53 protein-coding genes (2 of these 53 running past the window's edge) are annotated in these 56957 nt (G+C 69.1%); 17 read left to right on the plus strand and 36 right to left on the minus strand.

Features of this window, described 5'->3' with window-relative positions; translation table 11 throughout:
• Together ACK4SC_RS05030 and ACK4SC_RS05035 are read left to right on the plus strand one after the other, a co-directional pair.
• Nucleotides 1–880: the 3' portion of an FAD-dependent oxidoreductase gene (locus tag ACK4SC_RS05030; RefSeq protein WP_409615521.1), read on the plus strand. It extends 578 nt beyond the left edge of the window; 880 of the gene's 1458 nt are visible here — the last part of the coding sequence; its start codon lies off the left edge, out of view; it ends in the stop codon at nucleotides 878–880.
• 180 nt (nucleotides 881–1060) lie between these two features.
• Nucleotides 1061–1483 (plus strand): Hsp20/alpha crystallin family protein, encoded by a 423-nt coding sequence (locus tag ACK4SC_RS05035; protein ID WP_409615524.1) that lies wholly within the window; start codon nucleotides 1061–1063, stop codon nucleotides 1481–1483.
• Here the strand turns inward: ACK4SC_RS05035 and ACK4SC_RS05040 are convergent.
• From ACK4SC_RS05040 to ACK4SC_RS05050, 3 genes are all read right to left on the minus strand, one after another.
• Nucleotides 1473–3377, minus strand: a complete 1905-nt coding sequence (locus tag ACK4SC_RS05040; protein WP_409615527.1) for a heavy metal translocating P-type ATPase — start codon at nucleotides 3375–3377, stop codon at nucleotides 1473–1475. The genes ACK4SC_RS05035 and ACK4SC_RS05040 overlap by 11 nt on opposite strands.
• A gap of 62 nt (nucleotides 3378–3439) precedes the next feature.
• Nucleotides 3440–3733: a hypothetical protein gene (locus ACK4SC_RS05045; RefSeq protein WP_409615529.1), complete on the minus strand. Its 294-nt coding sequence runs from the start codon at nucleotides 3731–3733 to the stop codon at nucleotides 3440–3442.
• Between the two features lie 326 nt (nucleotides 3734–4059).
• Nucleotides 4060–5274 carry an NADP-dependent isocitrate dehydrogenase gene (locus ACK4SC_RS05050; protein WP_409615531.1) on the minus strand — a complete coding sequence of 405 codons (1215 nt, stop codon included), beginning with the start codon at nucleotides 5272–5274 and terminating at the stop codon, nucleotides 4060–4062.
• A 193-nt stretch (nucleotides 5275–5467) separates the two neighbouring features.
• On the opposite strand from ACK4SC_RS05050, the gene ACK4SC_RS05055 reads away from it, so the two are divergent.
• The 3 genes from ACK4SC_RS05055 to ACK4SC_RS05065 are packed head-to-tail and all read left to right on the plus strand — an operon-like array spanning nucleotide 5468 to nucleotide 7723.
• Complete coding sequence (locus tag ACK4SC_RS05055; RefSeq protein WP_409615532.1) at nucleotides 5468–5920, plus strand: N-acetyltransferase family protein; 453 nt, start codon at nucleotides 5468–5470, stop codon at nucleotides 5918–5920.
• Entirely contained in the window at nucleotides 5917–6252 is a 336-nt protein-coding gene (locus ACK4SC_RS05060) for an MGMT family protein (RefSeq protein ID WP_409615900.1), read from the plus strand. Before ACK4SC_RS05055 ends, ACK4SC_RS05060 begins: the two co-directional genes overlap by 4 nt.
• A 4-nt stretch (nucleotides 6253–6256) precedes the next feature.
• On the plus strand, nucleotides 6257–7723 hold the full coding sequence (locus tag ACK4SC_RS05065) for an alpha-amylase (protein ID WP_409615534.1): 1467 nt from the start codon (nucleotides 6257–6259) through the stop codon (nucleotides 7721–7723).
• 336 nt (nucleotides 7724–8059) lie between these two features.
• Here ACK4SC_RS05065 and ACK4SC_RS05070 read toward each other — a convergent pair whose 3' ends face one another.
• The 4 genes from ACK4SC_RS05070 to purN form a co-directional block, all read right to left on the minus strand.
• The gene (locus ACK4SC_RS05070) at nucleotides 8060–9868 is read right to left on the minus strand and encodes an ABC transporter ATP-binding protein (protein WP_409615536.1); all 1809 of its coding nucleotides are present in this window, start codon (nucleotides 9866–9868) and stop codon (nucleotides 8060–8062) included.
• Nucleotides 9865–11697 (minus strand): ABC transporter ATP-binding protein, encoded by a 1833-nt coding sequence (locus tag ACK4SC_RS05075; RefSeq protein ID WP_409615903.1) that lies wholly within the window; start codon nucleotides 11695–11697, stop codon nucleotides 9865–9867. The genes ACK4SC_RS05070 and ACK4SC_RS05075 overlap by 4 nt, the downstream gene beginning before the upstream one ends.
• 309 nt (nucleotides 11698–12006) lie before the next feature.
• On the minus strand, nucleotides 12007–13608 hold the full coding sequence (purH, locus tag ACK4SC_RS05080; RefSeq protein ID WP_409615537.1) for a bifunctional phosphoribosylaminoimidazolecarboxamide formyltransferase/IMP cyclohydrolase: 1602 nt from the start codon (nucleotides 13606–13608) through the stop codon (nucleotides 12007–12009).
• A gap of 11 nt (nucleotides 13609–13619) precedes the next feature.
• The gene (gene purN / locus ACK4SC_RS05085) at nucleotides 13620–14216 is read right to left on the minus strand and encodes a phosphoribosylglycinamide formyltransferase (protein WP_409615539.1); all 597 of its coding nucleotides are present in this window, start codon (nucleotides 14214–14216) and stop codon (nucleotides 13620–13622) included.
• Nucleotides 14217–14348: 132 nt separating this feature from the next.
• On the opposite strand from purN, the gene ACK4SC_RS05090 reads away from it, so the two are divergent.
• Nucleotides 14349–14645, plus strand: a complete 297-nt coding sequence (locus ACK4SC_RS05090) for a hypothetical protein (RefSeq protein ID WP_409615541.1) — start codon at nucleotides 14349–14351, stop codon at nucleotides 14643–14645.
• 205 nt (nucleotides 14646–14850) lie between these two features.
• On the opposite strand, the gene ACK4SC_RS05095 is transcribed toward ACK4SC_RS05090, so the two are convergent.
• From ACK4SC_RS05095 to dhaK, 4 genes are read right to left on the minus strand one after another with little or no spacing between them, the layout of a single operon-like run.
• Complete coding sequence (locus ACK4SC_RS05095) at nucleotides 14851–16077, minus strand: DUF6350 family protein (protein WP_409615543.1); 1227 nt, start codon at nucleotides 16075–16077, stop codon at nucleotides 14851–14853.
• A gap of 30 nt (nucleotides 16078–16107) precedes the next feature.
• Complete coding sequence (gene ptsP, locus ACK4SC_RS05100; protein WP_409615544.1) at nucleotides 16108–18603, minus strand: phosphoenolpyruvate--protein phosphotransferase; 2496 nt, start codon at nucleotides 18601–18603, stop codon at nucleotides 16108–16110.
• Complete coding sequence (gene dhaL, locus ACK4SC_RS05105) at nucleotides 18600–19238, minus strand: dihydroxyacetone kinase subunit DhaL (protein WP_409615546.1); 639 nt, start codon at nucleotides 19236–19238, stop codon at nucleotides 18600–18602. Before dhaL ends, ptsP begins: the two co-directional genes overlap by 4 nt.
• Before the next feature lie 41 nt (nucleotides 19239–19279).
• Entirely contained in the window at nucleotides 19280–20278 is a 999-nt protein-coding gene (dhaK, locus tag ACK4SC_RS05110; protein WP_409615548.1) for a dihydroxyacetone kinase subunit DhaK, read from the minus strand.
• A gap of 247 nt (nucleotides 20279–20525) precedes the next feature.
• Between dhaK and ACK4SC_RS05115 the strand changes: the two genes are divergently transcribed.
• On the plus strand, nucleotides 20526–21293 hold the full coding sequence (locus ACK4SC_RS05115; protein WP_409615550.1) for an IclR family transcriptional regulator: 768 nt from the start codon (nucleotides 20526–20528) through the stop codon (nucleotides 21291–21293).
• 83 nt (nucleotides 21294–21376) lie between these two features.
• Here the strand turns inward: ACK4SC_RS05115 and sucD are convergent, their stop codons facing one another.
• The 9 genes from sucD to ACK4SC_RS05160 all read right to left on the minus strand — a co-directional run bounded on the left by sucD (nucleotide 21377) and on the right by ACK4SC_RS05160 (nucleotide 31936).
• On the minus strand, nucleotides 21377–22279 hold the full coding sequence (gene sucD / locus ACK4SC_RS05120; protein ID WP_409615553.1) for a succinate--CoA ligase subunit alpha: 903 nt from the start codon (nucleotides 22277–22279) through the stop codon (nucleotides 21377–21379).
• Between the two features lie 16 nt (nucleotides 22280–22295).
• Complete coding sequence (sucC, locus tag ACK4SC_RS05125; protein WP_409615556.1) at nucleotides 22296–23459, minus strand: ADP-forming succinate--CoA ligase subunit beta; 1164 nt, start codon at nucleotides 23457–23459, stop codon at nucleotides 22296–22298.
• A gap of 167 nt (nucleotides 23460–23626) precedes the next feature.
• Nucleotides 23627–24049 carry an ATP-binding protein gene (locus tag ACK4SC_RS05130; RefSeq protein WP_409615559.1) on the minus strand — a complete coding sequence of 141 codons (423 nt, stop codon included), beginning with the start codon at nucleotides 24047–24049 and terminating at the stop codon, nucleotides 23627–23629.
• Nucleotides 24042–24365, minus strand: coding sequence for an STAS domain-containing protein (locus ACK4SC_RS05135; protein ID WP_409615905.1), 324 nt, complete (start codon nucleotides 24363–24365; stop codon nucleotides 24042–24044). Before ACK4SC_RS05135 ends, ACK4SC_RS05130 begins: the two co-directional genes overlap by 8 nt.
• An 8-nt stretch (nucleotides 24366–24373) precedes the next feature.
• Entirely contained in the window at nucleotides 24374–26317 is a 1944-nt protein-coding gene (locus ACK4SC_RS05140) for a glycosyltransferase (protein ID WP_409615908.1), read from the minus strand.
• A gap of 112 nt (nucleotides 26318–26429) precedes the next feature.
• Complete coding sequence (locus ACK4SC_RS05145) at nucleotides 26430–28046, minus strand: SpoIIE family protein phosphatase (RefSeq protein ID WP_409615561.1); 1617 nt, start codon at nucleotides 28044–28046, stop codon at nucleotides 26430–26432.
• The gene (locus tag ACK4SC_RS05150; RefSeq protein ID WP_409615564.1) at nucleotides 28039–28374 is read right to left on the minus strand and encodes an STAS domain-containing protein; all 336 of its coding nucleotides are present in this window, start codon (nucleotides 28372–28374) and stop codon (nucleotides 28039–28041) included. Before ACK4SC_RS05150 ends, ACK4SC_RS05145 begins: the two co-directional genes overlap by 8 nt.
• A gap of 139 nt (nucleotides 28375–28513) precedes the next feature.
• Complete coding sequence (locus ACK4SC_RS05155) at nucleotides 28514–30877, minus strand: ATP-dependent helicase (RefSeq protein ID WP_409615566.1); 2364 nt, start codon at nucleotides 30875–30877, stop codon at nucleotides 28514–28516.
• A 12-nt stretch (nucleotides 30878–30889) separates the two neighbouring features.
• Nucleotides 30890–31936, minus strand: coding sequence for a glycerophosphodiester phosphodiesterase family protein (locus ACK4SC_RS05160; RefSeq protein ID WP_409615569.1), 1047 nt, complete (start codon nucleotides 31934–31936; stop codon nucleotides 30890–30892).
• On the opposite strand from ACK4SC_RS05160, the gene ACK4SC_RS05165 reads away from it, so the two are divergent.
• From ACK4SC_RS05165 to ACK4SC_RS05175, 3 genes are all read left to right on the plus strand, one after another.
• Nucleotides 31935–32288, plus strand: a complete 354-nt coding sequence (locus ACK4SC_RS05165) for a DUF4190 domain-containing protein (RefSeq protein ID WP_409615572.1) — start codon at nucleotides 31935–31937, stop codon at nucleotides 32286–32288. The two genes, ACK4SC_RS05160 and ACK4SC_RS05165, sit on opposite strands and share 2 nt — an antisense overlap.
• Nucleotides 32285–32782, plus strand: coding sequence for a hypothetical protein (locus ACK4SC_RS05170; protein WP_409615575.1), 498 nt, complete (start codon nucleotides 32285–32287; stop codon nucleotides 32780–32782). Before ACK4SC_RS05165 ends, ACK4SC_RS05170 begins: the two co-directional genes overlap by 4 nt.
• A gap of 92 nt (nucleotides 32783–32874) precedes the next feature.
• Nucleotides 32875–33696: a Bax inhibitor-1/YccA family protein gene (locus ACK4SC_RS05175; RefSeq protein ID WP_409615578.1), complete on the plus strand. Its 822-nt coding sequence runs from the start codon at nucleotides 32875–32877 to the stop codon at nucleotides 33694–33696.
• A gap of 21 nt (nucleotides 33697–33717) precedes the next feature.
• On the opposite strand, the gene ACK4SC_RS05180 is transcribed toward ACK4SC_RS05175, so the two are convergent.
• From ACK4SC_RS05180 to guaB, 7 genes are all read right to left on the minus strand, one after another.
• Nucleotides 33718–34206: a tetratricopeptide repeat protein gene (locus tag ACK4SC_RS05180; protein ID WP_409615581.1), complete on the minus strand. Its 489-nt coding sequence runs from the start codon at nucleotides 34204–34206 to the stop codon at nucleotides 33718–33720.
• Between the two features lie 92 nt (nucleotides 34207–34298).
• Nucleotides 34299–35876, minus strand: coding sequence for a glutamine-hydrolyzing GMP synthase (gene guaA, locus ACK4SC_RS05185; protein ID WP_409615583.1), 1578 nt, complete (start codon nucleotides 35874–35876; stop codon nucleotides 34299–34301).
• Entirely contained in the window at nucleotides 35873–36322 is a 450-nt protein-coding gene (locus ACK4SC_RS05190) for a DUF3817 domain-containing protein (RefSeq protein ID WP_409615585.1), read from the minus strand. Before ACK4SC_RS05190 ends, guaA begins: the two co-directional genes overlap by 4 nt.
• Nucleotides 36323–36327: 5 nt before the next feature.
• Nucleotides 36328–37125, minus strand: coding sequence for an SURF1 family protein (locus ACK4SC_RS05195; RefSeq protein WP_409615588.1), 798 nt, complete (start codon nucleotides 37123–37125; stop codon nucleotides 36328–36330).
• Between the two features lie 76 nt (nucleotides 37126–37201).
• Nucleotides 37202–38320 carry a GuaB3 family IMP dehydrogenase-related protein gene (locus ACK4SC_RS05200; RefSeq protein ID WP_409615911.1) on the minus strand — a complete coding sequence of 373 codons (1119 nt, stop codon included), beginning with the start codon at nucleotides 38318–38320 and terminating at the stop codon, nucleotides 37202–37204.
• Between the two features lie 164 nt (nucleotides 38321–38484).
• Nucleotides 38485–39441, minus strand: a complete 957-nt coding sequence (locus ACK4SC_RS05205) for a hypothetical protein (protein ID WP_409615591.1) — start codon at nucleotides 39439–39441, stop codon at nucleotides 38485–38487.
• Between the two features lie 389 nt (nucleotides 39442–39830).
• Nucleotides 39831–41333 carry an IMP dehydrogenase gene (gene guaB, locus ACK4SC_RS05210; protein WP_409615593.1) on the minus strand — a complete coding sequence of 501 codons (1503 nt, stop codon included), beginning with the start codon at nucleotides 41331–41333 and terminating at the stop codon, nucleotides 39831–39833.
• 234 nt (nucleotides 41334–41567) lie between these two features.
• On the opposite strand from guaB, the gene ACK4SC_RS05215 reads away from it, so the two are divergent.
• Genes ACK4SC_RS05215 through ACK4SC_RS05230 form a run of 4 tightly spaced genes read left to right on the plus strand, consistent with a single transcriptional unit; the run spans nucleotide 41568 to nucleotide 45554 of the window.
• Nucleotides 41568–42896, plus strand: coding sequence for a branched-chain amino acid ABC transporter permease (locus tag ACK4SC_RS05215; protein ID WP_409615596.1), 1329 nt, complete (start codon nucleotides 41568–41570; stop codon nucleotides 42894–42896).
• Nucleotides 42897–42903: 7 nt separating this feature from the next.
• Nucleotides 42904–43884: a branched-chain amino acid ABC transporter permease gene (locus ACK4SC_RS05220; RefSeq protein ID WP_409615914.1), complete on the plus strand. Its 981-nt coding sequence runs from the start codon at nucleotides 42904–42906 to the stop codon at nucleotides 43882–43884.
• Nucleotides 43874–44806 (plus strand): ABC transporter ATP-binding protein, encoded by a 933-nt coding sequence (locus ACK4SC_RS05225; RefSeq protein WP_409615598.1) that lies wholly within the window; start codon nucleotides 43874–43876, stop codon nucleotides 44804–44806. Before ACK4SC_RS05220 ends, ACK4SC_RS05225 begins: the two co-directional genes overlap by 11 nt.
• A complete protein-coding gene (locus tag ACK4SC_RS05230; protein ID WP_409615600.1) occupies nucleotides 44778–45554 on the plus strand; it encodes an ABC transporter ATP-binding protein in 777 nt (258 codons plus the stop codon). The genes ACK4SC_RS05225 and ACK4SC_RS05230 overlap by 29 nt, the downstream gene beginning before the upstream one ends.
• Nucleotides 45555–46270: 716 nt before the next feature.
• Here ACK4SC_RS05230 and ACK4SC_RS05235 read toward each other — a convergent pair.
• Both ACK4SC_RS05235 and ACK4SC_RS05240 read right to left on the minus strand, forming a co-directional pair.
• Entirely contained in the window at nucleotides 46271–47542 is a 1272-nt protein-coding gene (locus ACK4SC_RS05235; RefSeq protein ID WP_409615603.1) for an ABC transporter substrate-binding protein, read from the minus strand.
• Between the two features lie 230 nt (nucleotides 47543–47772).
• Nucleotides 47773–49074: an ABC transporter substrate-binding protein gene (locus ACK4SC_RS05240; RefSeq protein WP_409615606.1), complete on the minus strand. Its 1302-nt coding sequence runs from the start codon at nucleotides 49072–49074 to the stop codon at nucleotides 47773–47775.
• A gap of 99 nt (nucleotides 49075–49173) precedes the next feature.
• On the opposite strand from ACK4SC_RS05240, the gene ACK4SC_RS05245 reads away from it, so the two are divergent.
• Both ACK4SC_RS05245 and ACK4SC_RS05250 read left to right on the plus strand, forming a co-directional pair.
• Nucleotides 49174–50268, plus strand: a complete 1095-nt coding sequence (locus tag ACK4SC_RS05245) for a phosphotransferase (protein ID WP_409615608.1) — start codon at nucleotides 49174–49176, stop codon at nucleotides 50266–50268.
• Nucleotides 50265–51587: an aspartate aminotransferase family protein gene (locus ACK4SC_RS05250; protein WP_409615611.1), complete on the plus strand. Its 1323-nt coding sequence runs from the start codon at nucleotides 50265–50267 to the stop codon at nucleotides 51585–51587. Before ACK4SC_RS05245 ends, ACK4SC_RS05250 begins: the two co-directional genes overlap by 4 nt.
• Here the strand turns inward: ACK4SC_RS05250 and rarD are convergent.
• Nucleotides 51584–52534, minus strand: coding sequence for an EamA family transporter RarD (gene rarD, locus ACK4SC_RS05255; RefSeq protein ID WP_409615613.1), 951 nt, complete (start codon nucleotides 52532–52534; stop codon nucleotides 51584–51586). The genes ACK4SC_RS05250 and rarD overlap by 4 nt on opposite strands.
• A gap of 78 nt (nucleotides 52535–52612) precedes the next feature.
• The gene (gene groES / locus ACK4SC_RS05260) at nucleotides 52613–52909 is read right to left on the minus strand and encodes a co-chaperone GroES (RefSeq protein WP_409615616.1); all 297 of its coding nucleotides are present in this window, start codon (nucleotides 52907–52909) and stop codon (nucleotides 52613–52615) included.
• 140 nt (nucleotides 52910–53049) lie between these two features.
• Between groES and ACK4SC_RS05265 the strand changes: the two genes are divergently transcribed.
• On the plus strand, nucleotides 53050–54228 hold the full coding sequence (locus ACK4SC_RS05265; protein ID WP_409615619.1) for a THUMP-like domain-containing protein: 1179 nt from the start codon (nucleotides 53050–53052) through the stop codon (nucleotides 54226–54228).
• Here ACK4SC_RS05265 and ACK4SC_RS05270 read toward each other — a convergent pair.
• The 5 genes from ACK4SC_RS05270 to tsaB all read right to left on the minus strand — a co-directional run.
• Nucleotides 54163–54402, minus strand: a complete 240-nt coding sequence (locus tag ACK4SC_RS05270) for a hypothetical protein (RefSeq protein ID WP_409615622.1) — start codon at nucleotides 54400–54402, stop codon at nucleotides 54163–54165. The two genes, ACK4SC_RS05265 and ACK4SC_RS05270, sit on opposite strands and share 66 nt — an antisense overlap.
• Before the next feature lie 12 nt (nucleotides 54403–54414).
• Nucleotides 54415–54894, minus strand: coding sequence for a DUF4190 domain-containing protein (locus tag ACK4SC_RS05275; protein WP_409615625.1), 480 nt, complete (start codon nucleotides 54892–54894; stop codon nucleotides 54415–54417).
• Nucleotides 54895–54987: 93 nt separating this feature from the next.
• Nucleotides 54988–56043 carry a tRNA (adenosine(37)-N6)-threonylcarbamoyltransferase complex transferase subunit TsaD gene (tsaD, locus tag ACK4SC_RS05280; RefSeq protein ID WP_409615628.1) on the minus strand — a complete coding sequence of 352 codons (1056 nt, stop codon included), beginning with the start codon at nucleotides 56041–56043 and terminating at the stop codon, nucleotides 54988–54990.
• Complete coding sequence (gene rimI, locus ACK4SC_RS05285; protein WP_409615631.1) at nucleotides 56040–56522, minus strand: ribosomal protein S18-alanine N-acetyltransferase; 483 nt, start codon at nucleotides 56520–56522, stop codon at nucleotides 56040–56042. The genes tsaD and rimI overlap by 4 nt, the downstream gene beginning before the upstream one ends.
• On the minus strand, nucleotides 56519–56957 hold the 3' portion of the coding sequence (gene tsaB, locus ACK4SC_RS05290; protein ID WP_409615634.1) for a tRNA (adenosine(37)-N6)-threonylcarbamoyltransferase complex dimerization subunit type 1 TsaB. The gene runs 200 nt beyond the window's last position; the window shows 439 of its 639 coding nt (coding positions 201–639); the start codon falls outside the window, past its right edge — the gene reads right to left on this strand; it ends in the stop codon at nucleotides 56519–56521. The genes rimI and tsaB overlap by 4 nt, the downstream gene beginning before the upstream one ends.

Below are 56957 nucleotides of genomic sequence, written 5' to 3' on the forward strand. Positions count from 1 at the left end.
CGCCTACGGCTCGGTGCTCCTGCTGTTCCCCGTCGTCTTCCTCGCGGGCTACATGCTGAGCGAGCCGCTGACCCTGCCACCGCGACGCTGGCAACAGTGGCTGGTGGCCCTGGTGACCGCCGTGCTGTTCTCCATTCCGTTCCAGTTCGGGCCGCTTTACACTTCGCCCGAGCTCGCCCTCGTCGCCGCGAACATCGTGGGATTCGCGGTCTCGCGCCGGCGCGGCTTCTCACTGCGCCTCGTCGGCTCGCGCCCCCTGTCCGACAGCGCGACGGAGTACCGATTCACTCCGTCGCGCTCCGTGCCCTTCGATGCCGGCCAGTACCTCGAACTGCACCTGCCCCACCGGGCCGACCGCCGCGGCACCCGTCGCGTCTTCTCGATCGCGTCGGCTCCGGAAGACACCGAGATCGCACTCGGGATGCGCACGCCCGACGACGGCTCGTCGTTCAAGCGCGTCTTGCGTGAGCTCGACGAGGGAGCAACGGTGCAGGCCACGCAGGTCTCGGGCGACTTTCTGCTGCCCCGCGATCCGACGACCCCGATCGTCATGGTGGCCGGCGGAATCGGCGTGACCCCGTTCGCCAGTCAACTCGCCTCGGCCGCCGCGCGGGGCGAGGCGCGTGACGTGCACGTCGTCTACGTGCCCTCCCGACCGGGCGAGGTGCTGTACCGCGACGTCCTCGAGAACGCCGGGGCGACCGTCACCGTCCTCGACGACGCGCCCGTCACGGCGGATGCTCTGCTCGCCGCGGTGCCCGACCTCGCCTCCCGCCGCGCCTACGTCTCGGGCGCGCCCTCCCTCGTCGCCGACGCCGCGACCGCACTCCGACGAGCGGGTACGCGACGGGTGCGAACGGACTACTTCGCCGGCTACTGAGCCGCCCTTCTGGGCGAGACAAGTGGGGCCAGTGGCGCCGCGCATCCCCGATTTCGCCGTGCGCGAAGCGCTAGCACTCTCACCTATAGAGTGCTAAATTATCCGTAGTTGAGTCGTGGTGACTCAACTTTACGACCACCCGCCGACTGGGCGGGCGACGTGACCGAAAGGAGCCACATCATGACCATGTTCTTCGACCCGTTCCGTGAGCTCGACCGCGTCGCCGGCACGCTGCTCGACCGCCGCGAAAGCCCCCGGCTCATGCCGATGGACGTCTACCGCGACGGCGACCACTACGTGCTGACCGCCGACCTGCCGGGCGTCGACCCGGGCAGCGTTGACGTGGACGTCGACGGCCAGCTGCTCACCATCCGCGCCGAGCGCACCCCGCGATCGCAGGAGGGCGTGCAGTGGCTGACCCGCGAGCGTCCGGCCGGCACCTACCTGCGCCAGCTCACCCTCGGCAAGGACATCGACACCGAGGGCATCAGCGCTCACTACGAAAACGGTGTGCTGAGCGTGATGATCCCCGTGCTCGAGAAGGCGAAGCCGCGCAAGATCGCGGTCGAAACCGTCGGCACGCGGGCAGAAGTCACCGCGTAAGCTGCGGCGCGCGCCGCGACTGACGGGCCGGTACCCCACGGGTGCCGGCCCGTACTGCGCGCAGGGCCGCCAGGATCGCGACCAGGTCGACGACCTCTTGCAGGAGCGCACCGACAACGGCGGGCAGCAGGCCGACCGATGCGACGAGCATCAGGCCGACCGAGATGATGATGCCGAGCCAGATGCTCTGCAGGGCGATGCGCACCGTCTGGTGCCCGATGGTGACCGCCTCGACGACGCGGGAGACGTCGTCGACGAGCACGACAGCATCCGCGCTTTCGCCGGCCGCGGTGGCGCCGCGCGCGCCCATCGCGATGCCGACGTCGGCCACCGCGAGTACGGGAGCGTCATTGACGCCGTCGCCGACCATCACGACGGGGCGCGGCTCGGCCTCGCGCACGATGCGCACCTTGTCGGCCGGCAGGCACTCGGCGTGCACCTCGTCGATGCCGAGCGACGCGGCGATCGGGCGCGCCGTCGCCTCCACGTCTCCGGTCACCATGAGCACGCGGGTGACGCCAAGCGGGCCGAGCGCGGCGACGGTCTCGGCCGACTCGTCACGCACCCGGTCACGCAGGATGATCGTGCCGGCGAAGCGCCCATCGACCGCCGCGTAGACGGCCGCCTCGCCGCTCGGCAGCTCGGGGCGGACGATCGGGGCCGCGTTCTCAGCGATCGCCTCCGCCACGAACGCGGGCTTGCCGACGACGAGCGCTCGTCCGTCGAGCGTCGCGGCAACACCGTGGGTCGCAACCTCACGGGCGTCGGTCGAATCACTGAGCGCGAGACCGCGACCCTCGGCGGCCTGCTGCAGGGCGGCGGCCAGCACGTGCGATGAGTAGCGTTCGGCGCTGCCGACGAGCCGCAGCAGCTCATCGGGGCTGAGGTTCGCCGTGCCGTCGCCGGTGGCCGGGCGCACGTCGACCACCTCCGGGTGACCCTTCGTGAGGGTGCCCGTCTTGTCGAAGGCGACCGTGCGCACTCTCGACAGCTTCTCGAGCGTGCCCGCGTTCTTCACCACGACACCGTTCCGGGCGGCGCTCGACATGCCGCCCATGAAGGCGACGGGAGCGGCGATGAGCAGCGGGCACGGGGTCGCGACGACGAGCACCTCGGCGAATCGGACGGGGTCGCCGCTGACCGCCCAGGCGATGCCGGCAATGGCAAGACTCAGCAGGGTGAACGGCACGGCGTAGCGATCGGCGAGGCGCACGAGCGGAGCCTTCGACTCCGACGCCTCCCGCACCAGTTCGACGATGCGCTGATACTCGCTGTCGGCGGCGAGCGCCGATGCGATGATCTCCACCGCGGCCGGGCCGTTGACCGAGCCGCTCGCGACCTCGTCTCCGCTCTCTTTGTCGACGGGCAGGCTCTCGCCGGTGAGCGACGACTCGTCGAAGGATCCCTCGCGGGAGGCGAGGCGTGCATCCACCGGAACGATCTCCGCCGGGCGCACGAGTAGCCGATCGCCGACCGCGACCGCGTCGACGGGAATGTCGTCGATCGCGCCGTCGGGGCCGATACGGTGCGCGCGCTGCGGAACCCGGTCGAGCAGGGCGCTCAGCTCGCGGCGGGCTCGGTTCTCGGCGTAGTCTTCGAGCGCCTCACCGCCGGCCAGCATGAACACGATGATCAGGCTCGCCCAGTACTCGCCGACGAGCAGCGTCGCCGTGATCGCCATGACGGCGAGCAGGTCAAGCCCGAACTGCCGACTGAGCAGGCTGCGCACCATCGACACGCCCTCTTTCAGGGCGACGGCGGCGGCGAAGACCGACACCAGGATGCGCGCGGCCGGTTCCAGCTCGATCGCCATCAGCGCGAGGCCCACCGCCCCCACGACCAGCGCCGCAGCCACCAGCGGATAGCGGCGAAAGGAAGCGGCGACGCGCGTCATAGGTCAGGTCTACCCGGTGGGCGCGGCGATTGCCAGCAAGGGCAGGCTTGCCTCAGGGTGCGTCACACGAGGCGGGCGAGCGCGTCGCGGCCGCCAGCGAGGTAGGCGCGCCAGCCAGAATCGGCCCCCGCGAGATGGCTCCACTGGGCGCCCCAGGTCTCCGGCGCGGGCACGGCCCGGTCGGCGCGCACCGCGCGGAGGGCCTCCCCGAGGGCCGCTACGGCGCCCTCGTGGTACTTCGCGGCGGGGAGCCGTTCACGCGACAGCGTGCAGAGGCTGTCACCCGCGGCGGTGGTGGCGAGGGCAGCTAATGCCGCAGCGCGCGCCTCCGCGATCGTCAGTTCGCGCAGGTGCAACGCTCGTCAGCCGAGAACGGCGCGAGGGCCTCGTCGACGTGCTGGCCGCAGCCAGTCCAGGTGACCTTGCCGCAGGTGGAGCAACGGATGGGTGAGCACATTGTGCGGTCCTTTCGATCGGGAGGGCGAGCAGACGCCTCCCCGACAGAATACCCCGGGGGGTATTGGCGCGCAAGGAGCCCTTAACGGCGGATGCCCGTGGTTCGCACCACGGGCATCCGGTCGTTCGCGACGAATCGCGACGCGATGAGCGCTTACGCGCCGAGTCCGACCGCCGAGACGGCGGTCGGCGCGACTCGCGCGACGCCCAGAAATGGGCGTCGCCGCTAAACGAGTCGCGCTTGCAGGTTCTCGTCGAGGGCTGCGAGGAAGTCCTCGGTCGTCAGCCACTCCTGGTCGGGGCTGACGAGCAGCGCCAGGTCCTTCGTCATCTTGCCGCTCTCGACGGTCTTGATGACGACGTCTTCGAGGGTCTCAGCGAACTCGATGAGCGCGGCATTGTCGTCGAGCTTGCCGCGGTGCATGAGACCGCGGGTCCACGCGAAGATCGACGCGATCGGGTTCGTCGAGGTGGGCTTGCCCTGCTGGTGCTGGCGGTAGTGACGCGTCACCGTGCCGTGCGCCGCCTCCGCCTCGACGATCTTGCCGTCGGGGGTCGTGAGCACGCTCGTCATGAGGCCGAGCGAGCCGAAGCCCTGCGCGACCGTGTCGGACTGCACGTCGCCGTCGTAGTTCTTGCAGGCCCAGACGTAGCCGCCCTCCCACTTCATGGCGCTGGCCACCATGTCGTCGATAAGGCGGTGCTCGTAGGTGATGCCCGCAGCCTCGAACTTGTCCTTGAACTCGGTCTCGTAGATCTCCTGGAAGAGGTCCTTGAAGCGGCCGTCGTAGGCCTTCAGGATCGTGTTCTTCGTCGACAGGTAGACGGGGTAGCCGCGCGAGAGGCCGTAGTTCAGCGAGGCGCGCGCGAAGTCGATGATCGACGCGTCGAGGTTGTACTGCACCTGCGCGATGCCGTCACCCGGGGCCTGGAAGACCTCAAACTTCTGGGGCTCGCCGCCGTCGGTCGGGGTGAACTCGACGGTGAGCGTGCCCTCACCCTTGAACAGGAAGTCGGTGGCGCGGTACTGGTCGCCGAAGGCGTGACGGCCGATGATGATCGGCTTGTTCCAGCCGGGCACGAGGCGCGGGATGTTCGAGATGATGATCGGCTCGCGGAAGATGACGCCACCGAGAATGTTGCGGATCGTGCCGTTCGGGCTACGCCACATCTTCTTCAGGCCGAACTCTTCGACGCGCGCCTCGTCGGGCGTGATCGTCGCGCACTTCACGCCGACGCCGTGCTTCTGGATGGCGTGGGCGGCGTCGATCGTGACCTGGTCGTCGGTCTCGTCGCGGTGCTGAATGCCGAGGTCGTAGTACTCGAGCGTGATGTCGAGGTAGGGGTGAATCAGGCGATCCTTGATGAACTGCCAAATGATGCGGGTCATCTCATCGCCGTCGAGTTCGACGACGGTGCCTTCGACCTTGATCTTCTCCATGCGGGGGCCTTTCGGTTGGGTCTGTCGCACGTCGGTGGGGCGCCCACGGCGGAGGATGCGCGGCAGGCGCGGCCGCAAAGCGGCCAGGGGCACGGATGCGCGCCGCAGGCCAGCCTACCGTCTCGACCGAATTGTCTCGACATCGAGATAACTGTTCACCCGGCAGACGGGTGCGTCCTCTACCCTGGGGGCCATGGGTGACTTGCGCGTAGAAGAGTTGTCGGCGAAAACCATCGTGGCTGCGAACGGCCTCACTCTGCGCCCGGGGCAAGAGCAGTACGTCACGCCGGTCTCGTACTCAGCGAACGACGCCTACCTGAACCCCACGACGACCTGGGCGCGCGTGGTCCTCGATGGCGACGAGGTCGTCGGCTTCGTGCGCGGCAACTTCGATCCTGACAACCCGCGCGAGGAGTTCCGCTCGTGCGTCTGGCGCATCAACGTCGACGCGGGCGCGCAGGGCCGCGGTGTCGGCCGGTTCGCCGTGCGGCAGCTCGCCGAAGAGGCGCGCTCGCGCGGCTTCGAGACCCTGCACGTGATCTGGGAGACCGGCGACGACGGTCCCGGAGAGTTCTTCCGCCGCATCGGCTTCGTCGAGGTCGGAGAGACCGAGTACGGCGAAGTGATCGGAAAGCTGGCCATCTGAGCGACGAACTCGACTTCGCGGGCGCCGTACTCACCATCGTCGAGTTGATCCCGCCGGGGCGCGTCATGACCTACGGCGACGTCGCTGCCACCCTCGGCTCGCGCGGTGCGCGCGCCGTCGGCCGGGTAATGGCTGAGTCGGGCGGCACGGTCGCGTGGTGGCGCGTGATCCGCTCCGATGGCAGACCCCCGGCCGGCCACGAAGCGGATGCCGTGGCCCAGTACCGCGCGGAAGGCACGCCCCTGCGCGCCGAGGTCGCGCACTCCGGTGCCGACCCGATGAGCGTGCGTGTTGATCTCGCTCGCGCCCGGTGGGAGCCTGACCTAGACTGACGGAATGCAAGCGCTTGCAACCCGCGCCGGCCGCACCGTCGCCTCCGGCATCGCCGCCACCGTCGCCGCCGGCCTCCTCGCCGGATGCGCGCCCACGACGACCGCGCCCGAGCCGCAGGGCACCCGCGATGCGGGCATCCTGCTGTTTCAGTGGACGTGGAACGCCATCGCCGACGAGTGCGAATACTTGGGCGACGCAGGCATCGACTGGGTACTGACCAGCCCGCCGCAAGAACACGTCGTCCGCGACGAATGGTGGGTGCACTACCAGCCCGTCAGCTACCAGATCGAGTCGCGCCTCGGAACCCGAGACGAGTTCGCCGCCATGGTCGCCACCTGCGCCGAGCACGACGTCGACATCGTCGCCGACGCCGTCGTCAACCACATGACCGGGCTCGGAACGCCCGGCGTCGGCTGGGCCGGCAGTGAGTTCGAGCACTTCCGCTACCCCGGCATCTGGGAGCCCGACGACTTCCACCAGTGCACCGAGTCGCCCACCGGCGAGATCATTGACTACCGCGACGCCGACGAGGTGCGCAACTGCCGGCTCGTGAACCTCGCCGACCTCGCCACCGGCACCGAACGCGTGCGCGAAGGGCTCCGCGGCTACCTCGACGACCTGCTGAGTCTCGGCGTGAGCGGGTTCCGCATCGACGCGGCCAAGCACATGCCGCCCGAAGACATCGCGGCGATCATCCGCGACCTGCCGGAGGGGGCGCGCGTGTATCAGGAGGTGATCCGGGCATCCAGCGAACCGATTCAGCCCGAGGAGTACCTCGACAACGGGCCGTCGTGGGAGTTCCTCTACGCCCGCACGCTGAAGAGCATGGTCGACTCGGGGTCGCTGAACCCGCGCGTCGTGTTCGGGCCCGACGGCGGCTCGGTGCCAAGCGAGCTCGCCATCTCGTTCGTCGACAACCACGACACCGAGCGCAACGGCGAAACCCTGTCGTACAAAGACGGCGACGCCTACCTGCTGGGGCTCGCATTCATGCTCGCCCACCCGTACGGAACGCCCCAGCTCTCGAGCGGCTACGCCTTCGAGGGGCGGGATGCTGCTCCGCCGCTGCAGGGTGACGGTCGCGTCGCCGACGCCTCGTGCGCCGACGCGGCCGACGCGCCGAAGCCGCGGTACGAGCCCGGCGAGTGGGTGTGCCCGCAACGCTGGACCGGCGTGACGGGAATGCTCGCGTTCCGCTCCGCCGTAGGGGGTGCGCCGCTCACCGACGACGTGCGGTTCGACGGCGAGTTGCGCGCCCTCTCGGGCTTTGGCCGCGGCGAGTACGGGTACATCGCGTTCAACGGCGGGCCGCTCGACCTCGAGGGGCGGTTCGAGACCTCGCTGCGGGCGGGCACGTACACCGACGTGTTGTCGGGTGAGGCGGTCGAGGTCGACGAGTCAGGGGTGTTCACGGCGGTGGTGCCGGGCCGCGGCTTCGTTGCGCTGCACGTCGGCGCCGTGGAGCGCTAGCGCGCGGTCCGCGGCGTGAGGCGGGCGGCGCGGGGTGCTTGCGCGCCGCCGCACGGGGTGCTCTCGCGCCCACACGCGAAGGCACGCCCGCTCGAACTGTAGGAACTCCTACATCAGGAACTCGTACCGGATGCGACACCTCGCACCACAGCGACAGTGCGAGGTGTCCGAACCCGTGAGACGTGAGGCACCACCGCTCCCCGCGGGTGACCGCCGCCGTTACCGGCCCCACCCTCGGCAAGGCACGCCGAGGGTTGCCGCGCACGTGCACTGTTGCGCGTGCGCCACACCCTTCGGCGTACCTCGGCGGCCTACCCGCTCGAACTGTAGGAACTCCTACACGAGGGACTCGCGCCACGCGGCGTGCAGCTGGGCGAACTTGCCCGCCCCGGCGATGAGCTCGGCAGGGCTGCCGTCTTCGATAATGCGGCCGTGCTCCATGACGAGCACGCGGTCGGCGATGGCCACGGTCGACAATCGGTGGGCGATGATCACCGCTGTCCGGTCGGCGAGGAGCGTCTGCAGCGCCTCCTGCACAAGCCGCTCGCTCGGAATGTCGAGCGACGCCGTCGCCTCGTCCAGGATGAGCACCGTCGGGTCGGCGAGGAACGCCCGCGCGAACGAGATCAGCTGCCGCTGCCCGGCCGAGACGCGCCCGCCCCGCTTGTTCACGTCGGTGTCGTAGCCGTTCGGCAGCGAGGTGATGAACTCGTGCGCTCCGACGGCGCGGGCCGCCGCCTCGACCTGCTCGCGTGTGGCGTCGGGCTTGCCGAGGGCGATGTTGTCGGCGACCGTGCCCGAGAAGAGGTAGGCCTCCTGTGTCACCATGACGATCGCGCGCCGCAGGTCTTTCGGGTGAAGCTTGCGCAGGTCGACGCCGTCGAGGGTCACGCGTCCCTCGCTCGGGTCGTAGAAGCGCGCAATGAGTTTCGCGAGCGTTGACTTGCCGGCGCCCGTCGTGCCGACCAGTGCGATCGTCTGGCCGGCCGGGATGTCGAGGTCGAAGTCGGGCAGCACGACCGCCTCGTCGGTGTACTGGAAGCGCACGCCCTCGAATCGCACCTGCCCCTTCGCCCGCCACAGGTCGATGGGGGTCGTGGGATCGGGCACGCTCGGCGTCTCTTCGAGCACTCCCGAGATCTTCTCCAGCGCGGCGGCGGCTGACTGGTACGAGTTGTAGAACATCGCCATCTCTTCGGCGGGGCCGAAGAAGTTGCGCACGTACAGCAGCACCGCGATGAGCACGCCGATGCCGAGCGAGCCGTCAACGACGCGGAATGCCCCCCACAGCAGGGCGGCGGCGACCGCGACATTACCGATCAGCACGAGGCCCGGGTCGAAGATGCCGAACAGCCGAATGACGCGGGCGTTGGCGTCGCGGTAGCTCTCGACGTGGTCGCCGAACTCGCGCGCGTTGCGCGGCTCTTTTCGGAACGCCTTCACCGCACGGATGCCCGTCATCGTCTCGACGAAGTGCACAATCAGGCGGGCGGATGCGACGCGCGTCAGGCGGAACATCTTCTGCGAGCGCACTTGGAACCAGCGCGTCAGCATGAGTAGCGGGATGAGCGCGGCGGCGAGCACGAGACCGCTCGGGGCGTCGAGCAGGATCAGCGCTCCTGCCGTGAATCCCATGTAGAGCAGGCCGGACACGAGCTGGTTAATGCCCGAATCGAGGAGCTCGCGAATCGAGTCGAGGTCGCTCGTCTGCCGCGAGATGATACGCCCCGACGTGTACGACTCGTGGAACTCGAGACTGAGGTTCTGCGTGTGCAGGAACACCCGCTTGCGCAGGTCGATGAGGATCGCCTGGCTGATGCGCGCGCTCATCACCTGGTACCACGCAATCGTTGCGGCGCCGACGAGGGCGGCGAAGACGAAACCTCCGACGATGAGGGCGATGGGCATCCAATCGCCGTTGTCAACGACGGCGGGCAGCCCGCGGTCGATGCCGAGCGCGATCAGTGCGGGTCCGGCGACCTGCAGCGCCGTCGAGAAGACAACAACGACCATCGCAAAAATGATGCGGCCGCGCACGGGGCGCAAGAGCGACCCGAGCAGGCGCAGCGAACGGCGGCGAATCTGCCGCGACTCCTCCTTCGTGTAGTTGTCGCGCTCTTCTCCGGCGACTCCGACGACGCTCATCGCTTCACCTCCCCGTCTCGTTCGAATCCGTCTTTGTCGATCACCCGAGCCTCCCGCGCCGTGGCCTCCTGCACGCGCGAGGCCTCTTCTGCCAGGCGCAGGTCGCGCGCGTCGCGTTCGGCCTGCGCGAGCTCTTCGTCTTCGAGCGACGAGATCACGTAGCGGTAGTGCTCGTTGCGGGCGAGCAACTCGCTGTGGGTGCCGACGTCGGTGATCCGGCCCTCCTCGAGCAGAGCGACGCGGTCGGCCATCTGCACGGTCGACGGGCGGTGGGCGACGATGAGGCCGGTCGTGGTCGCCAGCACCCGGCGCAGCGCGGCCTCGACGAGGGCCTCGGTGTCGACGTCGAGCGCACTGAGTGGGTCGTCGAGCACGAGCACGTCCGGCTTCGCCGCGACCGCGCGGGCGAGCGCGAGGCGCTGGCGCTGACCACCCGAGAGGCTCATCCCCTCCTCACCCACGACGGTGTCGGCGCCATCGGGCAGGTCGTACACGAAGCCCGCCTGCGCGATGTCGAGGGCCTCGGCGAGCACACGATCGGCTTCCTGCTGCACGGCGGGGTCGTCGCTCGCGAACTCGGGGCGGCCGAGCAGCACGTTGTCGCGAACGCTCGACGAGAACAGCGTGGCGTCTTCGAACGCCATCGCGATGCGCCGCCGCAACTCCTCGCGCGTCAGGTCGCGAATGTCGACGCCGTCCAACAGGATGCGCCCACCGGTCACGTCGTACAGCCGCGTCGTCAGCGCCGTCAGCGTCGTCTTGCCGCTTCCTGTGATGCCGACGAGCGCCATGGTTTCGCCGGGCTCGAGCTCGAGCGTGATGCCGTCGAGCTGGTCGCGCTGGTCGGCGGGCGCGTCTTGATAGCGGAACCGCGCATCCTCGAAGACGAGACGACCGACCGGCCGCTCGACAGAGCTCGGATGCTCGGGGTCGGTGATCGTGTTCACCTCGTCCATGACGTCAAAGAACCGGTCGACGGCGCTGCGCGTGTCGAAGGTCATGGCGAGCAGGAAACCGATCGACTCGATGGGAAAGCGCAGCACGGTCGCGGTCGCGAAGTACGCGAGCAGCTGACCAACCGTGAGCTGATCGGCCGCCGCCAGCGCGACGCCGCCCAGTAGCGAGAGAGCGAATGCCGCATCGGGAATAAGCACGAGCCAGAACCAAATGCCGGCGATCGCCTTCGCCTTGCGGATCTCGAGCGTGCGCAGCATCTCGGCCTGATCGGCGAACTTCAGCAACGAATGCTTGCCGCGGCCGAAGGCCTTGAGCACGCGGATGCCGTGGACACTCTCTTCGACGGCGGTCGCCAGGTCGCCCTGCTGGTCTTGCACGCGCCGGGCGATGACCGAGTACTTCTTCTCGAACACGTAGCCGTATACCCAGATGGGAATGGACGTGACGAAGAAGAGCAGGCCCAGCCAGATGCTCCAGTTGAGCAGCACGACGATGCCGATGAGGATCGTGATGATGTTGACCACGAGCAGCACGAGGCCGAACGAGATCCAGCGGCGGATGAGGTTCAGGTCGCTGACGGCGCGCGACAGCAGCTGGCCGGACTGCCAGCGATCGTGGAAGGCCACGGGCAGGTCTTGCAGCTTGGCGTAGAGGCCGTTGCGCATGCGCGCTTCGATGTGCGTGCCGGGGGTCAGCACGAGCCAGCGGCGCAGCATGATCATCGCGGCTTCGACGACGCCGAGCACGAGCACGATGATGACCGCGGGCCAGATGCCGACCGGGTCGCGGTCGGCGAGCGGGCCGTCGACGAGGCCCTGCAGCACGATCGGAATGAGCAGGCTCACCACGCCGGCCGCGAGGGCCGCAATCATGCCCCCGATGATCCACGGCACCGCTGGCTTCGCGTACGGGTAGATCCGCGCAATGGCGCGATAGGTGCTCAGTTCGCTCTTGCGGGGCGCGGCGGATGGTGCTTCAGCGGTCGACACGACGGTGTTCCTCGTGACTCGGGCGCGGACGCTCGTGGCGCACCGCGGTGGTGGACGTCATGCCACCCGCGGGACACCGGGGGTGCCGGGCCGCGGGCAGCCTTGCAGACTATCGCCTCAACTTCGCGCACGCCAGCGCCAATTCCCGACGCGCCGCAACAGGGCGAGAAACGCTGATCGGGATGTGCGTGATCAGTGGAAGAAGTGACGCTCGCCCGTGAGGTACATCGTCACGCCGGCCGCCTGGGCCGCGGCAATGACCTCCTCGTCGCGCACCGATCCTCCGGGCTGCACCACGGCGCGCACGCCCGCGTCGATCAGCACCTGCAGGCCGTCGGCGAACGGGAAGAACGCGTCGGAGGCGGCGACCGAGCCGCGGGCCCGCTCCCCCGCGCGCGTGACGGCGAGGTGGCACGAGTCGACGCGGTTGACCTGACCCATGCCGACGCCGACTGAGGCGCCGCCCGCGGCGAGCAGGATCGCGTTCGACTTCACAGCGCGGCAGGCCCGCCAGGCGAAGGCCAGGTCGGCGAGCGTCGCCTCGTCGGCCGGCTCGCCCGAGACGAGCTGCCAGGAGGCGGCGTCGGCGAAGTGACGGTCGGGGCGCTGGGCGAGGAAGCCGCCGGAGAGTTGGCGCAGCTCGAGCGCCTCGGGCGCGAAGTTCTCGGGCAGCTGCAGCAGCCGCAGGTTCTTCTTCGCCTGCAGCACTTCGAGGGCGCCGGGCTCGAAGCCGGGGGCGACGACGACCTCGGTGAAGATCGGTGCGATCGACTCGGCGGCCTCGCGGGTAACGACGCGGTTCGCGGCGATCACGCCGCCGAAGGCCGACACGGGGTCGCAGGCGTGCGCGGCGGCGTGCGCCTCGGCGATCGTCGCCCCGACGGCGATGCCGCAGGGGTTCGCGTGCTTGATGATCGCCACCGCTGGCTCGTCGTGGTCGAAGGCGGCGCGCAGGGCCGCGTCGGCGTCGACGTAGTTGTTGTACGACATCTCTTTGCCGCCGAGCTGCGTCGCCTGGGCGATGCCCGCGCCGCCGACGGCCGGGTACAGCGCCGCCGCCTGGTGGCTGTTCTCGCCGTACCGCAGGTCGGCGGCCTTGTCGACGGCAATGCGGATGCTCGCGGGCAGCCCCGCAGCCCCGCTCGCACCGTCCGCGTCCTGCTCCGCGACCCGCTCGGCCAGGTAGCTGGCGACCGCCGCGTCGTACGCGGCGGTGTGTGCGAAGGCCTTCGCGGCGAGGCGGGTGCGGAAGGCGAGATCCGTGCCGCCGGTGCGCACCGCATCCAGGACGGTTTCGTAGTCGGCCGGGTCGACGACGATCGCGACGTTCGGGTGGTTCTTCGCCGAGGCGCGCACCATGGCGGGGCCGCCGATGTCGATCTGTTCGATGACGGCGAGCGGTTCGGCGCCCGAGGCGACGGTCTCGACGAACGGGTACAGGTTCACGACGACGAGGTCGAAGGGCGCGAAGCCGAGCTCGGCGAGCTGCCGCTCGTGCCGCTCGAGGCGCAGGTCGGCGAGCAGCCCGGCATGCACCGCCGGGTGCAGGGTCTTCACCCGGCCGTCGAGCGATTCGGGAAACCCGGTGACCTCGGACACTTCCGTGACGGGGTGGCCCGCGGCGGCGATCGTGGCGGCGGTCGACCCGGTCGAGACAAGTTCGACGCCCTGCTCGACAAGGGCGGCGGCCAACTCGACCAGCCCCGTCTTGTCGCTCACCGAGATGAGGGCGCGGCGCACGGCCACGGCGTCGCGGGGGCGGTAGTCGGCAGCGTTGGGGGTGGGGGCGGCCACGGGGCTCCTTCTTAGGCGGGTGAACGAGGGCTGGTGAGGTCGATGGTGCCGTCGGCGATGCCGCGCACGACGTCGGCGAGCAGGCGCCGCTCGACAGGCTTGATGCGGTCGTGCAGGGTCGCCTCATCGTCGTCGGGCAGCACGGGCACCCGTTCTTGAGCGAGGATGGCTCCCGTGTCGACGCCCGTGTCGACGACGATCACGCTCGCGCCCGTCTCGGTGACGCCGGCGGCGAGCGCGTCGCGCACGCCGTGCGCTCCGGGAAACTCGGGGAGGTACGCGGGGTGCGTGTTGATCAGGCGCGGCGCGAAGGCCGCGACGGCGCGCGGCGGCAGCAGGCGCATGAGCCCGGACAGCACGACCAGGTCGGGCTCGTGCGCGGCGACGGCGGCAACGAGGGCATCGCCCCAGCTCTCGCGATCGGGATGCTCGGTGAACGGAACGACGAACGCCGGAATTCCGCGCCGTCGAGCGTGATCGAGACCTCCCGCCTCGCGGTCGGCGCCGACGGCGACAATCTCAGCCGGGAAGTCGGGAGCGTCGCATTCGACAAGCAGCGCGGCGAGGTTCGACCCGCCGCCCGAGATCAGAACGACGACCCGCAGCACGCCCTTAACGCTAGCGGCTGGCGGCGAGCCTCTCGGCCACCACAGCTATAGCCGTGCGGCATAGTCTCGGGCTTCCTCAATCGTGAGGCCCGGGCCAACCCAGTGTAGGTAGTAGCAGTTTTCGATGATCACGTGGATCTGTATCTCGCCAGGATCGCCTACTGGCATAACGAGTCGGGGAGCTCCATCCACTCGGACGACTGCCGATTCGGGCCAGTTGTCAACGTCATCATTGCCTTCCCCTGCCGCAGTGCGGGCATCGGCGCCGACAGCTTGAACAACCCGATCCAGGCCCTCACCCCACTGGACCCGATCGCCGCTGTCCGCTTCGTCCCCCTCAACGGGGCGTGGATCGCCCACGGGCGCGCCACTCGGAAGTTCCGCGGGGGCGACGATGGCGCACTCCTCCCGTGCCGCCGAGTCTGGTGATTCCCTTCCTGGAGAATCGCCTGCGCCAGGGGGTGTTTCGCTAGATGTGTTGGGCGAGCAACCGGCAAACAGGGGGACAGCAAAATAGCAGAACACCACGATTGCCCAACACCGAATCACGAAGGACATCATTGGGCTCCGATCACTAGAGTGATACTCCCTCAATTCAGAGGTTAGAGCATCCTCAGATCTGAAGCAATTGTCGCTAGCGGCTGGCGGCGAGCCTCTCGGCCACCACCTGCTTCGCTCCCCCGGCGAGCAGGCCGAGCGGGATCGTGATGGCGGCGATGACGAGCATCCAGAGGCCGACCTCGAGGGGGTCGGGGCCGACGACGGCGAGCCGGCCGGGGCCGGCGGCCCCCGACGCGAGGAAGGCGAGCGCGGCCATGACGGCTCCCGCGACGACGCCGGCGAGCACTCCGGCGAGCGCCGCCCACCCCTCGGGGCGGCGGTCGGGGCCGAGCACGTCGAGCAGGCGCTCGCGCAGCATGACGCCCGCGACGAATGACGCGATGACGGGCACGAGCAGTACGAGGAAGCCGGGGGCGAAATCGGGCGCGGGCAGCGCGCCGAGCACGGGAATCGCAGGAACGGGTCCGAGGCTCACCCCGAGCGGGCTGACCGATGACCCGGCGCCCAGGGCGAAGCCGGGGCCGACGAGGTAGCTGGTCGTCCAGATGACGATGCTCGGCAGCAGGGCGAGCTGGGCGAGGGTGAGGGCGATGCCGCCGAGTACGCCCGACTGCACGCCCTGGTAGAGAGCGATCACGTCGGTGAAGCCGAGGAACAGCGCGAGCGTCGTGACGAGGGCTCCCGCGGCGACCACCGTCGCGACGCTAGCGACACCGGCGCGCACGACGACCTCGGCGACGCCGCGAACGGCGACCGGGATGAGCCCCCACAGCTCGCGAAGACGCACGCGTGCCGGATTCGTCGCCCCGATCGACCCGATGGCAAGGCCCAGCCCGTAGACGAGGCCGGGGAACAGCGTCGCCTGCACCGGGTCGGGGGTCGCCCCCGGGTTCGCGACGAGCCACTGGATGAGGGCCGAGAGCGCCACCACCCCGGTCACCGCCACCAGTTCGCCGATGATGCGGTGCGGGTGCTCGCGCAGGCGTCGTCCAAGCCGCACGCCCAAGAGGGCGGTGATCAGCAGAAACCCGGTGAGCGCGAGGGTGATGGTGAACGGGTCGCCCGCGGCCTCGATTCCCAGGCCAGCGACCGTTTCGGCGTCGAGCTGAACGGTGACGGCGACGCCGTGGCCGAGCATCCAGATGATGGCGCCGGCCTTCCAGAGGTCGATGAGGTCGACCTGGAACTCGAACTGCACGGCCCACATCACGGTGAGTACGGTGAGCGGCACGCCCGCGCCGGCGGCGACGACGAGCAGCGCCTCGAGGGCGGAGAAGAAGGCGGTCGCACGGCGGGTCATGTCGCCCGCGAGCCTACGGGCGTGCGAGCCCTAGCCGAGTGCGGCGCGCGCCGCGGCCTTCGCCTCGGCCGGGTCAGCAGCGCTGAGGGCAGCCTCAGCGGCGCGGCGGCAGGCGGCGAGGTCGGCGTCGCCCAGCCGGGCACCCACCCGCGTGATGGCGCGGGCCGCCATCGACAGGCTCGTGACGCCGAGGCCGACGAGCACGCACGCCAGGTCGGGGTCGGCCGCCGCCTCACCGCACACGCCGACGGGGGTGCCGGAGGTGTCGCGGCTCGCCTCGCCGATCATTCCGATGAGGCGCAAGAGCGCGGGCTGCCACGGGTTCGCCAAGTCGGCGAGGTCGCCCGACTGACGGTCGGCGGCGAGCGTGTACTGGGCGAGATCGTTCGTGCCGAGGCTGACGAAGTCAACCTCGCGCATGATCTCGACGGCGGTGAGCCCGGCGGCGGGGGTCTCGATCATGACGCCGACCGTTTCCAGGCCCGCGGCGCGGGCCCGCGTGACGAAGTCGCGTGCCTCGGCAACGGTCGCGACCATGGGCGCCATGACCCAGACGTCGGCGCTCGTCTCGCCCGCCGCGCGCGCGATGGCCCGCAGCTGTCGTTCGAGCACTTCGGGGTGCCGCCGCGCCGTGCGGAGGCCGCGTACGCCGAGCGCGGGGTTCGGCTCGTCGTCGTTCGTGAGGAACGGCAGTGGCTTGTCGCTTCCCGCGTCGAGGGTGCGCACCACGACCCGCTGGCCGGCGAAGCCGTCGAACACCTCGCGATAGGCCTCGACCTGCTCGTCGATGCTCGGCTCGGTGTCGCGGTCGAGGAAGCAGAATTCGGTGCGGAACAGCCCGACCCCTTCGGCGCCGCGCTCGACGGCGCGGGCCACGTCACGAGGGGCTCCCACGTTCGCGCCGAGCAGCACCCGGTGGCCGTCGCGCGTCTGGCCGGGGCCGTCGAACGGCGGCAGGGTGATGACGCCGGTGGCGGTCGCCTGCGCCGCCTGATCGGGGCGCACGACGACCTCGCCGGTGTCGCCATCGACGAGCAGGAGGTCGCCGTCGGCGATGGCCGTGGCCTCGGGATACCCCACCACGGCGGGGAGCCCCAGTTCACGGGCGATGATCGCCGTATGCGAGGTCGGCCCGCCGTGCTCGGTGACGAGCGCGAGACACACGGCCGGGTCGAGCGCGACGGTGTCGGCGGGGGCCAGATCGTCGGCCACCAGGACGAACGGGTCACGTCGATCAGGAACGCCGGGGGGCTCTTCCCCTCGCAGCTCCGCGATGAGCCGGTTGCGCACATCGGCGAGGTCGGTCGCGCGCTCGGCGAGCAGACCACCGGCTGCCCGGTACTGCTCGGTCAGTTCGGCGGCAACCTGCCACACCGCGCGGGTGGGCGTGAGCCCTTCCTCGCGGATCGCCGTGTCGGCCGGGCCGATCAGGGTGGGGTCGGTTGCCATGTCGGCGGTCGCCTCGAGCACGGTGCGACGCTGACCGGTCACGCTCGCGCCGCGCTCGCGGTAGCGGTCGGCGACGCGGATGCTCGCCTCGCGCAGCAGAGACACGGCCCCCTCACGCGCGTCCTCGGGAACGCGGTCACTCGCCGAAGGCTCGCGCACGGTGCGACGCAGCACCACGGCGGGTCCGACGACACGGCCGGCGCTCACTCCGATGGGACCGGTGGGCGTCGGCTCGACGGCCACCGAGTCGGATCGGCCAGCCCCAGCGCTCGACGCGTCCCCCTCGCGCGCAGTGCCGCCATCGGCGTCGGCGGCGAGCTCTTCGCCAAAGCCCTCCTCGATCAGCGCGCGGATGCGTTCGGCGGCGGGGGCCGCATCAGTGCCGGTCGCCTGAATGCGCACGACTGTTCCCGGCCCGGCGGCGAGCATGGCGATCCCGATCGGGCTCGCGGCCGATACCGGCGGGCGTTCCGCGTGGTCGTCGCGCAGCAGGGTCACCTCGGCGTCGTACTCGGCAACGGCGGCCGCGATGACGGCCGCGGGGCGCGCGTGCAGGCCCGCGACATTGCGCACGGTCGCCGACAGCGTGTGCCCGTCGAGGGGGGCCGCCGACGGGGCGGGCGTCGACGTCGCGCCCCGCGCATCCCCTGCTGTCTCGTCGGCCGTCGGGGCGAGGTGGTCGGTTTTGGGGCGCAGAGCCCCGGCGGCTTCCTCCGCAACCTCCGACAGCGACGCTCCCCCGGCCGCGCGAACGACGGCGGCGAGAAGGCCCTCGACGAACGGCGCGGCGACGAGCCGCGTACGCTCGGCCAGCTCAGGATCGATGAACTCCAGCGCGAGTTCGGCGCTCATGATGGCGGAACCCAGATCCATGATCACCGCGACCCCGTCGCCGGAATCGGCCTCGGCGATGGCCTCGGCGATGCGTGCGGCGTCGGTGCCGATCTCTCCGTCCGCCGTGCCCGCCGCCGCGATGACGGCGGGGGCTCCCGACGCTGTCATCTCGAGGGCGAGCGCGATCGCCGCCTCCGCAAGGGCCGGACTGTGGGAGACGGCGACAACACCGACGGAGGTCATGCGGCGACGACCTCCGCGAGGGCGTCAAAGAGCATGGCCGTGGAGGTAGCGCCGGGGTCCAGGTGCCCGGCGCTCCGGTCACCGAGGTAGCTGGCGCGGCCCTTGCGGGCAACGAGCGGCTCCGTCGCATCGCGGCCCGCTGCGGCCGCATCGCGGGCGGCGGCCGCCGCCTCGGCGAGGGACGATCCCGAGGCGAGGGCAGAATCCCACGCGTCGATCGCCGGTGACATGGCGTCGAACATCGTCTTGTCATTCGCTTCGGCCTTGCCGCGCGCGACGACGCCCTCCAGCCCGGCCCGGAGCGCGGCGGCCAGCGCGGGGCCGTCGCACTCCGAGACCGAGCCGGCAGCCATGCCGAAACGGAGGAAGAACGTACCGTAAAGCGGTCCGCTGGCACCCCCCACCGACGTTACGAGCGTCATACCGACGGTCTTGAACAGCTCGTCAGCGGTGCTCGGTGCGGCAGCACCCACCTTCTCCATGACGGCGGCCATTCCTCTGGCCATGTTGGAGCCGTGATCGGCGTCGCCGATCGCCGAATCCAACTCCGTGAGGTAGGCCTTGTTGTCGGTGACGCGGGCGCGGAACGCCTCGAGCCACGCGGTGAAGCCGTCAATGGTGATGGTGGTGCTCATGGTGTCCTCCGATGTCGATTCGAGTTGGGTCGTGCCGCGTCTCAGCGACCCCAGCGCAGGCCCGGCGTTTCGACGGGCGCATCCCAGAGCGAGACGATCTCGTCGTCGGCGCGCAGCACGGTCACCGAGCATCCCGCCATGTCGAGCGACGTGATGTAGTTGCCGACCAAGCTACGGGCGACGGTCACGCCGTGCTTCTCGAGGATGCGGGCCACCTCGCCGTACATGAGGTACAGCTCGATGAGCGGCGTGCCGCCCATGCCGTTGAGCATGACGATCGTCGGCGCCCCACCGAAGTCGAGATCGCCGAGGATCGGTTCGACGAGTTGCTCGGCCACGTGTGAGGCGTCGGCGAGGGGAACACGCTGGCGCCCCGGCTCGCCGTGGATTCCGATGCCGATCTCCATCTGGTCGTCGGGCAGGTCGAATGTCGGCTTGCCAGCGGCCGGCACCGTGCAACTCGTGAGCGCCATGCCCATCGAGCGGCCTTCCGCATTGACCTTCTCGGCCAGGGCGACGACCTCGTCGAGGCTGCGACCCTGCTCGGCCGCCGCTCCGACGATCTTTTCGAGCAGCACGGTGAGGCCAACGCCACGCCGGCCCGCCGTGTACAGCGAATCCTGCACGGCGACATCGTCGTTGACCACGACAGTCTTGACGTCGACGCTCGCCTCCATCGCGGCGAGCTCGGCCGCCATCTCGAAGTTCATAACGTCGCCGGTGTAGTTCTTCACGATGTGCAGAACGCCGGCGCCACGGTCGACCTCTTTGGTGGCGGCCTGCATCTGGTCGGGCGTCGGTGAGGTGAATACCTCGCCGGCGCACGCGGCGTCGAGCATGCCGAAGCCGACAAAGCCACCGTGCAGCGGCTCGTGGCCGGAGCCGCCACCGCTGACAAGCGCGACGGTGCCGTGCTCTTTCGGAGTGGCGCGGTAGATCACGCGATTCTCATGGTCGACGCGCTGTTCGGGGTGCGCGGCTTCAATACCGCGCAGCGCGTCCGCCAGAACCGACTCGGGGGAGTTGATGAGTTTCTTCATTGAACCTATCCATCCTGTTTCGCGAGGGTCTCGGTGAGACCAGTGTGGTCGTGTCGCGCGACAGCCGCCAGGTCGTCGCACGACCGTCTCAGGTCAGGGCTACATTGCCCGCTCATAGCCACATTTTCTGGAACACTATTCGACAATGTCGAATATGCTCTGAGAATCCTCGCGCTGTCAAGGGCAGGATGCCCGGTCAGAGGGCACCGTCAGCCGCATAATGGGCCAGGCGACCGAAGGGGGTCAGGTGATCCAAGCGATTGACCGCGCGGCACGGGTGCTCGCGTCGCTGCAGGGTGCCCGGCACCTCGGCATCACCGAACTCGCCGGCATTCTCGAGCTCCCCCCGTCTACCGTGCACGGCATCGTGAAGTCGTTGCAGGCTCACGGGCTCGTCGCGAAAGAGCCGGGCAGCCAGCGCTACATGCTCGGCCCCGCCCTGTTGAAGCTCTCGAACGTCTACCTCGACACCCTCGACGTGCGCGCGCGGGCCATGCGCTGGACACGGGAACTGGCCCGGCGCACCGGGCTCTCGACGCGGCTGGGGGCCGAGCTGTTCGACGAGGTCATCATCATCCACCACAACCGCCGACCCGACGGCAGTCAGCAGATGCTGGAGACCGGCATCACGATCCCCGCGCACGCGTCGGCGCTCGGCAAGGTCCTGCTCGCCTACCATCCGAGCGCCGCCGACGAACTGCTCGCGAAGCCGCTGCGCAGCCTGACCGGCGACACCGTCACCGACCCCGCGACGCTGCGCCTGCAGCTCGCCGGCGTCGCGGAACGCGCCCTCGCCATGGAGGAGGACGAGGCGGTGCTCGGTGAGTCCTCGGTCGCCGTACCCGTCGCCGATCGCAGCGGTGCCGTCATCGCCGCGGTGTCGGTCGTCATGCCCTCGAGCGAGTGGCCGCCGGAGGCGGGCGTCCTGAACGACCTGCGCGAGACCGCGCGCAACATCTCGCGCGAGCTGGGCTACACCGAGTGGCCGCCGAAGGTGATGCCGCGCGACGACTGATCCCAGGTCAGCACGGCGCGCCTGAACGCCGACGGCCCCGGCGCGCAGGGCGCAGCCGGGGCCGTCGAATTCGGGATGCTGGTCTACAGCCCCTGAATGATCTCGCGCATGAGGGCGGCCGTCTCGCTCGGCGTCTTGCCGACCTTGACTCCGGCGGCCTCGAGGGCCTCCTTCTTCGCCTGGGCGGTGCCCGCCGAGCCGGAGACGATGGCGCCGGCGTGGCCCATCGTCTTGCCCTCGGGGGCGGTGAAGCCGGCGACGTAGCCGACGACCGGCTTCGTCACGTTCGCCTTGATGAAGTCGGCGGCGCGCTCTTCGGCGTCGCCTCCGATCTCGCCGATCATGACGATCGCCTTCGTCTCGGGGTCAGCCTCGAACGCCGCGAGCGCGTCGATGTGCGTGGTGCCGATGATCGGGTCGCCTCCGATACCGATGGCGGTCGAGAAGCCGATGTCGCGCAGCTCGTACATCATCTGGTACGTCAGGGTGCCCGACTTCGACACGAGACCGATCGGGCCCTTGCCGGTGATCGTCGCCGGCGTGATGCCGACGAGCGACTCATCGGGCGTGATGATGCCGGGGCAGTTCGGGCCGATGATGCGGGTCGTGTTGCCGTGCGCCTTCGCGGTCGCCCAGACGTCGGCGGAGTCCTGCACGGGGATGCCTTCGGTGATGATCACGAGCAACGGAATCTTCGCCTCGATGGCCTCGATCCCGGCGTCCTTGGCGAAGGCCGGAGGCACGAACGCGATCGACACGTCCGCGCCGGTGGCCTCCATGGCCTCGGCGACCGAGCCGAACACGGGCAGCTCGACCGAGCTGCCGTCCTTCGCGGTGTGGGTGACGGTCGTCCCGGCCTTGCGGGCGTTCACGCCGCCGACGACCTGGGTGCCGGCCTTCAGCATGAGGGCCGTGTGCTTGGTGCCCTCACCGCCGGTGATTCCCTGGACGATGACCTTCGAATCCTTGTTGAGGAAGATCGACATGTTCTTCTCTCCGTCCTTACTTCGCAGCCAGCTCGGCAGCCTTATCGGCGCCCTCGTCCATGGAGCTCGCGATCGTCACGAGCGGGTGGTTGGCATCGGCGAGGATGCGACGACCCTCGTCGACGTTGTTACCGTCGAGACGGACGACGAGCGGCTTGGTTGCCGAGTCGCCGAGGATCTCGAGGGCCTTGACGATGCCGTTCGCGACCGCGTCACACGCCGTGATGCCGCCGAAGACGTTCACGAACACGCTCTTGACCTGCGGGTCACCGAGAATCACGTCGAGACCGGCGGCCATGACCTCGGCCGAGGCGCCACCACCGATGTCGAGGAAGTTGGCGGGCTTCACACCGCCGTGGTTCTCGCCGGCGTAGGCGACGACGTCGAGCGTCGACATGACGAGGCCCGCACCGTTGCCGATGACGCCGACCTCGCCGTCGAGCTTGACGTAGTTGAGGTCGTGCTGCTTGGCCTTCGCCTCGAGCGGGTCGGTCGCGGCCGCGTCTTCGAGCTCGGCGTGGTGCGGCTGACGGAACGCGGCGTTCTCGTCAAGCGTGACCTTGCCATCGAGGGCGATGATGTCGCCGCCCCCGGTGAGCACGAGCGGGTTGACCTCGACGAGAGTCGTGTCTTCCTTGTCGAAGACCTCGTAGAGAGTGACGAACACGGGGGCGACCTTCTCGATCAGCTCCTCCGGGAACTTCGCGGCGCGCGCAATCTCGCGGGCCTTCTCGAGGTCGATTCCCGCGATGGGGTCAACCTCGATGCGCGCAAGCGCCTCGGGGCGCTCCTCAGCGAGCTGCTCGATCTCCATGCCGCCCTCGTAGCTGCACAGCGCGAGATACGAGCGGTTGGCGCGGTCGAGCAACACCGAGAAGTAGAACTCCTGGGCGATGTCAGCGCCGGCGGCAACCATCACTCGGTGAACGGTGTGGCCCTTGATGTCGAGGCCGAGGATGGCCTCGCCCGCGGCTTCCGCGTCGTCGGGGGTCTTGGCGACCTTGACGCCGCCGGCTTTGCCGCGACCGCCGGTCTTGACCTGGGCCTTGACGACGGTGACGCCACCGAGCTTCTCAGCCGCGGCGCGCACCTCCGCCGGGGTGTCGGCGACGATGCCCGGCAACACGGGAACACCGTGCTTCTCGAACATGTCGCGGGCTTGATACTCGAAAAGATCCACGCTTGTTCATCCCATCCGCGTGCGAGTGACAGGGGTCAGCGGCCGAAATCGTTGCCCCGAGATTTCTCGATGTCGAGACAAATCGGCCTCTGCCAGGGTACTCCTGTTCGCGGAGGGAATTGTTCGCGCGACCATTCATCGGGATGCTCGCCGCGAGCATCCCGAATTCACGCCCGTCGGGTGCGTGCCCGGCGCAGCCGCCACACGTTGTGGCCATCCTCCTGCGCGTAGGCGACGTGGTCGACGAGCGCCGAGATCAGGGCGAGGCCGCGCCCCGACTCAGCGTCGAGCTCGGGCATCTCGGCGCCGGCCAGGTGAATATCACCCGGCTCCCCCGTGTCGCGCACCGTGATCTCGATGGCCTCCTCGGCCACAACGATCGTGAACTCGCACGCGAGTCCGCTTCCGTCGCTGTCGGCATGCTGCATGACGTTCGCCGCGAGCTCGATCAGTGCCGTCTCGATGCTGATGCGATCCAGCTCAGAGACGCCCTCGGTGTCTGGCCACAGCTCGGCAAGGAAGTCGTGGACCGTGTTGACGTCTCCTGGCGGCGTTGTCAGCCGCACCGTTCGACGCAACGGCTCAGGCATCACCGTACGCAATCTCGACGCTGTCGTACGGCGTGAGCACTCGCTCGAGATTGGTCAGAGATAGCACCAGCTTCACCTGCTCGTTGGCGCCGGCGATGCGCAGGTCGCCCCCGGCCTGTCTGGTGGTCTTGAGCCCGCTGATCAACGCGCCGAGACCCGACGAGTCGATGAATTCGACGCCCGAGAGATCGACAGCCACCCGGGCGCGACCGCTGTCGACAATCGAGGCAACCGCCTCACGGATTCCGGGGGCGGCCACCATATTGAGGCGACCCTCCGGCTTGAGGATGACGATGCCTCCCGGCCCGTCGACCATCTCAACGTTCACGCTGTAGCCCCTTCCACCGTCTCGTCTGCACGGTACCCGCGGTACCGCACCGCGTGCACGAGAACACTCAAAATCAGCAGGTCAAAGACAACCCACCCCACGTTGATAGCCGTGCCGATCGGCTCGCCGATGCCGAGCACCAGCCGCACAATGCCCACCACCGTGGCAATGACCAGCAAGATCGCCACGGCGAGCTGCGGCCACACCAGGCGTAGCGACGCGCGCCCGCCGGGTCCGGACTTGTCCGTGACGACGAAACTCAACGGCTTGCCAAACCACACGTTCGCAACGGCCGAGGTGACGGACCGGATCCAGACCGGAAAGAGCGCGAGGCTGTACTGCTGACCGCGCCAGGTCGACAGACCCCGGCTCGCCACGAAGAACAGCAGCTGGCTGATGATCAGGTAGGGCAAAAAGCGCAGGAAGAACTCGAGCGCGGTGGACGAGACGGGCAGAACTCCGGCGACGAGGAAGATGATGGGAGCCGCGAAGAAGGCAAGCGCGGCGAAGCCGCTCAGGTAGCTCCACATCGTGGCGAAGTAGAGCGTGCGCTGCGGAAGGCTCAGGCCCTTCTGCGTCCACGGGTTCTCGCGCAGCATGACCTGAATCGTGCCCTGCGCCCAGCGCAGACGCTGCTTCATCATCGTGCCGAGATCTTCGGGGGCAAGCCCGTCGGCAAGGGTCTCGTGGTGATAGACGCTGGCCCACCCCATGGCGTGGAGGCGCATCGACGTCGCCATGTCCTCCGTCACCGAGATGGTGGCCAGCGGCATGAGCGGTTGCGCTTCGTCGTCACGGTCGACGTCGATCGACCGCAAGAGCCTCTGCACCGAGCTGAGTGCACCCAAGGGGCTCAGTTCGCGCGCGGTCAGGGCGTCGACGTTGCTGCCTACGTCAGTGACCACGTCAAAGTCAGCACGCGTCTCGAGCTGGAGCTCGCCAATCGCCTCGAGGTCCTGCGCGATGAGCGCCATATCTGCGCTGACCAGTTCCTCCGAGACGCGCGTGATCGTCTGTTGCAGGCGGTAGGTGATCGACGCCAATGATTCGGAGTGATCGCGCACTGCGCGACGCGCCTCGAGAACCGCGACGCGAATCTGGTCGAGGGCCGCAGCAACCCGAGGATCCGCTGTCGCTTCGGGCCGCCGCCTTGCGCGACGCAACACGCGCGACGCGCCTCGCAACGCAGTCGTGACAGCCTGTTCAAGCTCGATGACGTACCGCGAGATGCCCAATTGCATGAGCGCCTCGCGTCGGAGGACCGCATTCGAGCCGCAAAAGAATGCCGCGTTCCAGCCGTCTTTACCCTGCTGGATCGGCCCGTAAAACAGGGGCGCCTGACTACCGAGCGGGTCATGGTCGGGCACATTGACGAACTCTTGGGGAGTCTGCACGAGAGCCACCGTGCGCTTCGTGAAGTACCCCAGGGTGCGATCGAGGATCTGAGGCCGAGGCACCTGGTCGGCGTCGAGAATGAGCAGGAACTCGCCATCAGTCTGCAACAGGGCGTTGTTGAGGTTGCCCGCCTTCGCGTGGAGCGGGCGGTTCTCCCAGCCCGGGCCGCGCGTGATGTAGCCGACCCCGAGTTCATCAGCCATCGCCTTCATGGCCGAGCGGTTGCCGTCGTCCAGCACGTACGTGCGGTGCGGGTAACGGATACGGGTCGCCGCCTCGGCCGTGCGTCGAACGAGGTCAACGTCTTCGTTGTACGTCGTGATGAACACGTCGACTCGCAACCCCGGTGGCGGAGCGGGGGGCGATGGCCGCGACTTCGCTCGCCACAGCGTGAATCCGAAAAAGAAGACGTCGATCAGCGCGTAGGTTTCTGCGAGAACGAGCGGAATCGCAATCCACCAGGCATCAAAGTTGAGCGAGAACAGCCAGCGCCAGCCGATGTAGATCGTGCCCGAAATGAGTGTCAGAAGCACGAGTGCGCGCATGATGACGAAGCGAGTCGTGGCCCCGCGTTCCGTCACGCCCTGATCGACCGGTTGTGGCAAGCCGTCGAGCTGTGAATCGTCGAACTCGCCGCTCGGAAGGACGCGGGGGTCCTCAGCCGTCACGGCGCACCACCACCACCGTCACGTCGTCGGGAGCCACCCCCCGGGCGCGAGCGCGCACCGCATCCGTGACCTCGCTCGAGGTTGAAGCGAGCAACGCGAGCGCTCCGATCTTGTCGAGTGCGTTGAGGGTGCCGTCGTACAGGTCAAGCAGACCGTCGCTCGCGCTCACCAATACGTCCCCCGCATTCAGCGTGACCGTATGCGCCTCCCACTCCGTCTCGAGATCCACACCGAGCGGAGGCGTGTGCGAGCGAAGTCGCTCGATCGTGCCGTCGCGGCGGGCGACCACCGTCAGGCCATGCCCAGCGTCGACGTAGGTGAACTCGCCGGAGTCCATGTCGAGTCGACCGTGAAGGAGCGTGACGAACAAGCCGGTGGTGTCGAGATCGGCGTTGAGCGATGCCGCGGCGAGGTCGACCGCTCCGGCCACGTCGCCGAAACGCGCGGCCGAGCGCAACACAGCCCGGACCGTCGCGGCGATGATGGCCGAACCGATGCCCTTGCCCATCGTGTCAGCCAGGGTGATCGCCGCTCCCTCACCGACCGGGTACCAGTCGTAGAAGTCCCCTCCGACGGCGCGGGCGGGCAGGCACATCCCGGCGATATCCCACCCCGGCATGCTGATGAGGGACTGGGGCAGCAGGCCCTGCTGCACTTCCGCAGCGCGGCTCAGTTCGTGGCTCGCCGTCAGCTCTTGTTGCACCCAGTCGGCCAAATCGCGGAGCATTTCTTGCTCACGTTCACTGAACTGCCGCGGACGATCGTCGAAGACGCATAAGGAACCGATGCGCTCGCCGCCCGGCGCGTGCAGGGGGTGTCCGGCGTAAAACTCATAGGCGCCTGGCACTGCTTGATGCGCGAATGCGGGATCGGCACGCAGGTTGGGAACGACGAGGGTGCGCTCCTCTTGGATGGTGACGGCGCACGTCGACAAGTCGCGCGGCAACTCGTCGGGAAAATCGGCCGCCATGGACTTCGACCACTGCCGGTCCCCGTCGATGAGATTGATGGCCGCGCCGCTCACCCCGAACAGCTGCTTGGCGAGGCGAGTCACGCGATCAAAGCGCGGCTCTGGTGGCGTATCGAGAATGCCCATCTCTTCGAGCGCTCGTTGCCGAGCCATCTCGTCGATGATGCCGCTGATCGAGACGGAGGGCATCGCCTTGGCGGGCGCATCCGGTTCGCGATATTGCTCGCGCGCACGCACAAGTGTCCAGTGATTGAACCCGTCAACTCGACGATGCTCGATCGTGTCCACGAGCGCCTTCATGAGCGCAATGCCGCGGCCGGACTCGGCAAGCGACTCGGGCGCCGGCATAGAGCGGCCCTCGATATCGACCTCGCCGATCTCGCCGGAATCGCTCAATGTCACCTCGATGCGATCGCGAAAGGCGATGACGGTGAGAGTCGCACTGATCGACTTGCCGCGATTGGCGTGCTGAATCACGTTGGCCGCCAGCTCAATGATCGCCGTATCCAGCGCCATGCGGTCTCGAGGGCTGACATTGGGCACGCTCGGCCACAGCTCATCAAGGAGGTCATGCACCGTGTCGACGGTGTCGGGCGGCGCGATGAGTCGCACCGTGCGCGTGACCATGTCAGTCATGCGGGTAGGCGTCCTCCACGCTGTCGAACGACTTCAGCACGGATCCCATGTTGGTCAGATCGAGCACGAGGGCGACCTGCTCCGTCGGCTGAACGAGACGCACGTCGCCTCCGGCCTCCCGTGCAGCCTTCAACCCGGCGATCAGGGCCCCGAGGCCAGACGAGTCGAGAAAAACCACCCCGGACAGGTCAACGGCCACCTTGCCTCGGTTGTCGTTGACCGCTGTCTGAATCGCCTCGCGAACCCGCGCAGCCGTGACGACATTCAGTCGGCCGGTGACGCCGAGCTCGGTGACTCCGTTTTCGCGCGGGGTGACGCTGATGTCCATGGCTCTCCCTACTTGCCAGCCCTTGTGCCCATTCTGGCGGGAACGACGGGTTTGTGGGCACAAACCGCCCATAACTGGGGGCGCACGTCGCGTGCGAGACACACCAGTGTCACGCAGGCAGGGATGCGTCAGAAGCTCGTCAGAGCTTCTGAATCGGAGCGATCTTGATGAGGAGTCGCTTGCGCCCGGCAGAGTCGAACTGCACCTCGGCGATCGACTTGGCACCGTTCTGCGTGACTCCCGTCACGCGCCCCTCGCCGAAATCGTCGTGCCGAATGCGGTCGCCCACCTCGAGAGTGAGGTCGCCGTTGTCGCGCACCGTGTTCGTGACGCGGTTCGCCCACTCGGTCTTGGGCTTTCCCGGCGGAAGCGACGAGCCATACGAGAAGGAGGGCTTCGACGAGCCGAGCTGACGCTGGCCGGAGCCTGTGCGCATCCCCATGCCGGGCGCATCGCGCCAGTCGATCAGCTCGGCGGGAATCTCTTGCAGGTAGCGGCTCGGGGCCGAGACCTGGGTGTCGCCGAACGTCGAGCGCGTCATCGCAAGGCTCAGGTGCAGCTTCTTGCGCGCTCGAGTGATGCCGACGTAGAACAGGCGCCGCTCTTCGGCGGGCCCGCCGGGCTCTGAGGCGCTCATCTGGTGGGGCAGGAGGTTCTCTTCGACGCCGGTGATGAACACCGCGTCGTACTCGAGGCCCTTCGCGGTGTGCAGGGTCATGAGTGAGACCGTGCCCGACGAGTCGTCGAGGTCGTCGGCCGCGGCGACGAGCGCCACTTCCGTCAAGAAGTCGACGAGACGTCCCTCGGGATTGTTCTTCTGGAACTCGCGCGTGACGGCAACCAGCTCTTCGACGTTCTCGGCGCGCGCCTCGTCTTGCGGGTCACGGCTCGCCCGCAACAGCTCGAGATACTTCGTCTGCTCGAGAATGCCGGTGACGATGTCGGGCACGGGCGCCGTGTCAATCGTGTCGCTGGCGTCATCAAGGATGCGCGCCAGCTCGAGCATCGCGCTCGTCACCTTGGGCCCGAGGCCGAGTGCCGCGGCGTCGCTGAGTGCGTCGCGCAGCGTGCCGCCGAGTTCGTCGGCGTGCATTGCCAGTGCCGTCTCGGTCGCCGGCCCGATTCCGCGCTTCGGCGTGTTCAGGATGCGCCGCACCGCGAGCGCGTCGGCCGGGTTCGCCACGGCAATCAGGTACGCCATCACGTCTTTGATCTCGGCGCGTTCGTAGAACTTCGTGCCCCCGAGCACGCGGTAGGGAATCGCCGAGCGGATCAGAATCTCTTCGAGCGCTCGGGTCTGCGCATTGGTGCGATAGAACACCGCCATCTGGTTGTACGGCATGCCGCCGTCGTGCAACGCCGTGATCTCGTCGGCGACGAACTGCGCCTCGTCGTGCTGGCTGTACCCCGTAAAGCCCGTGATCTTGTCGCCCGCACCGACGGCCGTGAACAGGTTCTTCGCAATGCGGTCGAAGTTGTTCGCGATGACCGCGTTCGCCGCATCAAGGATCGTCTGGGTCGAGCGGTAGTTCTGCTCGAGCAGAATCACCTCGGCGCCCGGGAAGTCCCGCTCGAACTCGACGATGTTGCGAATGTCGGCACCGCGGAACGCGTAGATCGACTGATCAGAGTCACCCACCACGGTGAGGGCGGCGGGCGGAATCGCGCCGGAGGCATCCGTCTCGATGCGGGTGTCGGCGGGCACGTGCTCGGGCTTGACGCCGCGGGTGAGTTCGCGAATCAGCGCGTACTGGGCGTGGTTGGTGTCTTGGTACTCGTCGACGAGGATGTGCCGGAACCGGCGCTGGTACAGCGCCGCCACCTGCGGGAAGGCGCGAAACAGGTAGACCGTCTGGCCAATCAGGTCGTCGAAATCGAGCGCGTTCGCCCGGGCCAGCTCGGCCGTGTAGCGCCGGAAGATCTCGAGAAACATGACCTCGGTCGGGTCATTCTGGTTGTACTGCCGCGCGTACGCGTCGGCGTCGATGAGCTCGTTCTTCAGGCGCGAGATCTTGCCAGCCACGGCGGGAACCGTCAGGCCCAGGGTGTCGGCCTGCAGCTCTTTCACGATGCGCTTGATGAGCGCACGCGAGTCGGCCGAGTCGTAGATCGTGAACGCCTGCGTCATGCCGAACTGCTGGGCCTCGCGGCGCAGGATGCGCACGCACGCCGAGTGGAAGGTCGAGATCCACATGCCCTGGGCGGCCTCGTGGCCGATGAGCTGCCCGACGCGCTCGCGCATCTCGGCGGCGGCCTTGTTGGTGAACGTGATCGCGAGGATCTGGCTGGGCCACAGCTCGCGGTCACGCAGCAGCCGTGCGATGCGCCGCGTCAACACGCTGGTCTTGCCCGAGCCGGCACCCGCGACGATCAGCAGCGCGTCGGCCCTCGACTGCACGGCAGCGAGCTGACGCTCGTTGAGCCCGGCCAGCAAGGGGTCGGCGGCCGGGTCGGCCCGCCAGGGCTCGGGTGCGGTCTCGGCATCGGGAGGGAACAGCGTCATGACCGCCTCAGTCTAGGTCGCGCCTCCGACACCTCGGCGTCGCCCCGACGCACCCCACGCCTCGCGGGGAAGGTCAGGGTGGTCAGCGAAAACCCCATCGACACCGGTCGCAGCGACCTCCGCAAACCACGCGTGCCAGTCACCGTGGGCCGAGGCCGACGACCCGACGCGGAACCGTTCCGGCAGGTAGCGATTTTCGGGGCGAAGCGTCCAGGTGTACACCTCCAGGCCCCGCCCATGCGCGCGCGTAACCAGATCGCGCGACAGGGCGGACGTCTCGACGCTGAGCCCGTGCATCCCGGCGTCGACGAGCGCATCCAGCCCGTCGTCGGTGCGCTGCGATTCCCAGGTCGGTGCGGCCCGTCCGTGCGCGGCAACACGGTCAGCCGCCGCGCCGCGCCGCTCGTGCAGGTACACGAAGCGCGCCCTCAGCTCACGGCGCCGCAACTCGTCGAGCACCCCCTGCTCGAACGATTCGACAATGAGTGGGGCCGTTCCCCCGCGTGCGCGCCAGCGAATCACCTCGCGCTCGACCAGCCGCGCCATGTCGATGCCGACCGACGCGAAGTACGTCGCGTGCTTGATCTCGAGCACGACCGCAACCTCTCGCGGTGCCGCGTCGATGATGCGCAGAACATCCTCCAGCCGCAGCACCGGGTAGCGGCCGTCGAAACGGGTCGACGACGGCCGCACCCTCGGCAACCGCTCGCGCGCCGTGAGCGTCGAGAGCTCGGCCCAGGTGAAGTCCTCTGTGAACCAGCCGGTGAGCCGCTGACCATCGACAACGCGCGTCGTGCGGCGGTCGGCGAACTCGGGCCGGTCGGCAACGTCGGTGGTGCCGCCGATCTCGTTCTCATGCCGCACGACCAGCACCCCATCGCGGGTGGGCACCACGTCGGGCTCGACCGCGTCGGCACCGAGCGCAATCGCCAGCTCGTAGGCGGCGGCGGTGTGCTCGGGCCGATACCCGCTCGCTCCGCGATGCGCAATCACGATCGGATGCTCGGGGCGCGTTTCGGGAGCCACGTCACCGAGCGTACGCGGTAGCCTCGCGGGCATGAGCGACCCGACGCCTGCGCCGATGCCCACGGCGAGCGCCGACACCTCCCCCCGGCCCGAGACCGAGCCGGGGCCCGAGCCCGGGCCGGAGCAGCATCGCCACGCAGCCGCCCGCCCGCGCCGCCGCACCAACGCGCTCGCGGTCGTGGCGTTCATCCTGGCCGTGCTCCTCAGCCCGTTCGCCGCCCTGTTCGGCCACATCGCCGCCGGCCAGATCCACCGATCGGGCAGCGCGGAGCGCGGCGCCCCCCTCGCCTGGACGGCCGTCGGGCTCGGCTACCTGTGGCTCGCCGGGTGGATCTTCGCCGGGGCACTGATCTACCAGGCCTACACCGCGCCCTTCCCCTCGTGAGCGCCGACCACCTCCCCTTGCGGTGGGGCACCCACCGCGAGCGGGTCGCCATCGGACTCACCCTCGTCGCCGGCGGACTCGTGCACCTGCAAGCCGCGAGCACCACCAACCTCTGGCCACTCGCCGTCGGCTCAGCCGCCCACGCGGTCGGGTGGCTCGTCCTGCCGGCCCGCGCGTGGCGTCGCCTCCTGCCCGTCGCGCCCAGTCTCGGCACCGTGTGGCTGTTGCTCACCGGCCCCCAGGCGCTGTGGACTCTCGCCGTGCCCTACCTCGGCTGGCTGCTCGCGCGCCACCGCCCGTGGCTGACCGTCATCACGGTCGGCCCCATCCTGCTCGCGGGTGTTGCCGCCGCGGTCGTCTTCCGCGAGTACCCCGGCATGCTGGCCGCCCTCGCCCTCGGCGCGGTCGTCACCGTCGGATGCTCGTGGTGGGCGGCCGCTCTCGACCGCACGCCGTCTACGCGGCCTGGCCCCGAGCATCCAGCCGCTGCATAGCCGCCACCAGGCGATTCGGGGCCGCGCCTCCCTAGAATGGAGGAGCCGACCGGCGACAACTCCGACTGGCCGACACCCCTGAAAGAGGACCCATGGCTTCGATGTCGAACCCCGCGTTCAACTCCCCCGCCTTCCAGCTGAACCAGACCTCCGCGATCGTCAACCGGGCGACCCCGGCCCCGAGCGCCGAGCAGCTCGACGAGCTCTACGGCCGCCCGTCGGCGACGCCCGCCGACACCGACCGCATGACCTACGAGGACACGATCCAGAAGGCCGTGGGCGCCTTCGCGATCCTCGCGGTGGGTGCCGCCATCGGCTGGTTCCTGCCGATCCTCGCCATCCCCGCCGCGATCGCCGGCTTCGTGCTCGCGCTCGTCAACATCTTCAAGAAGAAGACCGTGCCCGCGCTGGTGCTCGCGTACTCGGCCGTGCAGGGTGTGTTCGTCGGGGGCATCTCGGCGATCTTCGAGATGACGCAGTACCAGGGCATCGCGACGCAGGCGCTCATCGGAACGGCCGCCGTCTTCACGGCGACGCTGCTCCTCTTCCGGAGCGGCAAGATTCGCGCCTCCAAGCGGGCTACCAAGGTCTTTCTCATCGCGCTCGTCGGCTACGCACTGTTCTCGCTCGTGAACCTCGGTCTGATGCTGTTCGGTGTCACGACGAGTGAGTTCGGCCTCCGCACGTGGGTGATTCCGGGTCTCGGCATCCCGCTCGGCGTCGTCCTCGGTGTTCTCGTCGTCATCCTCGCCGCCTACTCGCTCGTGCTCGACTTCGACGCCGTCAAGCGCGGCGTCGAGAACGGCGCCCCGCGTCAGTTCGCGTGGCGCGCCGTGTTCGGCATCGTGCTGACGGTCGTCTGGCTGTACATCGAGATCCTCCGCCTCCTCGCCATCCTCCGCGGGGGCGAGTAATCACGACGGCCCGGGCGCGACTCAGTCGAGCTCGAGCTCGTCGACGTAGGACGCGACCGCGCGACCGTACTCCGGAAGCCGCGGGGCGAGCGCAGACAGCGCGAGCCTCGCGGCTTCCGCGTTTCTGCCGAGGTCGATGAGGCACAGTGCGGCGAAGGCGGAGGCCTGGGCGCCCACCTCGTCGTCCTCAACGAACGGCTCCAGTAGGGCGAACGCCTCCTCGGCGCGGCCAAGATTGCGCAGGGAGGACGCGAGCTGGATCACCGCCCGCTCGCCGTCGGGCGACGGGAGGCCCGCCGCGAGCGCCGCCTCGTAGAGGGGAACAGCATCCGCCTCGAAGCCGAGCGCGTCGCGCAGCGACGCCCGCTCGAACAGGATGCGCGCCACCGGCAGACCGTCGACGATCGCCAGCAGCCGGGAATCGGATTCGGCGAGATCATCATCGTCGCCGAGCGCATCCCAGAACGCCGTCAGCCGGCGCTCGATGTCAAGGTCAATTCGGTCGTTCACGATGCTCGGGGCTCATCGCGCCACCGACGGCCGAGACGGCCGCCGGAGTGACCGTGCGTCGAGGCCAGAAATGGCCTCGACTCTGAGCGCGGTCACTCCCATTCGATGGTTCCCGGGGGCTTCGACGTGACGTCGAGCACGACCCGGTTGACGCCCTCGACCTCGTTCGTGATGCGGTTGGAGATTCGGGCGAGCACGTCGTAGGGAAGGCGCGTCCAGTCGGCCGTCATCGCGTCTTCGCTCGACACCGGACGCAGCACGATGGGGTGCCCGTAGGTTCGCCCATCGCCCTGCACGCCCACCGAGCGCACGTCGGCGAGCAGCACGACCGGGCACTGCCAGATCTCGGCGTCGAGACCGGCCGCCGTTAGTTCGTGCCGCACGATCGCGTCGGCCTGGCGCAGCAGCTCGAGCCGCTCCTCCGTCACCTCGCCGACGATGCGAATGCCGAGTCCCGGGCCTGGGAACGGCTGCCGCGACACGATCGGCTCAGGCAGCCCCAGCTCGCGACCGATCGCGCGCACCTCGTCCTTGAACAGCGTGCGCAGCGGCTCGACGAGCTCGAACTCGAGGTCTTCGGGGAGGCCGCCCACGTTGTGGTGGCTCTTGATGTTCGCCGTGCCCGTGCCGCCGCCCGACTCGACCACGTCGGGGTACAGCGTGCCCTGCACGAGGAACTTCACGGCCTCGCCCTCACCCTGCGCCTCGAGCACGAGGGCCTCGGCCGCGTTCTCGAACGTGCGAATGAACTCGCGGCCGATGATCTTGCGCTTCTGCTCGGGGTCGGTGACGCCCGAAAGCGCATCGAGGAACTGCTGGCGAGCATCCACCGTCACCAGGCGGATGCCCGTGGCAGCCACGTAGTCTTCCTCGACCTGGCGGCGCTCATCGGCCCGCAACAGGCCGTGGTCGACGAAGACGCACACGAGCTGGTCGCCGACCGCCTCGTGCACGATCGCAGCCGCGACCGCGCTGTCGACGCCGCCGGACAGTCCGCAGATGACCCGCGCATCCCCGACCTGCTCGCGAATGCGGTCGACCTGTGCGGCGATGACGCTGCCGCTGTTCCAGTCGGGGGCGATGCCGGCGGCGCGGTGCAGGAAGTTCTCGAGCACGCGCTGGCCGAACTCGGAGTGCTTCACCTCGGGGTGCCACTGCACGCCGTACAGCTTCTTCTCGTCGCTCGCGAACGCGGCGACCGGAGTGTCGTCGGTGCTGGCCAGCACCTCGAAGCCCTCGGGGGCCTTGGCAACCGAGTCGCCGTGGCTCATCCAGGTGATCTGGGTCTCGGGTTGGTCGGTCAGGAGGCTGCCGCCGTCTCCGACGATGCGGGCGGTGGTGGCGCCGTACTCGCGGCGGCCCGTCTTCGCGACCTCGCCGCCAAGCTGCTTCGCCATCACCTGGAAGCCGTAGCAAATGCCCATGACGGGCACTCCCAGCTGCAGGATGCCCGGGTCGAGGTCGGGCGAGCCCGGCTCGTACACGCTCGACGGGCCGCCGCTCAAGACGATCGCGGCGGGGTTCTTCTCGGCGACCTCGTCGGCCGAGATGGTGTGCGGCACGATCTCGGAGTACACGTTCGCCTCGCGCACCCGCCGCGCGATCAGCTGCGCGTACTGGGCACCAAAGTCGACGACGAGAACGGGGCGGTGGTCGGTGCCGGCGCTCACGCGGGCGCCCCCTCGGTGGCGGGGCGGGCATCCCGGTTCGATTCGAGCGTCTGGATGATCGACTCGACCTCACGGGGAACCTGGCGTTCGAAGAAGAACGACAGCAGCGGGATGATGCCACCCATGGCGATCCAGAGGAACTTCCAGAACGGCCAGCGCACGAGGCGCCACAGCAGGAAGTCGCAGGCGAGGTAGAGCACGTAGAGCCAGCCGTGCACGGCCAGCAGGAAGATCGACAGGTTGAAGCCCGTCAGCTCGCCCACCGGGGTGAGCGCGAGAACGCCGCTCTCACCGTTGAGTTCAATGTCGCTGCCGAGGCCGTAGCGGGTGATCATCATGACCACCAGGCCGAGCAGGAAGGTGCCCGTCAGCACGGAAGAGACCTTGTACACGGCAAGGGTGCGACGGATCGCGGGGATGTCCTTGGGGCTGGGGCCGATCGCCATGGCTCTCAGTTTAGGGCGGCGGGCTGGGGCTCCGGTGCGCGGGTGGCGTCCTGCTCCTCCGCCTCGGAGTCTGCCTCCTCCTCGTCGGCGAGCTGCTTCTCGTACTCGTCGCGCAGCAGGCGCCACCAGAGGTAGATGGCGAAGCCGCCGAACAGCACCCACTCGATCGCGTAGAACACGTTCAAGAGATTCAGCTGCCCCTCGATGACGGGCGGCGGCGCCGGAATCGTGCCGAAACCGTCGGGCGCCTCGCTCAGGACGAGGTAGCCCGAGTAGATCGGGCCGGGCTCTGGCCACACGTTCACGAGGTCGGCGACCGCAATCGCGTTGCGCTCACCGGCCTCGAAGTTCGAGGTCTGCGGGGCCTCACTCGGCACATAGCGGCCGGTGAGCGTAGCCGGGCCCTGGTCCAGGTTCGGGATGCTCGCCCCCTCGGGCAGGACCCCCACCGCAACGGCGAGGCTGGCCCCGTCGGCCGTCCTCAGGTGCCTCACGACCCAGTCGCCCTCCCGCGAGCCGTTGACCTCGGTCAGCGTCTGGCGACCCGTCATCACGAGCTCGTCGCCCTCGACCCACGAGCCGTCGACCGTGACGATGCGGCCGCTCGCGTCGGAAGTCATCACCTGCTGCGGCTCGGCGAGGTCGACGAGCGGCGTCGGCGTCTCGGTGTCGCGCTCGACCACGATGGCCTCCTCGGCGGCGCGCTCCAACTGCCACTGGCCCATCGCGGCGAAGACGCCGGCGACCGTGAGCGCCAGAATGAGCAGGGCGATCCACTTCGGACGGCGCGCGAGTTTCCACACGGCCCACATTCTGCCGGGTACGACTGTGGCGGGGCTGAGCCGGGAGCCGCGAGCCCCCTCGTGGACGCCTCCCGCGCTACCGCGAGTGGTACGGCGCGACGACAACCTCGACGCGCTGGAACTCCTTCAGGTCGGAGTACCCCGTCGTCGCCATCGAGCGACGCAGCGCACCCATGAGGTTCACCTGGCCGTCGGCGTGACTGGAGGGGCCAAACATGAGCTGCTCGAGCGGCGCCAGCTGCTCGACCGCAACGCGGTTGCCGCGGGGAAGCTCGGGGTGGTGCGCCTCGGCGCCCCAGTGCCAGCCTCGACCGGGCGCGTCGGTCGCCTTCGCGAGCGCGGAACCGAGCATGACCGCATCCGCCCCCATGGCGACCGCCTTGACAATGTCGCCGCTCGTGCCAAGGCCCCCGTCGGCGATGACGTGCACGTAGCGGCCGCCCGACTCGTCCATGTAGTCGCGGCGGGCGGCAGCGACGTCGCTCACGGCGGTGGCCATCGGGGCGTGAATGCCGAGACTCAGGCGCGTGGTGCTGGCCGCCCCGCCGCCGAAGCCCACCAGCACGCCGGCAGCGCCCGTGCGCATGAGATGCAGGGCCGCGGTGTAGGTGGCGGCTCCGCCGACAATGACGGGCACGTCGAGCTCGTAGATGAACTTCTTCAGGTTCAGCGGTTCGCGGTCGCGGGCGACGTGCTCGGCGCTGACCGTCGTGCCACGGATGACGAACAGGTCGACGCCGGCGTCGACGACGTCTTGGAAGTGCTCCTGAGTGCGCTGCGGGCTGAGTGCGCCGGCCACCGGCACGCCAGCCTCGCGGATCTCAGCGATACGCGCGCGGATCAACTCAGGCTTGATCGGCTCGGCGTAAATGCGCTGCATTTCGGCGGTCGCCACTGCCGGGTCGAGTTGGCGGATGCGCTCGAGTTCGGCGTCGGCATCCTCGTACCGGGTCCAGAGGCCCTCAAGGTCGAGTACGCCGAGGCCGCCGAGTCGCCCGATCGCGATCGCCGTCGCCGGACTCACGACCGAGTCCATGGGTGCGGCAATCACCGGGGTGTCGAACGTGAAGGCGTCGATCGTCCACGAGATCGACACCACCTCGGGGTCGCGCGTGCGGCGGCTGGGGACCACCGCGATGTCGTCGAAGGAGTACGCCCTCCGCGCTCGCTTGGCCCGCCCGATCTCGATTTCCATCACGCGCCCAGCCTATCGGGCGGGGTTCGCCGGGCCCGCGCCCACCGCCTGTGGGCCCGCCCGTGCCTGCGCGCCCGCTCCCGCCCGCCGGCCGTCTCACCGAATACGACAGGTCGCACGCTTCAGGCCGTACGACGTGTCGCGGTCGATACGACGCGCGCTCGCTACGACCTCCGGGGCACCCCGGCCGCCTCCAGCTTCTGGCGCAGAAGCCGCGGGTCTCGCAGCTCACGCCACACGCAACGGAGCATCCCATCTCCGGTCGAGCGAACCGCGTCCTCGCGGTCTTTCTCCTCCATGACGATCTGCTCGGCCTCGGTGTCACCTCTCACGTCGCCCGCGCGGTACTTCAGACGCCCGTCGAACTCACCCGCGAGCCGAATTGATGGCCACCAGAAGTCGGTGCGAAACCGGCGGCCGTCGAGCATCCGATACTCCCTCTGGAGGTCGGGCACTTCGAAGCCCAGCTGGTGGATGAGCACGCGCATCCACGACTCGCCCACCGACTCTGCACGCCCATCCGCGAACGCGAGGGCCCGCTCGAGTCGCGCCCGTCCCCGCACCAGCGAGAGAGCATCCGCCGCTTCTCGGATCTCATCACGAGTCGTCACCGGCCCGCCGGAACGCCGCCGCACCCTGATGGCCCAATCGAGCGCGCCGACTGCGCGGGCGAAGGATGACCGCACACCGAGTTCGGCCACGGTTCGCGGCAGATCAGTGACCAGCACTCCGCGCTGCTCGACAACACGGTACCGGTCATCTGACGTGGCCCAGTACCGCACATCGGAAGCGACACGGGTGGCACGCCTGTCCCAGCCCAGCGCGTCCACGATCGGCGCCCGTTCGTCTTCCAACACCGGCACGCCCCACACCCTGGCGGCCGAAATGCCACACAGTGGCTGCCGCACACGCCCGCGGGTGGCGGCGGCGACAGCCCGCAGCAGTTCACGGTCCCAGGGCTTCAGGCCATCAAACACGGAACGCGAAAGGTAGATACCGCGAACCAAGCGAACGGTCTCACCCCGGGCTGTTGAGCGATGCAGTGCTCGGGCGACCGACGTGTCGTCGAACTCGGCGACTACGTGAGTTTTGGCGAGGGCGTCGGCGATGGCTTCGTCCATGGCCCGACTGTGACCCGTGCGCCGATCGGCGCACCGGCACGGTGTGCTCGGTGTGAAGAGACGGCATCAGCGGGCAACTCGGGAGGGACTGTGCTCGCACGCCGACCGGTTCGCGACACGTCGTACTCGTCGGAGCGTACGACGTGTCGCACCCAGGCAGAACGAACGGGGGATGCGCGTCTCAGGGCGCGCATGCACGCCCGGTCTCCGCAGAACGCTCTGAGGGAACGGCGCCGTCGCGTCGGATGGGACGCGACACCTCGCACTCGCGAAAGCGTGCGAACTGTCACAACCCGTGCGACGCACCGAGGGATGGCGTCGCCGGCGCCGGACGGACGCGCGGCGCGGCGGGCGGCGCCCGCGCGCGGGCGGGAGCGGGCTACCGCGCGCTACCGGCGGTAGTTGGGGGCCTCGACCACCATCTGGATGTCGTGCGGGTGCGACTCCTTCAAGCCAGCAGCCGTGATGCGCACGAACTTGCCCCGCACCTTCAGCTCGTCGATCGTGCGCGCCCCGGTGTAGAACATCGACTGGCGCAGGCCGCCGAGCAGCTGGTAGACCACGGAGCCGACGGGCCCGCGGTAGGGCACCTGGCCCTCGATGCCCTCGGCGATGAGCTGCTCGTCGCTCGGCACGTCGGCCTGGAAGTACCGGTCACGCGAGTACGACGTCTTCTTGCCGCGGGTCTGCAGGGCTCCGAGCGACCCCATACCGCGGTACGACTTGAACTGCTTGCCGTTGACGAAGATCAGGTCGCCCGGGCTCTCGTCGGTTCCGGCGAGCAACGAGCCGAGCATGACGGTGTCCGCACCGGCCACGATGGCCTTCGCGATGTCTCCCGAGTACTGGAGGCCGCCGTCGGCGATCACGGGAACGCCGGCCGTGCGGGCCGCGAGCGAGGCCTCGTACACCGCGGTCACCTGCGGCACACCCACGCCAGCCACGACCCGGGTCGTGCAGATGGAGCCGGGGCCGACGCCGACCTTGACGGCGTCAGCGCCAGCATCCACGAGCGCTTGTGCTCCGGAGCGCGTGGCGACGTTTCCGCCGATCACGTCGATGTGCGCGAAGGCCGGGTCGGACTTCAGGCGCGCGATGATCTCGAGCACGCCGCGGCTGTCACCGTTCGCCGTGTCGACGACGAGCACGTCAACCCCGGCATCACGCAGCTGGCCGGCGCGGTCCCAGGCGTCGCCGAAGAACCCGATCGCCGCAGCAACGCGGAGCCGGCCCTCGTCGTCCTTCGTCGCGTTCGGGTACTGCTCACTCTTGTCGAAGTCTTTGACCGTGATGAGGCCGGTCAACCGACCCGCGTCGTCGACAAGCGGCAGCTTCTCGATCTTGTGCTGGGCGAACAGGGCCACGACCTCGTTCTGGCTGATGCCGACCGGGCCGGTGATCAGCGGAGTGGGTGTCATGACGTCGCGCACCAGCGTCGTCGCCGCCTCGAACCGCGACACGAAGCGCATGTCGCGGTTGGTGATGATGCCGACGAGCTTTCCGTCACCCTCGACGACCGGGAGGCCGGAGACGCGGAAGCGCCCGCAGAGCTCGTCAACCTCGGCGACCGTCGCATCCGGCGTGGTTGTTACCGGATTGGTAATCATGCCGGATTCGCTGCGCTTGACCTTGTCGACCTGCTCGGCCTGCTCCTCGATGGAGAGGTTGCGGTGCAGCACGCCGATGCCGCCCTGGCGGGCCATCGCGATCGCCATCCGCGACTCGGTCACGGTGTCCATCGCAGACGACAACAGCGGGGCAAACACGCGGATGCGCTTCGTCAGTCGCGACGCCGTTTCGGCCTCGGAAGGAATCACGTCGGTGTGCGCCGGAAGCAACATGACGTCGTCGTAGGTGAGGCCGACAAAACCGAACGGATCGGGCTGTTCCATGAGTTCCCTGACTGCTCTCTTCGCGCGTGAACGAGGCCGGATTCGCGACGGGATCCGGTGTTTCATCTTAAGCGCGTTAGGTGCGGCGGTATTCCGTGACCATAATGACTACGCGGATTCGCATCCTGTCGCGAAACACGGCGGCAACGTGCGGGTCCTATCGTCAACGCTGACGGACCGGGCCGCCTGGCCCGCGGGGCTGCGCGCCTCGACCCGAAACGACCTGGAGGTTTCGTGGCACACGCTGCAACCACACCGACGAGCAGGCGATGGCCTCGACTCGTCGCGACCCTATTGGCGCTGCTATTCGGTGCCGTCGCGCTGCTCTCTGCCGCGCCGGCACACGCCGCGTCGCAAGTGGGTATCGACGAGAACGACTATCGCGTGAGCGGCATCGTCCGCCTCGACGGCGAACCCCTTGAGGGCATTCGCATCACCGTCGAGGGCCCCGGCCAGTCGGCCGAGGCAGTTACCAACGCCGAGGGCCGCTGGGCCATCGGCGTTCCCGAGCGCGACACGTACGTTGTCACCCTCGACGAGTCGACCCTGCCGGAAGGCATCGCGGTCGTCGACGAGAGCGGCGAAGACGAGACGCCCAACTCGCGTGAGGCGACCGTCGGCCCTAGCGGTAGCGTCGTCGCCAACTTCTTTATCGGTGAGGGTGAGCGGGCCACGACGAACGTCGCCGGTCAGGTTCTCGACCGGGTGTTCCTGGGCCTGAACTTCGGCCTGCTGCTTGCTCTCGTGGCGATCGGTCTGTCGCTGGTCTTCGGAACAACCGGCCTCAGCAACTTCGCGCACGCTGAACTGGTGGCCTTCGGCGCGATCATGGTGCTGGTGTTTGGGGTGTTCTTCGAGCTTCCCCTGCCCCTGGCAATCCTGATCGCTCTGCTGCTCAGCATGGCCGCCGGGTGGGTCAACGACGCCGGGCTCTGGAAGCCGCTGCGTAAGAGGGGCGTCGGCCTGATCCCGATGATGATCGTCTCGATCGGTCTCTCGCTCGCGGTGCGCTACCTGTACCAGTTCTTCATCGGTGGCGAGACCCGCCAGCTGCCCTACGCCACGAGCACGGCGTTCAACACGGGCTTCTACGGCCTCAGCCTCATCGACATCGGCTCGATGGTCATCGCGATCATCGTGCTGCTCGCGGTCGCCTACTTCCTGCTGCGCACCCGCCTCGGAAAGGCGACTCGCGCGGTCAGCGACAATCCGGCGCTGGCTGCCGCATCCGGTATCGACGTCGACCGCGTGATCCGCATTGTCTGGGTCATGGCCGGTGGTCTCGCCGGACTCGGCGGCATCCTCTGGGCGTACTTCCGCCCGGGCGTCAGCTGGGACATGGGCTTCCAGATCCTGCTGCTCACCTTCGCCGCCGTCGTGCTCGGCGGTCTCGGCACCGCCTTCGGCGCCCTGATCGGCTCGATCATCGTCGGCCTGTTCGTCGAGATGTCGACCCTCGTCATCGCCGCAGACATGAAGTACGTCGGTGCCCTCGTGATCCTGATTGTCGTGCTGCTGCTGCGACCTCAGGGCATCTTGGGCCGCAAGGAACGGATCGGCTAGGGACATGATCGACTGGATTCAACTCTTCGGAAACGCCGCGCAGCAGATCCTCAGCCCCGTCACGGCGGCCTACGCCCTGGCGGCGATCGGCCTCGCGATCCACTTCGGCTACACGGGCCTGCTGAACTTCGGTCAGGCCGGCTTCATGGCGCTCGGCGCCTACGGCTACGGCATCTCGACGCTGACGTTTGGCTTCCCCTGGTGGGCCGCCATGCTCGTCGGTGTCGGCGTCTCGATCATCTTCGCGCTGATCCTCGGTGTGCCGACCCTGCGACTGCGGGCCGACTATTTGGCAATCGTCACGATCGCCGCCGCCGAGATCGTCAGGTTGATGTTCACCACAAACACCTTCGTGCAGTACACCGGGTCCGCCAACGGCCTGCAGGGGTACAAGGGCAGCTTCGAGGCGGTCAACCCGATTCCGCCGGGCCGCTACGGCTTCGGACCCTTCACCTACAACGAGTACGACTGGTGGGTGCGCATCTTCGGCTGGGGCCTCGTGATCATCGCGGGCCTCATCACGTGGCGCATCATGAAGTCGCCGTGGGGCCGCGTCATCAAGGGAATCCGTGAAGACGAGGATGCTGTACGCGCCCTCGGCAAGAACGTCTACTTCTACAAGATGCAGGCTCTCGTTCTCGGTGGCGTCTTTGGCTCGCTCGCCGGCATGATCTTCGTGCTACCGCGCGCGATCGTGCCGTCGAACTACCAGCCGTCGCTGACGTTCTTCATCTACGCGATCCTGCTGCTCGGTGGAGCGGCGACCGTGCTCGGCCCCATCGTCGGCGCGATCGTGTTCTGGGTGTCGCTCAGCCTGTTCTCGGGCTTCGTCGCCCGCGCCGTGGAGGTGGGCTGGCTGCCCTTCATGTCGACCATTCAGGCCGGGCAGCTGCAGTTCATCCTCGTCGGCATCGTGATCATGCTCTTGGTGATATTCAGGCCACAGGGCATCTTCGGCAACAAGAAGGAGCTGGCCTTTGTCAAGTAACGACGCCGTGCCCTCGAGCACGCCTATCAAGAGCACCGGCCTGCACATCGGCGAACCTGCTCCCGGGGTCAAGAAGGTTGACCCCATCATCGTCGCCGACCACATCAAGCGGTCGTTCGGCGGTCTGACCGCCGTCGACGTCGAGCACCTCGAGATTCCGCGCGGTGCGATCACGGCGCTGATCGGGCCGAACGGTGCGGGCAAGACGACGCTGTTCAACCTGCTGACCGGCTTCGACAAGCCGGACACGGGTGACTGGACATTCGACGGCAACAAGATCGCCGGCGTTCCCGCGTTCAAGGTCGCGCGCAGCGGCCAGGTGCGCACGTTCCAGCTCACCAAGGCCCTCGGCCTACTGACGGTTCTCGACAACATGAAGCTCGGCGCCAAGGGGCAGAGCGGCGAGAGCCTGACGAAGGCGCTGTTCCCCTGGTTCTGGCGCAAGGAGGAGGAGGAGATCGAGGCGCGCGCGCTCGACCTGCTCGCCCGCTTCAAGCTCGACGCCAAGAAGGACGACTACGCCGCGAGTCTGTCTGGCGGGCAGCGCAAGCTGCTCGAGATGGCGCGGGCGCTCATGAGCGAGCCGACGCTGGTCATGCTTGACGAGCCGATGGCCGGGGTGAACCCGGCGCTGACGCAGTCACTGCTCGACCACATCCTCAACCTGAAGACCGAGGGCATGACCGTGCTCTTCGTCGAACACGACATGCACATGGTGCGGCACATCGCCGACTGGGTCGTCGTGATGGCCGAGGGACGCGTGGTGGCGGAGGGTGACCCGCACGAGGTCATGAAGAACCCCGCGGTCATCGACGCCTACCTCGGTTCACACCACGATGAAGACCTGGGCGAGCTTGACCCGAGCATCACCGAAGCAGTGAAGGAGCTGGCGGATGACGACGCCGACGAAATCAAGCACTGAGGCCGGCGGCGCGGTCGTCGACGACCGTAAGGTCGTCGTCCACGTCGACAACGTGACGGCCGGGTATCTGCCCGGGATCAACATCCTCACCGACTGTTCGCTCACCGCGCGCGATGGCGAGTTGATCGGAATCATCGGGCCGAACGGCGCCGGAAAGTCGACGCTCCTGAAGGCGATCTTCGGCCTCGTGAAGGTGCGTTCGGGATCGATCTCGCTCTACGGCGAGGACATCACGAACCTGAAGGCGAACAAGCTCGTCGCGAAGGGTGTCGGCTTCGTGCCGCAGACGAACAATGTCTTCCCGACGCTGACGATCGAAGAGAACCTTCAGATGGGGATCTTCCTGCGCCCGAAGGACTTCTCGCACCGACTCGAGTTCGTGGTCAACATCTTCCCCGAACTCGGCAAGCGCCTGCAGCAGCGGGCCGGCTCGCTCTCGGGCGGTGAGCGCCAGATGGTCGCCATGAGCCGCGCGCTCATGATGAGTCCCGAGGTCATCCTGCTCGACGAGCCGAGCGCGGGTCTGTCACCGGTGCGTCAGGACGAGGCGTTCCTGCGTGTCAAGGAGATCAACAAGGCCGGCGTGACGACCATCATGGTCGAGCAGAACGCACGCCGCTGCCTTCAGATCTGCGACCGCGGCTACGTGCTCGACCAGGGCAAGGACGCGTACGAGGGAACCGGCCGCGAGCTGCTCAACGACCCGAAGGTCATTGGGCTGTACCTCGGCACCCTCGGGCAGGAATAGCGCCGCAGAGGGGCGCACAGAGCTGCAAACGGGGCCCGGGAGGATCTGATCCTCCCGGGCCCCGTTTCGTGCGTGAGGGGGCGCGCAGAGCGCCGCAGCCGATGCTCTCGGGCCTGGGCACACGGACCGGGGCCAGGGCCGGGGCCGGGGGCCGGGTCGGGGGCCGGGTCGGGGTCGGGGTCGGGGTCGGGGTCGGGGTCGGGGTCGGGGTCGGGGTGAGCGTGTTGTGGCGCGGGGCCGCGTGGGGGTGCGGGGTGGCGGCAGTGCAGGGGCACACGGTGACAGCCGCGCGGGGCGCGGGGGCGACAATCGCTCGGGGTGCGGAGGGACAGTAGCGCAGAGGCACGGCAGCACTACGGCCCCACGGCACCACGGCACCACGGCAGCACTACGGCACTACGGCACCACGGCGGTGCGGCAGTACCCCACTTCGACACTACGCACGCCGGAGATTGCGGCGCATGCGCAACGTTGGGCGCGCGCGGCACCCTTTGGCGTGCCTCGTGCGCGTGGGCGTGCCTTGTGCGTGTGAGCGGAACGCGGGCGCGCAACGGGCGCGCCCGCAGCGGGGGGCGCACCGGGCCGCGCCCGTGCACGCGCCGGGCGACGCGCGCCGGCCAAGTCGCTCCGGGCGACTCGCACCGGGCACGGGAAAGGGCCCCGGGAGCGAACTCCCGGGGCCCTCGTTCAGTCGATCAGACCGAGTGACGAATCACTTAGTTGATGCGGCTGAAGGTGTTGTCGGCGTTGTACTGGAAGATGCCGATGGTCGCCTCGGTCGGGTCACCGTTCTCGTCGAAGGTGATCGGGCCGGACGGACCGTCGTAGTCGATCGCTCCGCCACCGGCGAGGATCTCAGCACACTCGGCGAACGAGAAGCACTTCTCGCCACCGCCCGAACCACCCGACACAGCCTGCAGCTGGCCAGCCATGGCGGCACCGTCGGTCGAGCCGGCAGCCAGGGCGGCAAGCGCGAGCAGGATGACGGCGTCGTACGACTCAGCGGCGTAGCTGAACTCGGTCAGGTTGGGGTCCACCTCGAGGAGGCGGTCCTGGAAGTCACCGAGGGTCTCGATGTCGAGGCCGGGCAGGGTGCCCTTGGCGCCCTCGATCAGGCCCTCTTCGAAGTCGCCCGAGTAGTCGGCGAGGTTACCGTCAACCAGGTAGAGCTGCTCGCCCGAGAAGCCCGCGTTGACGAGGGCCGGCAGGGCGAACTTCGCCTGGTCGAAGGTGATGACCGCGATGGCCTCGGGGGCCGCGGCCGAGAGGGCCGAAACCTGAGCGTCGACGCTGGCGTCACCCTCGTTGAAGAGCTCCTCAGCGACAACCGAACCACCAGCAGCCTCGAACGCGGCCTTGGTGGCCTCGGCGAGGCCGGTGCCGTAGGCGTCGTTCAGGACGAGGAGACCGAGCGACTGGGCGCCGTCCTCCGCGATGAGGTTACCGAGCACCTCACCCTGCAGCAGGTCGCTGGGGGCGGTACGCCAGTACAGTCCGTTGTCGGCGTAGTCGGTGAACGCCGGCGAGGTGTTCGCGGGCGAGAACTGAATAACGCCCGCACCAGTGATCTGGTCGATCACGGTCAGCGACACAGCCGACGAGGCCGCACCGATGATGGCCGACACGTCCTGCGAGAGCAGGTCGGTGACCGAAACGGTGGCGATGTCGGTGGTGGTGTCACCCGAGTCGCGGTAGATCGCCTCGACGGTGATTCCCGCGTTCGCCTCGTTGACCTCCTGCACGGCGAGCGCGACACCGGCCTCTTCGGGCGGTCCGAGGAAGGCCAGCGCGCCCGACTGCGGCAGGATCGTGCCGACGCGGAGGCTCAGGTCTTCACCGGGGGTGGTGGGGGTCGTGGGGTCGGCGGGCTCGGGGGCTTCCGACTCTGCCGCGCAGCCAGCCAGCACAAGTGCGCTAGCGGCCAGGAGGCCAGCGCCTCCGAGGACAGTGCGGAACCGCGAGCGGGAGGCCGTGATGAATACGCCCATGGTGCTCCTTGCGTTTCGTGTGTTCAGGACACAGCAATGGGTTCATTGCCGTGGCCCCAAGTTACGGGGCGAATTGGCGTCACACAATACGTGCGGGTTACATCCCTGTAACGGCCAGAAACAGTGCGTAACACCGGCCGTCGACACGGTTTCCGTGCAGAACGACCCGTCCACGCCACGAATTCCGCACGAGCATCCGGCCCGCGAGGGCGCGTTGCGGAGGCGCGTGATCAGTTCGTAAGCAGATTCCCGTCGCGCACCGGCCGATTCTCATCGGTGTACACGCCAAGACCGAAGGCCGCCTCGTCCACATCGCCGTCGACACGCAGGCCCAGCGGGCCAGACAGACCCTGGTAGTTGAGGCCAGCATCGGGCTCATCGATCAGGAACTGCAGGCACTCCCCGTAGCTCGTACACGGAGCACCCTCCCGCGAGACCTGCGGCAGCCCGGCGATGATGGATGCTCCGCCATCGTCACCGATCACGGTCGCGGCGAGCGCCGCCAACAGCACCGCGTCGTACGCCTCGGGCGCCCAGCGGAATCCGCCCAGGAACGGGTCGGCGAACAGCAGGCGCTCGACGAACGCGTCGTCGGCCTCAGCGCCCAGAAGCGCGCCTCGGGCGCCCTCGAGCGCGCCGGCGTCGAGCGACCCCGAGTAGTCGGCAGCGGCCGCGGAGGCGAGCCAGAGGCTCGCCGGGCTGAGGCCGGCCCCGAGAAGGTCGTCGAGCATCCCTGCCGTGATGTCGGCGAGGGCGGTGCTGGTCGCGACAATGACGGCGTCGGCGTCGGCGGCAGCGGCCACTCCGGCCGCGCTCGACGAGCTCACGGTTACCACGGTGGGCTCGTCAAGGCCTGCCGCGTCGGCGGCGTCGGCGACCCCATCGGCAACCGCCTCGCCGTACGCATCGTCTGACGCCACGACGGCGATGCTCGCTGCCCCATCGGCGATGGCGCCCTGGGCCAGAGCAACCCCCTGCAGTCGGTCGGTCGGCACGACGCGGGCGAAGTAGCCCTCATCGGCGCCCTCGAGCGCTCCCGTGGCGCCGGTCGAGATGAGCGCGACGCCCGCCTCCGCGGCAAGCGGCAACGTTTGCTCGACCAGGGCGTCGGTGAAGGGGCCGATGACGACGTCGACACCGCGGTCGACGAGGTCGGCGAACGCGGACTCGAGCTCGTCGCCCGGCTCGGTTCCCGAATTGCGGTGCACGACCGTCACGATCTCGTCGAGCACTCCCCCGTTGTCGTTGAGTTCGCGCACGGCGACCTCGACGGCGGCGATCTGCGCCGCGGCTACGCCAGCAGTGTCGCCGTCAGTGGGCAGCAGCGTTCCGATGACGAGTTGGCCGTCACCACTCGGTGCCACCTCCCGGAAGGGCGTCGGTGACGGCGCGGGCTCGGTGGGCACCGGCATCGGCTCGGGTTCGGCCGTGCAGCCGGCGAGCACGAGGGCTGAGACCGCCAGCGCGGCGGGTAGCGCGAGCCGCGCGGCGCGGCGGTGGTGCGAGCGGCGAGCGTCAGCGGTGCGGCGCATCGGGGTCCTTCCGTGAATATCTCCGGCGCCGGAAGACTACCTGGCCGACGCGGCCCCACGGACGAGCCGTGCGGGCGTCGTCGGTCTACGCTGAGCCTCGTGGTCGACCCCGCCGCACTCGCGCTGACCCTCACGGCGCCCGCGACGCCGCTCGCTGCCGAGGAGGCGGCCGCCGTGCTGCGCGAGCAGTGGGGTCTCGCGCCCCGCGCGCTAAGCCGCCTGGCGACCGAGCGCGACGACACGTTCCGCGTCGAGCTCGACAGTGGCCAGCGCGTCGTGCTGAAGGTCGCGCATCCTGCCGACTCGGACAGCACCGTGGATTCTCAGCTCGCCGTTCTCGCGGACCTCGCCGCCCACGCGCCCCACCTTCCCGTGAGCCGTGTCGTCCCGACACGCGACACCCTCTCCGCCGTGTCGATCCCCACGGTCGACGGACCGCGCCGGGCCCGCGTGGTGACCTGGCTCGAGGGCGAGCCGTGGAACGCGCGCCCGCGCGGCGCCGAGGCACTGCGACGTTTCGGGGCGGCGCAGGCGGCATTCGCTAGCGCCGTCGCGAGCGCCGGCCGACGACTGCCACCGGGGCTCCGGCCCGCGCCGAGCCCGTGGAACCTTCTCGAGATCGGCGCCGCACGGGCGGCGTGCGACCGCATTGCCGATGCGCAGCTCAGGCGGGCCGCGGCGGCCATGCTCGACCGCGCGGCAGCCGAGGTCGTGCCCCGACTGGCGCGACAGCCCCGCGTTCTCGCGCACAACGACGCGCACGGCGAGAACGTGCTCGTCACCCCCGGCACCGATGACTCGACACTGTCCGTGACCGGGTTTCTCGACTTCGGCGACCTCACCCACACGCCGCGGGTGGCCGACCTCGCCGTCGCCGCCTCCTACGCCTCCGCCGTGGCCGACGCCGGCGACCTCGAGCTCGCCGCGAGCCCCTGGGCGCCCGCCGCGGCCCTCGTCACGGGGGCGGCGCAGGCGTGGGCGGCTGCGGGTGAGCCGCTCAGCGCGGTCGAGCGCGACCTCATCGCCCCACTCGTGCTCGTCCGCCTCGCCCAGCGGGCCGCCCTCAACTCGGCCGTGGCCGAGGCCAGCAGCACGCGGGCGACGTACGCGAGCCGCAATCTCGCGAGGCTGCGCGCTGAGCTGGCGGCTCTCACCGCGCATCTCGCGCCCGAACAGCTCGGAGAAGCCCCGTGATCGGACCCTCGACGTACTTCCGCCCCGAGCACCGCGACGCGCTCGACGCTCACACGCGCGCACTGGTCGACCGCCGCGAGGCCGTGCTCGCCCCCGGCTACCGGCTGTTCTACGAGCGTCCCCTCGAGTTCGTGCGCGGGCACGGCACGAAGCTCTACACGCGCGACGGCGACGAGTACCTCGATGTGTACAACAACGTGCCGAGCGTCGGCCACGCCCACCCCCGCGTCGTCGCGGCGATCGCCGAGCAGGCGGCGCGCGTCAACACGCACACCCGGTACCTGCACGCGAGCCTCGCCGAGTACGCCGAGACGCTGCTCGCGGCGCTGCCCGCCGGTCTCGACGCTCTCAGCCTCACCTGCACGGGCAGCGAGGCGAACGATCTCGCGCTGCGCGTGGCGCGGCACGCGACCGGCCACCGCGGGGTGCTCGTCACGCGCCACGCCTATCACGGGGTGACCGCGTCGGTAGCCGAGGTGTCGCCCTCGCTCGGCGGGCCCGACAGCATTGGCCCGGACGTACGCCTCATCGCGCCGCCAGTCGGCGACGGCGGCGCGATGATCGAGGATGCTCGCCACGCCATCGACAGCCTCGTCGCGTCGGGGGCGGGCGTCGCCGCCCTGCTCATCGACACGTCGTTCGCGAGCGACGGCTTCATCGCCCCGAGCGCCGCGACCGCGGCGAGTCTGGATCAGGTGGCCCGCGCCGTGCGGGCAGCGGGCGGGCTGGTGATCGCCGACGAGGTGCAGCCGGGCTTCGGCCGACTCGGTCCGGCGCTGTGGGGAAGCGCGCTCCACGGGCTCGAGCCCGAGTTGCTCACGCTCGGCAAACCGATGGGCAACGGCTACCCGGTGGCGGCCCTCGCCGCCCGCCGCAGCGTTATGGAGTCGTTCGGCCGCGACGTGCGCTACTTCAACACGTTCGCCGGAACCCCCGTCGCGGTCGCCGCCGCCCGCGCCACCTGGGAGGTGCTGCACGACGAGGGTCTCCCTGCGCACGCCGAGCGCGCCGGTGAGAACCTGTTGGCGGGGCTTCACGAGGTGGCCTCTCGCCACCCACACGCGACGAACGCCCGCGGCCGGGGACTGTACGCGGCACTCGACATCGTGCACGCCGAATCGGGCGAGCCCGACGAGGCGACCACGATTCGTCTGGTGAATGCCCTGCGCGAGCGGCGGGTGCTGATCAGCGCGTCGGGGCCGCACAACGCGGCGCTGAAGATCCGCCCACCGCTGCCGTTCTCGGGTGCCGACATCGATCGCTTCCTCACCGCGCTCGATGCGGCACTCACCGAGGTCGCCGACGCGCCGAACGGCTAGACCGTCTGCACCGGGCCCGTGAGCGGCGCGGGGTCAGCAGCGCGACCGCGCAGTGCCCGGCGCCGCTGCCGCACGGCGTCGGCCGTCAGCACCATGAGCGCAATCCAGACGAGGGCGAAGCCGATCCAGCGCTCGAGCGGCATCGGCTCGAGCATGACGAACACCCCGAACAGAAACTGCAGGATGGGCGCGAAGTACTGGAAGAACCCGAGCACGGTGAGCGGCAGACGCCGCGCGGCCGCGGCGAACAGCAGCAGCGGCACCGCGGTGACGACGCCGGCGAGGCCGAGCAGCACGGCGTGACCGAGGCCCTCGCGCCCCATCGTGAGCCCATCGAAGAACAGCGCGACGACGAGGAGTTCGGCGACCGCGAGTGGCACGAGCCAGGCCGACTCCATCGTGAGTCCGGCGACCGCCGTGACTTGCTTGCCCATGCGGTTTTTCACGAAACCGTAGAAGCCGAACGACAGGGCGAGCACAAGCGCGATCCACGGGAGCCGGCCGTAGCCGACCGTGAGCACCACGACCGCGAGCACGCTGATGCCCACCGCGACCCATTGCACGGGCCGCAGGCGCTCGCGTAGGAAGATCACGCCGAGCGCGATCGACACGAGGGGGTTGATGAAGTACCCGAGCGCCGCCTCGACGATGAAGCCGTTGAGCGACCCGTACAGGTACACGTGCCAGTTGATGCCGATCAGCACCGCCGTGAGCGCACTCAAACCCAGCAGTCGCCGGTTGCGCACGATCGCCGCCAGCAGCGCGAGGGTGCGGGTGGCGACGAGCAGGATGAGGCAGAAAACGAGCGAGAGCAGAATGCGCCATGCGACGATCTCGATCGCGCCAGACGGCTGCAGAAGAATGAAGTAGACGGGCAGCAGACCCCAGAGCCCGTAGGCGCCGACAGCGGCGGCAAAGCCCTGGCTTCTGTCGCGCTGATCGCTCACGTCGCCACTCTAGTTTGGAAACGAATGACCCCCGACCGCGAGGGTCGGGGGTCTGATTCGTGGATGCGCGAGGCGCGATTAGCGGACGACGACCGCCAGCACGTCGCGAGCCGACAGCACGAGGAACTCGTCGCCGCCGTACTTGACCTCGGTGCCGCCGTACTTCGAGTACAGGACGCGGTCACCGACGGCGACGTCGAGCGGAACGCGGTTGCCGTTGTCGTCGATGCGGCCGGGGCCGACGGCGACGACTTCACCCTCCTGGGGCTTCTCCTTCGCGGTGTCGGGGATCACGAGACCCGACGCGGTGGTCTGCTCTGCCTCGACCTGCTTGATGACGATGCGATCTTCGAGCGGCTTGATGGAGACCGACACGGTTGACCTCTTCTTTCTTACGACGATGAGGGAAGTAATTGGCACACTCGATGGTCGAGTGCCAGAGATAACTGTATCGAAGGCGTTAGCACTCATGCAATCCGAGTGCCAGCCGCGGCGAAACTGGCAGGATCGCTCTTATGGACACGGCCGAACTGCGCGAGCTGCTCACGCCCGAGGCGCTGCGGCTGCTCGATGCGCTGCCCGAGTCGGACTCGCCGGCCGACGCGGTGGCGCTCGTGACATCGCTGCGTCGCGACGGCCACTCCGCCGAGCGTGTCGCCGCCGTGCTCACCCAGTACCGGCTACGCCGCAAAGCGCGCGCGAAGTTCGGCCCGTTCGCCGACCGCATGCTGTTCACGGAGGCGGGGCTGGAGCAGGCGTCGCGCCTGCGAGTGGCCGCTCAGCACGCCGGACGCTTCGTGCGCACGGGCCAGCGACACGTCGCCGACCTCGGCTGCGGCATCGGTGGCGATGCGCTCGCGCTGGCTTCGCTTGACCTCGCGGTCACCGCGGTGGAGCGCGATCCGGTCACCGCGGCCATCGCGAGCTACAACCTGGCTCCGTTCGCGAACGCGTCGGTGGTGAACGCCGACCTCACGGAGGTCTCCCTCGACGACGCCGATGCACTGTGGCTCGATCCGGCCCGACGCGCGGGCGCCCGCAAGCTCAGCCGACCCGACGACTGGTCACCCTCGCTCGACGTGGCTCTCGAGCTCTCGCACGCTCGACCGGCGGGGATCAAACTGGCCCCCGCGATGGACCGCGGTCTCATCCCCGACAGCCACGAGGCGCAGTGGGTGAGCGACGGGGGCGACGTGGTCGAGGTCGTCCTGTGGTCGGGGGCGCTCGCCCGGGAGGGCGTTCGCCGGGCGGCGCTCGTGTTGGGATCGGACGGCAGCGCGCACGAACTGACGGCGGCGGCCGATAGCCCCGATGTCGAGACCGGGCCGCTCGGCGCGTTTCTGTATGAGCCCGACGGAGCGGTCATCCGTGCGCGGCTTATCGGCGACCTGGCACGGTCTCTGGATGCTCGCCCCGTGCATCCGACGATCGCCTACCTCTCGAGCGATCGCCTCACTCCCACACCGTTCGCCACCGTGTTCCGGGTGCGCGAACGCTGGCCGCTCAAGAAGGCGCTGATCGCTCGCGAGCTCGCCGCCCGCGACATCGGCACGGTCGAGATCAAGAAGCGCGGAGTCGACATCGACCCGGCCGAGTTCCGCAGGGCGCTGAAGCCGAAGGGGAACGCCTCAGCGACGCTGATCCTCACCCGCGTCGCGGCCGAGCGCGTCGCCCTGCTCGTCGAGCGGGCCTGACGAGTCTGCCGTCGCCCCCGGCGGCCGGACGACCTCGCGGATCGAGCGGCCCTTCACGAGGCGATAGACCACGCGCACAACGATCGTCGCCACGATGACGAGGATCGCGCCGAGGAAGATCCACTGCCCCACGGTCGCGAACGAAACCGCAAGGCCCGACGTTGCCGCCAGCACCGGGCGACTCGACTAAAAGCTGCCGACGGTTCCGAGCGCGCCGAAACCGATCAGGAGCAACACGAACGGAACGATGACGATCAGGCCGATCAGGATCGACAAACCCAGGCCGACGTAACTCGTGATGAGGCCACCCAGTGCGAGTCCGCGCGCGTGCGGCTCACGCTTGAGCGCCATGTGTCCGGTGACCACACCCGCAATCGCGGGCAGAAGCCCGAGCACGAAGAACGACAACACCACGCCCGAGATGCCGGTCACGAGCGACACGATCGCGAGGGTCTGCTTCGGTGCGGCAGGAGCGCCACCGTAGGCAGGTCCGGCGGCGGGCGACGCAGGCGGCGGCGCGTAAGGGTTCGCGGCGGCCGGCTCGGGCGCATCGGCGGGAGCCTCCACCGGGGCGGGAGCCTCGGTCGGGGTCGACGCCTCGGCTGGGGCCTCGGCTCCGGGCTCGACGGGCTCGTCGGGGCTGGCAGGGGGCGTGGTGGTCGCCATGGTCGCTCCTCGGGTTAACGGGCGGAACGGCTAGCGCGCACTCCGCCCTTCGACCGTACCGAGTACGGCGGCGACGCGCGAGTCGGCGGCCGCTCAGGCCTGCACGACGGTCACCGGCATCGTCGAGTCGGCGGCGACGTCGAGTTCGGAGGGCGAGTGACCGGCCATGATGCGCTGGGCGGCGATCGTGGCGATCATCGCGCCGTTATCGGTGCACAGCGACAGGGGCGGGATGCGCAGGGCCACTCCCGCGGCCTCCGCCCGCTCAGCCGCCAGCTCGCGCACGCGGGCGTTCGCGACGACGCCTCCGCCGAGGAGCAGGCGCGGGACTCCGAGGTCGCGACAGGCCGCAATCGCCTTTGCCGTCAACACGTCTGCCACGGCCTCGCGGAAGGACGCCGCGATGTCGGCGACGGGCACCTCCGCGCCGTCATCGCGCATCCGTTCAACATGGCGGGCGACGGCTGTCTTCAGGCCGGAGAACGAGAAGTCGTAGCGGTGCCGCTCGAGGTCTTTGGGCAGGGTGAGTCCGCGGGGGAAGCGCACGGCGGTCGGATCGCCATCGGCGGCTGCGCGGTCAATGTGCGGGCCACCGGGATACGGCAGGCCGAGGAGCCGAGCGACCTTGTCGAAGGCTTCGCCGGCCGCGTCATCGATCGTCTCGCCGAGTAGCTCAACGTCGTCGGTCAGGCTGCGCACGTGCAGCAGACTCGTGTGACCGCCGGAGACAAGCAGCGCGATCGTCGGCAACTCGAGGTCTCCCTCGTCGTCACGCAACAGGTCGGCCCCCACGTGACCGACGAGGTGGTTGACGGCGTAGAAGGGTTTGCCGAGCGCGACGGCGAGCGCCTTCGCCGCCCCGACGCCGACCATGAGGGCCCCGGCGAGCCCCGGGCCGCTCGTGACGGCGATCGCGTCGACATCGGCGAGCGCGACGCCCGCGGTCTGCACGGCCTGCTCGATCGTCGGGGTCAACGCTTCGAGGTGAGCCCGAGCGGCAACCTCGGGCACCACGCCGCCAAAGCGCGCGTGCTCATCCATCGAGCTGGCGATCGTGTTGGCGAGCAGCTGCGTGCCGCGCACGATGCCGACGCCCGTTTCATCGCAGCTCGTCTCGATACCCAACACCAGTGGGTTGTCGGTGTTCACGCGACCCCCTCGGAACCATCGATGCGCGCCCGCATGACCACGGCATCCACGTTGTCGGGTTGGTAGTAGCGCGGGCGCACGCCGATCTGGGCGAAGCCGTGCCGCTCGTAGAGGGCTCGGGCGCCCGGGTTGTCGGCACGCACCTCAAGGAAGACCTCCCGCGCCCCGCGCTCGCGGGCTGCCGCGAGTAACTGCTCGACGAGAAGGGTGCCAAGCCCCAAACGCCGGTGAGTCTCGTCGACCGCAATGGTCTGGATGTCGGCCTGCTCGGCCCCGCTCGGTGCGTTCAGCCCGGCGTAGGCGACGAGTTCGTCGTCGGAGTGCACCACCAGGTACAGCGTGTGGGGGGAGGCGAGCTCGGCCAGCATGATGTCGCGGCTCCAGGCGTCGCCGGGGAAGGTTGCGGTCTCGAGCGCCATGATCGCGTCGAGGTCGCTCACCTCGGCGTCGCGCAGGCGGATGCTCGGGGGCGCGCTCACGAGGTGACCCGCTTCGGACCGGTTGGCATCGTCACATCCGGCGCGCGGAGGTACAGCGGCTGCGGATCGGGGAAGGACGCGCCCGCCGCGAGCCGGGCGGCCGCCACGTGTGCAAGCGCGGCGGCGGGAATCTCGGTCACTTCGTAGAGCGCCACACCCTCCTCGGGGGCGAAGCCGAGCCGCAGTTCGAGACGCGCCGGCACCACGACCCGCGGCACGGGCAGCGCGGCAGAGTACTCGGTGACCGCGACCTCGCGACGACGCGCATCGGTCACGACACAGAAGCGGCCAGCGGCGACACCACCCTCCACCAGTTTGAGGGCGACGGCGTCGTGACTCGGCACCGGAACGAGCGGCACACCCCGGGCGATCGCGACGGCGCGGGCCGCGGCGATGCCCACGCGCAAGCCCGTGAAGGGGCCGGGGCCGATGCCG

Origin of the sequence: Microcella sp. (assembly GCF_046293215.1) — a bacterium.
In the GTDB taxonomy this organism is placed as follows: Bacteria; Actinomycetota; Actinomycetes; order Actinomycetales; family Microbacteriaceae; genus Microcella.

Bases quoted from the DNA above. Each gene is read 5' to 3' on its own strand.
- ACK4SC_RS05130 (WP_409615559.1), bottom strand. From the start codon at position 24,049: ATGCCTGAGCCGTTGCGTCGAACGGTGCGGCTGACAACGCCGCCAGGA.
- ACK4SC_RS05040 (WP_409615527.1), bottom strand. From the start codon at position 3,377: ATGACGCGCGTCGCCGCTTCCTTTCGCCGCTATCCGCTGGTGGCTGCG.
- ACK4SC_RS05175 (WP_409615578.1), top strand. From the start codon at position 32,875: ATGGCTTCGATGTCGAACCCCGCGTTCAACTCCCCCGCCTTCCAGCTG.
- ACK4SC_RS05165 (WP_409615572.1), top strand. From the start codon at position 31,935: ATGAGCGACCCGACGCCTGCGCCGATGCCCACGGCGAGCGCCGACACC.
- ACK4SC_RS05075 (WP_409615903.1), bottom strand. From the start codon at position 11,697: ATGATTGCGGCCCTCGCGGCCGGCGTGGTGAGCCTGCTCATTCCGATC.
- ACK4SC_RS05140 (WP_409615908.1), bottom strand. From the start codon at position 26,317: ATGCGCGCACTCGTGCTTCTGACACTCATTTCGGGCACGATCTACATC.
- ACK4SC_RS05070 (WP_409615536.1), bottom strand. From the start codon at position 9,868: ATGAGCGTCGTCGGAGTCGCCGGAGAAGAGCGCGACAACTACACGAAG.
- ACK4SC_RS05190 (WP_409615585.1), bottom strand. From the start codon at position 36,322: ATGGCGATCGGCCCCAGCCCCAAGGACATCCCCGCGATCCGTCGCACC.
- ACK4SC_RS05275 (WP_409615625.1), bottom strand. From the start codon at position 54,894: ATGGCGACCACCACGCCCCCTGCCAGCCCCGACGAGCCCGTCGAGCCC.
- ptsP (WP_409615544.1), bottom strand. From the start codon at position 18,603: ATGACCTCCGTCGGTGTTGTCGCCGTCTCCCACAGTCCGGCCCTTGCG.
- ACK4SC_RS05065 (WP_409615534.1), top strand. From the start codon at position 6,257: ATGCAAGCGCTTGCAACCCGCGCCGGCCGCACCGTCGCCTCCGGCATC.
- dhaK (WP_409615548.1), bottom strand. From the start codon at position 20,278: ATGAAGAAACTCATCAACTCCCCCGAGTCGGTTCTGGCGGACGCGCTG.
- ACK4SC_RS05155 (WP_409615566.1), bottom strand. From the start codon at position 30,877: ATGACGCTGTTCCCTCCCGATGCCGAGACCGCACCCGAGCCCTGGCGG.
- ACK4SC_RS05230 (WP_409615600.1), top strand. From the start codon at position 44,778: ATGACGACGCCGACGAAATCAAGCACTGAGGCCGGCGGCGCGGTCGTC.
- ACK4SC_RS05160 (WP_409615569.1), bottom strand. From the start codon at position 31,936: ATGCCCGCGAGGCTACCGCGTACGCTCGGTGACGTGGCTCCCGAAACG.
- ACK4SC_RS05050 (WP_409615531.1), bottom strand. From the start codon at position 5,274: ATGGAGAAGATCAAGGTCGAAGGCACCGTCGTCGAACTCGACGGCGAT.
- ACK4SC_RS05135 (WP_409615905.1), bottom strand. From the start codon at position 24,365: ATGGTCGACGGGCCGGGAGGCATCGTCATCCTCAAGCCGGAGGGTCGC.
- guaB (WP_409615593.1), bottom strand. From the start codon at position 41,333: ATGGAACAGCCCGATCCGTTCGGTTTTGTCGGCCTCACCTACGACGAC.
- ACK4SC_RS05095 (WP_409615543.1), bottom strand. From the start codon at position 16,077: ATGACCCGCCGTGCGACCGCCTTCTTCTCCGCCCTCGAGGCGCTGCTC.
- ACK4SC_RS05235 (WP_409615603.1), bottom strand. From the start codon at position 47,542: ATGGGCGTATTCATCACGGCCTCCCGCTCGCGGTTCCGCACTGTCCTC.
- ACK4SC_RS05265 (WP_409615619.1), top strand. From the start codon at position 53,050: ATGGACACGGCCGAACTGCGCGAGCTGCTCACGCCCGAGGCGCTGCGG.
- ACK4SC_RS05145 (WP_409615561.1), bottom strand. From the start codon at position 28,046: ATGACTGACATGGTCACGCGCACGGTGCGACTCATCGCGCCGCCCGAC.
- ACK4SC_RS05055 (WP_409615532.1), top strand. From the start codon at position 5,468: ATGGGTGACTTGCGCGTAGAAGAGTTGTCGGCGAAAACCATCGTGGCT.
- ACK4SC_RS05200 (WP_409615911.1), bottom strand. From the start codon at position 38,320: ATGGAAATCGAGATCGGGCGGGCCAAGCGAGCGCGGAGGGCGTACTCC.
- dhaL (WP_409615546.1), bottom strand. From the start codon at position 19,238: ATGAGCACCACCATCACCATTGACGGCTTCACCGCGTGGCTCGAGGCG.
- ACK4SC_RS05150 (WP_409615564.1), bottom strand. From the start codon at position 28,374: ATGGACATCAGCGTCACCCCGCGCGAAAACGGAGTCACCGAGCTCGGC.
- ACK4SC_RS05035 (WP_409615524.1), top strand. From the start codon at position 1,061: ATGACCATGTTCTTCGACCCGTTCCGTGAGCTCGACCGCGTCGCCGGC.
- ACK4SC_RS05240 (WP_409615606.1), bottom strand. From the start codon at position 49,074: ATGCGCCGCACCGCTGACGCTCGCCGCTCGCACCACCGCCGCGCCGCG.
- sucD (WP_409615553.1), bottom strand. From the start codon at position 22,279: ATGTCGATCTTCCTCAACAAGGATTCGAAGGTCATCGTCCAGGGAATC.
- ACK4SC_RS05205 (WP_409615591.1), bottom strand. From the start codon at position 39,441: ATGGACGAAGCCATCGCCGACGCCCTCGCCAAAACTCACGTAGTCGCC.